At 26.9% G+C, this 55,362-nt stretch carries 51 protein-coding genes and 2 pseudogenes; 42 read left to right on the top strand and 11 right to left on the bottom strand.

Annotation, left to right across the window (positions count from 1 at the left end; genetic code table 11):
- Nucleotides 1-149: 149 nt before the first annotated feature.
- Together Q1J60_RS03000 and Q1J60_RS02995 are read right to left on the bottom strand one after the other, a co-directional pair.
- Nucleotides 150-293 (bottom strand): helix-turn-helix domain-containing protein, encoded by a 144-nt coding sequence (locus Q1J60_RS03000; RefSeq protein WP_300258294.1) that lies wholly within the window; start codon nt 291-293, stop codon nt 150-152.
- Nucleotides 294-358: 65 nt separating this feature from the next.
- Nucleotides 359-741 (bottom strand): annotated as a pseudogene (locus Q1J60_RS02995) (IS3 family transposase); the annotation flags it as partial.
- A 217-nt stretch (nt 742-958) separates the two neighbouring features.
- Between Q1J60_RS02995 and Q1J60_RS02990 the strand changes: the two are divergent.
- Complete coding sequence (locus Q1J60_RS02990; RefSeq protein WP_300258291.1) at nt 959-2,125, top strand: class I SAM-dependent methyltransferase; 1,167 nt, start codon at nt 959-961, stop codon at nt 2,123-2,125.
- A 487-nt stretch (nt 2,126-2,612) separates the two neighbouring features.
- Here the strand turns inward: Q1J60_RS02990 and Q1J60_RS02985 are convergent, their stop codons facing one another.
- A complete protein-coding gene (locus tag Q1J60_RS02985) occupies nt 2,613-3,797 on the bottom strand; it encodes a class I SAM-dependent methyltransferase (protein WP_300258288.1) in 1,185 nt (394 codons plus the stop codon).
- Nucleotides 3,798-4,128: 331 nt separating this feature from the next.
- Here Q1J60_RS02985 and Q1J60_RS02980 point away from each other — a divergent pair, with 331 nt between their 5' ends.
- From Q1J60_RS02980 to hisJ, 4 genes are all read left to right on the top strand, one after another.
- Entirely contained in the window at nt 4,129-5,496 is a 1,368-nt protein-coding gene (locus Q1J60_RS02980) for a rhodanese-like domain-containing protein (RefSeq protein WP_300258286.1), read from the top strand.
- Nucleotide 5,497: 1 nt separating this feature from the next.
- A complete protein-coding gene (locus Q1J60_RS02975; RefSeq protein ID WP_300258284.1) occupies nt 5,498-5,914 on the top strand; it encodes a hypothetical protein in 417 nt (138 codons plus the stop codon).
- A 291-nt stretch (nt 5,915-6,205) separates the two neighbouring features.
- Entirely contained in the window at nt 6,206-6,445 is a 240-nt protein-coding gene (locus Q1J60_RS02970) for a DUF1292 domain-containing protein (protein ID WP_300258282.1), read from the top strand.
- A 365-nt stretch (nt 6,446-6,810) separates the two neighbouring features.
- A complete protein-coding gene (gene hisJ, locus Q1J60_RS02965; protein ID WP_300258279.1) occupies nt 6,811-7,635 on the top strand; it encodes a histidinol-phosphatase HisJ in 825 nt (274 codons plus the stop codon).
- 116 nt (nt 7,636-7,751) lie between these two features.
- Here the strand turns inward: hisJ and Q1J60_RS02960 are convergent, their stop codons facing one another.
- Together Q1J60_RS02960 and Q1J60_RS02955 are read right to left on the bottom strand one after the other, a co-directional pair.
- Nucleotides 7,752-9,194 (bottom strand): tetratricopeptide repeat protein, encoded by a 1,443-nt coding sequence (locus tag Q1J60_RS02960; protein ID WP_300258276.1) that lies wholly within the window; start codon nt 9,192-9,194, stop codon nt 7,752-7,754.
- 347 nt (nt 9,195-9,541) lie between these two features.
- Nucleotides 9,542-11,449, bottom strand: coding sequence for an NAD(+) synthase (locus Q1J60_RS02955; protein ID WP_300258273.1), 1,908 nt, complete (start codon nt 11,447-11,449; stop codon nt 9,542-9,544).
- Between the two features lie 314 nt (nt 11,450-11,763).
- Between Q1J60_RS02955 and Q1J60_RS02950 the strand changes: the two genes are divergently transcribed.
- The 14 genes from Q1J60_RS02950 (at nt 11,764) to Q1J60_RS02885 (ending at nt 23,721) form a co-directional block, all read left to right on the top strand.
- Complete coding sequence (locus Q1J60_RS02950; RefSeq protein ID WP_300258270.1) at nt 11,764-12,177, top strand: NfeD family protein; 414 nt, start codon at nt 11,764-11,766, stop codon at nt 12,175-12,177.
- A 19-nt stretch (nt 12,178-12,196) separates the two neighbouring features.
- Nucleotides 12,197-13,147: an SPFH domain-containing protein gene (locus Q1J60_RS02945; protein WP_300258267.1), complete on the top strand. Its 951-nt coding sequence runs from the start codon at nt 12,197-12,199 to the stop codon at nt 13,145-13,147.
- 180 nt (nt 13,148-13,327) lie between these two features.
- Nucleotides 13,328-14,380 (top strand): alanine racemase, encoded by a 1,053-nt coding sequence (locus Q1J60_RS02940; RefSeq protein ID WP_300258264.1) that lies wholly within the window; start codon nt 13,328-13,330, stop codon nt 14,378-14,380.
- A gap of 219 nt (nt 14,381-14,599) precedes the next feature.
- The gene (locus Q1J60_RS02935; protein ID WP_300258263.1) at nt 14,600-15,100 is read left to right on the top strand and encodes a deoxycytidylate deaminase; all 501 of its coding nucleotides are present in this window, start codon (nt 14,600-14,602) and stop codon (nt 15,098-15,100) included.
- Between the two features lie 171 nt (nt 15,101-15,271).
- Entirely contained in the window at nt 15,272-15,736 is a 465-nt protein-coding gene (locus Q1J60_RS02930) for a MarR family winged helix-turn-helix transcriptional regulator (RefSeq protein WP_300258261.1), read from the top strand.
- A 1-nt stretch (nt 15,737) separates the two neighbouring features.
- A complete protein-coding gene (locus Q1J60_RS02925; RefSeq protein ID WP_300258259.1) occupies nt 15,738-16,712 on the top strand; it encodes a beta-ketoacyl-ACP synthase III in 975 nt (324 codons plus the stop codon).
- 96 nt (nt 16,713-16,808) lie between these two features.
- On the top strand, nt 16,809-17,753 hold the full coding sequence (gene fabD, locus Q1J60_RS02920; RefSeq protein WP_300258257.1) for an ACP S-malonyltransferase: 945 nt from the start codon (nt 16,809-16,811) through the stop codon (nt 17,751-17,753).
- A gap of 3 nt (nt 17,754-17,756) precedes the next feature.
- The gene (gene fabG, locus Q1J60_RS02915) at nt 17,757-18,497 is read left to right on the top strand and encodes a 3-oxoacyl-[acyl-carrier-protein] reductase (RefSeq protein WP_300258254.1); all 741 of its coding nucleotides are present in this window, start codon (nt 17,757-17,759) and stop codon (nt 18,495-18,497) included.
- 14 nt (nt 18,498-18,511) lie between these two features.
- Nucleotides 18,512-19,753, top strand: coding sequence for a beta-ketoacyl-ACP synthase II (gene fabF / locus Q1J60_RS02910; RefSeq protein WP_300258252.1), 1,242 nt, complete (start codon nt 18,512-18,514; stop codon nt 19,751-19,753).
- 11 nt (nt 19,754-19,764) lie between these two features.
- Entirely contained in the window at nt 19,765-20,256 is a 492-nt protein-coding gene (gene accB, locus Q1J60_RS02905) for an acetyl-CoA carboxylase biotin carboxyl carrier protein (RefSeq protein WP_300258250.1), read from the top strand.
- A gap of 2 nt (nt 20,257-20,258) precedes the next feature.
- On the top strand, nt 20,259-20,678 hold the full coding sequence (gene fabZ, locus Q1J60_RS02900) for a 3-hydroxyacyl-ACP dehydratase FabZ (protein WP_300258247.1): 420 nt from the start codon (nt 20,259-20,261) through the stop codon (nt 20,676-20,678).
- Between the two features lie 11 nt (nt 20,679-20,689).
- Nucleotides 20,690-22,042: an acetyl-CoA carboxylase biotin carboxylase subunit gene (locus tag Q1J60_RS02895; RefSeq protein ID WP_300258245.1), complete on the top strand. Its 1,353-nt coding sequence runs from the start codon at nt 20,690-20,692 to the stop codon at nt 22,040-22,042.
- Nucleotides 22,035-22,913, top strand: coding sequence for an acetyl-CoA carboxylase, carboxyltransferase subunit beta (gene accD, locus Q1J60_RS02890; protein WP_300258243.1), 879 nt, complete (start codon nt 22,035-22,037; stop codon nt 22,911-22,913). Before Q1J60_RS02895 ends, accD begins: the two co-directional genes overlap by 8 nt.
- Entirely contained in the window at nt 22,906-23,721 is an 816-nt protein-coding gene (locus Q1J60_RS02885; RefSeq protein ID WP_300258241.1) for an acetyl-CoA carboxylase carboxyltransferase subunit alpha, read from the top strand. Before accD ends, Q1J60_RS02885 begins: the two co-directional genes overlap by 8 nt.
- Before the next feature lie 98 nt (nt 23,722-23,819).
- Here Q1J60_RS02885 and Q1J60_RS02880 read toward each other — a convergent pair whose 3' ends face one another.
- Complete coding sequence (locus tag Q1J60_RS02880) at nt 23,820-24,209, bottom strand: PadR family transcriptional regulator (protein ID WP_300258239.1); 390 nt, start codon at nt 24,207-24,209, stop codon at nt 23,820-23,822.
- Between the two features lie 124 nt (nt 24,210-24,333).
- Here Q1J60_RS02880 and Q1J60_RS02875 point away from each other — a divergent pair, with 124 nt between their 5' ends.
- Nucleotides 24,334-24,570, top strand: a complete 237-nt coding sequence (locus tag Q1J60_RS02875) for a hypothetical protein (RefSeq protein ID WP_300258237.1) — start codon at nt 24,334-24,336, stop codon at nt 24,568-24,570.
- 57 nt (nt 24,571-24,627) lie between these two features.
- On the opposite strand, the gene Q1J60_RS02870 is transcribed toward Q1J60_RS02875, so the two are convergent.
- Nucleotides 24,628-25,446, bottom strand: coding sequence for a TIM barrel protein (locus Q1J60_RS02870; RefSeq protein WP_300258235.1), 819 nt, complete (start codon nt 25,444-25,446; stop codon nt 24,628-24,630).
- A gap of 216 nt (nt 25,447-25,662) precedes the next feature.
- Between Q1J60_RS02870 and Q1J60_RS02865 the strand changes: the two genes are divergently transcribed.
- The 7 genes from Q1J60_RS02865 to Q1J60_RS02835 all read left to right on the top strand — a co-directional run bounded on the left by Q1J60_RS02865 (nt 25,663) and on the right by Q1J60_RS02835 (nt 31,804).
- On the top strand, nt 25,663-26,373 hold the full coding sequence (locus Q1J60_RS02865) for a pseudouridine synthase (protein WP_300258232.1): 711 nt from the start codon (nt 25,663-25,665) through the stop codon (nt 26,371-26,373).
- Nucleotides 26,374-26,378: 5 nt separating this feature from the next.
- Complete coding sequence (gene mnmM / locus Q1J60_RS02860) at nt 26,379-26,930, top strand: tRNA 5-(aminomethyl)-2-thiouridylate-methyltransferase MnmM (protein ID WP_300258230.1); 552 nt, start codon at nt 26,379-26,381, stop codon at nt 26,928-26,930.
- A gap of 31 nt (nt 26,931-26,961) precedes the next feature.
- Nucleotides 26,962-27,837: a MurR/RpiR family transcriptional regulator gene (locus Q1J60_RS02855; RefSeq protein ID WP_300258228.1), complete on the top strand. Its 876-nt coding sequence runs from the start codon at nt 26,962-26,964 to the stop codon at nt 27,835-27,837.
- Nucleotides 27,838-28,058: 221 nt separating this feature from the next.
- Entirely contained in the window at nt 28,059-29,279 is a 1,221-nt protein-coding gene (locus Q1J60_RS02850; protein WP_300258225.1) for a BaiN/RdsA family NAD(P)/FAD-dependent oxidoreductase, read from the top strand.
- Between the two features lie 121 nt (nt 29,280-29,400).
- Nucleotides 29,401-30,054, top strand: coding sequence for a (d)CMP kinase (cmk, locus tag Q1J60_RS02845; protein WP_300258222.1), 654 nt, complete (start codon nt 29,401-29,403; stop codon nt 30,052-30,054).
- Between the two features lies 1 nt (nt 30,055).
- Complete coding sequence (locus Q1J60_RS02840; protein ID WP_300258219.1) at nt 30,056-30,904, top strand: 4-hydroxy-3-methylbut-2-enyl diphosphate reductase; 849 nt, start codon at nt 30,056-30,058, stop codon at nt 30,902-30,904.
- Between the two features lie 108 nt (nt 30,905-31,012).
- Entirely contained in the window at nt 31,013-31,804 is a 792-nt protein-coding gene (locus Q1J60_RS02835) for a GNAT family N-acetyltransferase (RefSeq protein WP_300258217.1), read from the top strand.
- Nucleotides 31,805-31,902: 98 nt separating this feature from the next.
- Here Q1J60_RS02835 and Q1J60_RS02830 read toward each other — a convergent pair whose 3' ends face one another.
- On the bottom strand, nt 31,903-32,052 hold the full coding sequence (locus tag Q1J60_RS02830; protein ID WP_300258214.1) for a hypothetical protein: 150 nt from the start codon (nt 32,050-32,052) through the stop codon (nt 31,903-31,905).
- 138 nt (nt 32,053-32,190) lie between these two features.
- Here Q1J60_RS02830 and Q1J60_RS02825 point away from each other — a divergent pair, with 138 nt between their 5' ends.
- The 6 genes from Q1J60_RS02825 to Q1J60_RS02800 all read left to right on the top strand — a co-directional run bounded on the left by Q1J60_RS02825 (nt 32,191) and on the right by Q1J60_RS02800 (nt 39,182).
- Nucleotides 32,191-32,763: a hypothetical protein gene (locus Q1J60_RS02825; protein ID WP_300258211.1), complete on the top strand. Its 573-nt coding sequence runs from the start codon at nt 32,191-32,193 to the stop codon at nt 32,761-32,763.
- Between the two features lie 101 nt (nt 32,764-32,864).
- The gene (locus Q1J60_RS02820) at nt 32,865-32,996 is read left to right on the top strand and encodes a hypothetical protein (RefSeq protein WP_300258208.1); all 132 of its coding nucleotides are present in this window, start codon (nt 32,865-32,867) and stop codon (nt 32,994-32,996) included.
- Between the two features lie 281 nt (nt 32,997-33,277).
- Complete coding sequence (gene miaB, locus Q1J60_RS02815; protein WP_300258205.1) at nt 33,278-34,621, top strand: tRNA (N6-isopentenyl adenosine(37)-C2)-methylthiotransferase MiaB; 1,344 nt, start codon at nt 33,278-33,280, stop codon at nt 34,619-34,621.
- Between the two features lie 503 nt (nt 34,622-35,124).
- Nucleotides 35,125-36,738, top strand: a complete 1,614-nt coding sequence (gene ppcA / locus Q1J60_RS02810; RefSeq protein ID WP_300258203.1) for a phosphoenolpyruvate carboxylase — start codon at nt 35,125-35,127, stop codon at nt 36,736-36,738.
- Between the two features lie 155 nt (nt 36,739-36,893).
- Nucleotides 36,894-37,370, top strand: a complete 477-nt coding sequence (locus Q1J60_RS02805) for a phage integrase SAM-like domain-containing protein (RefSeq protein WP_300258200.1) — start codon at nt 36,894-36,896, stop codon at nt 37,368-37,370.
- Nucleotides 37,371-37,835: 465 nt separating this feature from the next.
- Nucleotides 37,836-39,182: an ApeA N-terminal domain 1-containing protein gene (locus Q1J60_RS02800; protein ID WP_300258197.1), complete on the top strand. Its 1,347-nt coding sequence runs from the start codon at nt 37,836-37,838 to the stop codon at nt 39,180-39,182.
- Nucleotides 39,183-39,596: 414 nt separating this feature from the next.
- Here Q1J60_RS02800 and Q1J60_RS02795 read toward each other — a convergent pair.
- Both Q1J60_RS02795 and Q1J60_RS02790 read right to left on the bottom strand, forming a co-directional pair.
- Nucleotides 39,597-40,691, bottom strand: a pseudogene (locus Q1J60_RS02795) (KAP family P-loop NTPase fold protein); the annotation flags it as partial.
- A 12-nt stretch (nt 40,692-40,703) separates the two neighbouring features.
- Nucleotides 40,704-40,838: a hypothetical protein gene (locus Q1J60_RS02790; RefSeq protein WP_300258195.1), complete on the bottom strand. Its 135-nt coding sequence runs from the start codon at nt 40,836-40,838 to the stop codon at nt 40,704-40,706.
- A 736-nt stretch (nt 40,839-41,574) separates the two neighbouring features.
- On the opposite strand from Q1J60_RS02790, the gene Q1J60_RS02785 reads away from it, so the two are divergent.
- The 9 genes from Q1J60_RS02785 (at nt 41,575) to Q1J60_RS02745 (ending at nt 54,760) form a co-directional block, all read left to right on the top strand.
- Nucleotides 41,575-42,087 carry a hypothetical protein gene (locus Q1J60_RS02785; RefSeq protein WP_300258192.1) on the top strand — a complete coding sequence of 171 codons (513 nt, stop codon included), beginning with the start codon at nt 41,575-41,577 and terminating at the stop codon, nt 42,085-42,087.
- A gap of 835 nt (nt 42,088-42,922) precedes the next feature.
- The gene (pflB, locus tag Q1J60_RS02780; RefSeq protein WP_300258189.1) at nt 42,923-45,157 is read left to right on the top strand and encodes a formate C-acetyltransferase; all 2,235 of its coding nucleotides are present in this window, start codon (nt 42,923-42,925) and stop codon (nt 45,155-45,157) included.
- Nucleotides 45,158-45,235: 78 nt separating this feature from the next.
- The gene (gene pflA, locus Q1J60_RS02775; protein WP_300258186.1) at nt 45,236-45,943 is read left to right on the top strand and encodes a pyruvate formate-lyase-activating protein; all 708 of its coding nucleotides are present in this window, start codon (nt 45,236-45,238) and stop codon (nt 45,941-45,943) included.
- Nucleotides 45,944-46,194: 251 nt separating this feature from the next.
- Complete coding sequence (gene mutS, locus Q1J60_RS02770; RefSeq protein WP_300258183.1) at nt 46,195-48,927, top strand: DNA mismatch repair protein MutS; 2,733 nt, start codon at nt 46,195-46,197, stop codon at nt 48,925-48,927.
- Nucleotides 48,928-48,953: 26 nt separating this feature from the next.
- On the top strand, nt 48,954-50,966 hold the full coding sequence (gene mutL / locus Q1J60_RS02765; RefSeq protein WP_300258180.1) for a DNA mismatch repair endonuclease MutL: 2,013 nt from the start codon (nt 48,954-48,956) through the stop codon (nt 50,964-50,966).
- 17 nt (nt 50,967-50,983) lie between these two features.
- Nucleotides 50,984-51,916 carry a tRNA (adenosine(37)-N6)-dimethylallyltransferase MiaA gene (gene miaA, locus Q1J60_RS02760; RefSeq protein WP_300258177.1) on the top strand — a complete coding sequence of 311 codons (933 nt, stop codon included), beginning with the start codon at nt 50,984-50,986 and terminating at the stop codon, nt 51,914-51,916.
- 42 nt (nt 51,917-51,958) lie between these two features.
- Nucleotides 51,959-52,201 carry an RNA chaperone Hfq gene (hfq, locus tag Q1J60_RS02755; protein WP_300258174.1) on the top strand — a complete coding sequence of 81 codons (243 nt, stop codon included), beginning with the start codon at nt 51,959-51,961 and terminating at the stop codon, nt 52,199-52,201.
- A gap of 105 nt (nt 52,202-52,306) precedes the next feature.
- Nucleotides 52,307-53,587 carry a methionine gamma-lyase family protein gene (locus Q1J60_RS02750; RefSeq protein ID WP_300258173.1) on the top strand — a complete coding sequence of 427 codons (1,281 nt, stop codon included), beginning with the start codon at nt 52,307-52,309 and terminating at the stop codon, nt 53,585-53,587.
- Between the two features lie 267 nt (nt 53,588-53,854).
- Complete coding sequence (locus Q1J60_RS02745; RefSeq protein WP_300258171.1) at nt 53,855-54,760, top strand: coiled-coil domain-containing protein; 906 nt, start codon at nt 53,855-53,857, stop codon at nt 54,758-54,760.
- 191 nt (nt 54,761-54,951) lie between these two features.
- Here Q1J60_RS02745 and lexA read toward each other — a convergent pair.
- Nucleotides 54,952-55,362 (bottom strand): transcriptional repressor LexA (gene lexA / locus Q1J60_RS02740; protein WP_300258168.1); only part of this gene is annotated, 411 nt, incomplete at its 5' end.

The following is a 55,362-nucleotide window of genomic DNA, read 5'->3' as shown; positions in this document are numbered from 1 at the left end:
CTAATCTTATTTCGCAAATATGGCTATAGCTTTTTTAGCTAAAGCTTTCTTCGCTATAATATTTCATTTTCCTCTTTAATTCTAGCCGTTTCTTTCTTTAATTTGGATACTTACTTCAATGTTATGACATCATCTTCAGATATTTTTATTTATTTGTTAGCTTTTATCCAGCCATTTATAGTTGATTTTGCTATGCCATATTCACTACTTATTTCAGAAATTGTCATTCCAGACTTATATAAATCTGATATCATTTCCTTGTAACCCTCTGTGTATTTTTTACCTCTACCAATAGTAGAAACACTTCCTTTCTCTAACTAAATATTATTTTACCTAGTTCGATAAAACGTGTCCACTATTTTATACTAACATCATTATAGTATCCAGAACGTGAAACGCCCACTAATTCACATAAATGACTAATTTTATTCTTAAGATTGTATTTTTGTAAAATAGATTTAATTAATATAAATTTTTGTCAAGTAATTAATTTTATTTTTCTAATTCCACGCTCCTTTCTAGTATTTCCAACTTTTTTAATAGTTGATTTTCAGCTTCTAATAATAATAATATCTTGGATTGGAGTTTTTCATATTTTTATTTAAGAGATAATTCTTTTTCAGTAGGTCTGCCTGTATTAAATTTTCTTGTATCTTGAAGGCTATTAGTTCCATTTCTTCGAAATGCGAAGCGTCATCTTTTACTGGCAGAATGAACACGGTACATGCCTAAAATTTCTATTATTTAATTATACATAAAAATACCTCATAGAATAGTTTTTTTTAAACTGTCTATTCTATAGAGTACATTTTATTTAATGAACTATTTTTATTTTAATTATCTAAATTATAAACTCATATTTGATATATATTTAAATCTTATGTATTATATTATATAGCAAGTTAAGTTTAGATATATGTTAAGTTTAACTTTAATAATAGATTGTAAGGTGAGTTTAATGGATGATTTAATAAAAGCAATTGATAAGGTTACAGAAGAGGAAATTATAAAACTAGTAATTAGTAATAAATTAAATAAGGATAGTGAATATAAAAAAATAGTGTTTCAGCTTAAGGAAAAAAATAAAAAGGATTTTTATCAAATAGAGAAATATACTGAAAAACAAGTTTTTCATGAAAATATAGAAAAAAAAGAGCTTAAAGAAAAGGTAGAAGAATTATTTGTTTCTAAATACAAGCAATTAAATGCTTTTTCTAAAGAAAGTTCTTTCGATCTTAAAGTTTCTAAAAAGGGAAAAGTATTTTTAGGGATTAAGAAAAATAATGAGACTTTAAAAATTGCTAAGAAAGGACATAATAGAAAGAAAAATTACATATTAGAAGAGGGAATGATTATAGAGCCTCTTATAGATTTGGGAGTTTTTACTAAAGAGGGAAAGGTTATAAACTCTAAATATGATAAGTACAAGCAAATAAATAGATTTATAGAAATAATAGATGATGAAATAAAGAAGATAGATCAAAAAGAGCTTACAATATTAGATTTTGGATGTGGTAAGTCGTATTTAACATTTATATTATATTATTATTTTGTTGAGATTAAAAATATAAAAGTTAATATGATAGGATTAGATTTAAAGGCTGATGTCATAAAGAAATGTAATGAAATAGCTAAAAAATATAATTATGAAAATTTACATTTTGAACTTGGAGATATAAGTGGATTTAAATATAATAATAAAGTAGATATGGTAATAACATTACATGCTTGTGATACAGCTACAGATTATGCTTTATATAATGCAATAAAGTGGAATAGTAAAATGATATTTTCAGTTCCTTGCTGTCAACATGAATTTAATAGTCAAATAGAAAGTGAAAAGTTTTCTATACTTACTAATTATGGAATAATTAAAGAAAGAATATCAGCACTTATGACCGATTCAGTTAGAGCTAATCTTTTAGAATGTGCAGGATATAAAACTCAACTTTTAGAGTTTATAGATATAGCACATTCACCTAAAAATATATTAATAAGAGCAATTAAAGGAAATATTTCTAATGATAAGAAAGAAAAATCTTTAAATGAGGTTAATAATCTTATAGATGAGTTTAATTTAAGTCCAACATTATATAAGCTTTTAGAGAATGATAACTTAATATAATTAATGTACTTTTAATTTAAGTAAATTTGTGATTTGATGGATATTTTAAGATAACTATAGAATTCATCAAATCAAAAATTTTAAATTAATAAGTTTTTGAAAAAGAGAGGAGAGTTTTTAAATTACTTTCCTCTCTTTTTGTTTGTTATTAATTTATTATATGTTTTATTTAAAAATACAAAAATACTTGTAATTTTAAAAATATTTTGTATAATTGTCCGCATAAATACGAATTATTTATATTAAAAAATATATATAATTCGCATAAATGCTTTTAGGAGGGACAAATTGAATATTATTAAAAAAGACAACAAGTGTATTATTAGATATATTAATTATAAGCTTTATCTTAAAAGTTTATACCTGTGGGAGTTAAAAATTCAACATTAATATTAAAATCAATATTTGAAAACATGTAAATAAAAAATCCAACTTAAAATAAAGTTGGATTTTTTATTTAAATTAAATTTTTCACTTGTTTCATAAATTAGTCTTCATATAAATATTTTCTTGTCATAGGAAGAGTATTATTTATTCCTTTTGAGAATAGGATTTGGTGTATATCAATATCCCAGTAATGGAATGCAGCTGCACAAGTAGCAAGATATAAATGCCACATTCTTAAGAATTCATCATCAAACATTTCTTTTTCTTCATCTAAATGATTCATAAAGTTTTTAGACCATTCTTCTAATGTTCTCATATAATGAAGTCTTAAACTTTCTACATCTAATGTACGGAAGTTAAGATCTGCTGCAATATTAAGCTCTTCTCTTAATGTTGGAACATATCCACCTGGGAATATATATGTTGTGATCCACTTGTTTCCTTCTGTTTCTACTAGATTAGTTATGTTATGTAATAGGAATAATCCACTTTCTTTTAACACAGAATTAACATTTTTAAAGAATAAAGGTAAGTTAGTGTGACCAACATGTTCTGCCATACCAACACTAACAACTCTATCAAATTCTAAGTTGGATTTTTCTAAATTTCTATAATCCATTAATTGAACATCAACTAAATCTTCAAGTCCTTCTTGTTTTATTCTTTCTTTAGCTTTCTTAAATTGTTCTTCACTAAGAGTAATACCTAAAGCTTTTACTTTATAAAGTTTAGCAGCTTCTATTATTAAGTAACCCCAACCACATCCTATATCTAATAAATGTTGACCTTCTTTTAAGTTAAGTTTCTTTAATATGTGATGTATTTTATTCATCTGAGCATCATAAAGTGTATCTGTTGGATTTTTAAAATATCCACATGAATAACTCATTGTTTTATCTAACCATAAACTATAGAAATCATTACCTATATCATAGTGATGTGCTATATCTTTTTTTGATTTTAATAAAGATGGAGCTTTTATTTTAGAAGCAAGTTTAAATACTGTATTCTTGTTCATAAAGCTATCTTTATTACGGATAATACTTTCAAAGAATTTTTGAAGATCACCTTCTATATCAATATCACCTTTCATATACGCTTCACCTAAAGCTAAACTAGGATCTGCTAAAAGTTCTTTTTTGCTTGGAAAGTTTTTTATAATAACTTTGAATTCAGGATCACCATTACCATAATTAATGATTTCTCCATCCCAATATTCTAAACTAAATGGTCTATCTGAAAGGTGTTCAGCTATTGACTTTACTATATTTTTATTAAATTCCATAAAAAAATTCACCTCAACTAATATTTATATTTTTATGATACTCCATATTTGTAAAAAAATCTTTTTTAAAATGTACTTTAATTGGTTAAATTTACTCAATGTAATAAATTAGTCGAAAAATGCTTAAAAATGCTCATAAAAATATTTTGGTAAAAAGAAAAACTGATAAAATAAATATATTTCGTTGAAAATATAATAATAAATTTAATGAAATTAATATTTTAGTATGAAACTAATAATTTTTATTAGTTATTTACTAAATAATATAAATTTGATATCATTTTTAATGATACTAAAATTAGTAAAAATTAATAAAGCTAAGGAGGGAAATATGAGTTTATTAAAAAAATTAACTTTAGGTGTAATAGCAGTATCTACGACTGTAACTTTTATGGGTTGTTCTAGCAATAAAATTAAAGAAACAAGTGTTTCTATTAAATCTTTAAGCACAAAAGAAGTACAAGAAAATTTAAAAGATAAATCTTGGATAGCTGTTGATACACGTTTAAGTGATTCATATAATGGATGGGTATTATATGATGAAGCTAGGGGAGGACACATTCCAAATTCAAAGGATTTTTCTGCAAACTGGATAAAATTTGATGCTAAAGATAAAGAAAAGAAATTAGATGAAGCTTTAAAAACTAAAGAAATAACTACAGATAAGAACATAATATTATATGATGCTAATGGAGAAGATTCTAAGGTTGTTGCTGATTATCTTTCAAAAAAAGGATATAAAAATCTTTATTCATATAATATCAAAGAATGGGCTAGTGACAAAGATCTTCCTTTAGAAAAATATGAAGATTATAGTCTAATAGTTCCTGCTAAAATATTAAAAGAAGTTATTGATGGAAATAAACCAGAAACTTTTGAGAATGCTAAAAATATAAAAGTATTTGAGGCTAGTTGGGGAGATGAAAATCAAACATATGGGAAGGGACATGTTCCTACAAGTGTACATATAAATACAGATACTATAGAACCACCTCCAACTTGGATGCTTGCAGATGACAAGATATTAACTCAATTTGCTTTAGATTATGGTATTAATAAAGATGATACAATAATTCTTACAGGTGCTGAGCAAATGGCGGATTATCGTTTAGCTAGTGTTCTTAAATATATGGGAGTTAAAGATGTAAGAGTATTAAATGGAGGAGATGGAGCTTGGACTAGTGCTGGATATGAATTAGAAACTAAGATTAATCCCAAAACTCCAGGAGGAGATTTTGGTGTTAATATACCAGCAGATCCTGAAGTAATTACTACTATACCAGAGCTTAAGGAAGATCTTAAAAAACCTGATTTTACTTTAATTGATAATCGTACTTGGGAGGAATATATAGGTAAAATATCAGGATATAGCTATCATGATAAAAAAGGTCGTATAGAAGGGGCTGTTTTTGGATATGCAGGAGTAAGTGGTCCAACCTCTTTAGAGTATTATAGAAATGTAGATAATACAATGAGAAATGGATATGAAATAGAAAAAATGTGGGAAGATCAAGGAATAAATATAAAAAATAATCTTATATTTATGTGTGGAAGTGGATGGCGTGCAGCCGAGGTTTATACTTATGCTAATGTAATGGGACTTAAAAATACATCTATATATAGCGATGGATGGATTGGTTGGAGTAATGGTGGAAATCCATCAATTACTGGAGAACCTAAAAAAATGGTTAATAGATAATATGAAAAAAATACTATATCCAATAATAGTGATAGTTCAAGCCATATTATGGATTGGGGTAATTGCTATTCAATATTTAACTAATAAAAAGGCTGGTGTAATGCACCATGTTTATTTTAGGAAATATCAATATTCAAATAGCATAAGTATTGAAAATTTAAATATTTTATCAATTATATCTTTAATTATAGCTTTAGTATTCCTTGCATGGTTTATTTACTCTGTAAAAACTAAAAAGAGTTGGTTTTATAGAATTCAAACGATTATAACAAGCATCATGGCTATTATATTAATTCTAGTTATAAAGCTAACATTTTTTCAAAATCTTTTAGCTTATTATTATTTTATAATGATAGCTATTATAGTTTTAATAATTCAGATTTTATGGAATATAATTATAGCTATAAAATATAGATAAATAAAAAACAAATCATCTTAGTATTTAATTAAGATGGTTTGTTTTTTATTTTATTAAATTAAATAGGTATTTAAATGAATTTCTGTTTTTAATATTATTTAATTTATTTAATAGAAGAATATATCATTAATTATTAGATTTATAAAGTTTTAAATATGAAATATATATACACTGTTAAATAATATTTTATATCTTATATAATATACTCGTAAATGATTATTAAATAAAAAAGAATAAATAAAAAAATATATAAAATAATATATAAGAGAAAAAATAAAAGGAGGAAATAAAATGACTGATAATCAAGTAGTATCTTTTAGAGATGAAAATGGAAAAAAGATTGAATATTTAATTTTAGAACAAAAATTAATATGTGGTGCAGAATATGTAGCAATGGTACCTAAAAATGATAAGACTCATGTTGAACTATTTAAGATTAATTTTGATAAAGATTGGAATGAAACTTTAGATTCTGTAGAATCTGAAAAAGAAATAAATATGTTTAAGCAAGTATCTAATTTAAAATTTTAATAATTTATATGCAATTAAAAATAAGTGCATATAAAGTAGAAATTTTCATTATAAAATTTACCTATATAAATATTATAATTGTTTTAGGCTCTGTTTTAAGTAAATCTTAACCTTTAAAACAGAGCTTATTTTAAAAAGATTTAAATAAAAGGAGAATGGTTTAAGTCCAGTAGTATGTGAATTAGAATTAAAATATTAGTAATTCGTAGTATATTGTCTTATTGATTTAATAAGGTATAATATAAATGGATTAAAAACTAATTGTAAATTATAAAAGTTTATTTTTATAGTTTTTAATTTTTTAGGTCTAAATTAATATTTTAGATTTTGATAAAATTTATGGCAGCATATATACGGAGGATAAAATGATTTTAAACACAAAAAGAGATGGACATGTTCATAGTATTTATTGCCCACATGGTAGCGATGATAGTTTAGATATGTACATTGATACAGCATTAAGAAATGGTATTACAGAAATAACTTTTACAGAACATATGCCACTACCTATTGAAGATCCTTCTCCAAGAAAGAATAGTGCTTTATCTATGGAAAGATTAGATGACTATATAAAAGCAATAACTGAGCTAAAAGAAAAGGTTAAGGATAAAATTAAAGTTAATGTAGGATTAGAAGTTGATTATGTGGAAGGGTATGAAGAAGAAACTAAAGCTATATTAAATAAATATGGAAAATATTTAGATGATGCAATTCTTTCAGTTCATATAGTAAAGTTTGAGGGAGAATATTACCAAATAGGTAATGGATCAGATATGATTGGTGAATTATTAAAGAAAATTGGCGGAATGGACAAACTTTATGATTTATATTATGAAACTATTCTAAAGTCAATTAAATGCGATTTAGGAGCCTTTAAACCTAAAAGAATAGGACATCCAACTTTAGTTAGAAAGTATAAAGAAGATTTTCCTAACGAAAAATATAATATTAAACTTTTAGAGAATATTCTAAAAGAAATGAAAAAAGGCAATTATGAAATTGATTTAAATACTTCAGGGCTTAGAAGAAAGAAATGTGGAGAAGTACATCCTCAAGGAATATTTTTAGATTTATGTTTAAAATATAATATACCAATGGTATTAGGATCAGATTCTCATAGTTCAAAATATGTTGGAGTAGAATTTGAGAAGGTTGCAAATATGATTTTCCCAGATTTAGAAGCAATATAAAGACTTATACTTTTTATATTTAAAATTAATTTATTAAAAATAGAATAATTATCTATAAAGCTTTAATTTATAAATAATAAAAAAAGCACAAGGAATATTTCCTTGTGCTTTTTTTATTATTTACCGTATATGATTTTTTTAGTAACGTCATTATAGAACATTGTATTTGGATAATCATTTTCAATTTCTTGAGCATATTTTTTAGATTCAGCGTTATTACCTTCTTTATTATATAAAATAGCTAAGTTATATAAACATTGAGGTGTGTACATAAGATCGTCAGAATCTGGCTTTGCCTTATAATCTTTTAAATATTCTTGGAAATATTTTATTGCCTCTGTATTTTTATCTAAGTTTTCATAAGAAGTTCCCATGAAGTAAATTAAGTGAGGTCTCAAATAAGAGTCAGATGAAAAGGCGTTTGCTTTTTCAAAGTCCTTAAGAGCATCCTCATATTTTTTCTCTTTAAATAAATCTAATCCTTTTAAATAGAAATCTTTAATTCCATCAGTTTTCATTAAATTTTCTGCCTTATTATAAGCATCTAATGCATCTTTAGGTACTTTATCCTTAGGAGTAGAAGTTAATAGTGTGTAAAGAGAATTTATATCATTCTTACTAATAGCTTTATTTAATTCATCTGCAGTAAGGGTTTTAGTTTCTGGTTTTGAATCTTCATTTGTCTTATTGTCAGTTGAGTTTTCAGCCTTGTTAGAATTATTAGTAGTTTCTTCACTTGCTGTTATTTGATTTTTACTAGCATCTGTAGTTTTTATATTTTTTGTTATTCCATAAGCAAGTAATAGGACTATAGCACCTGAAACAGCTACAGCTATATACTTAACTGGTTTCTTTTTGTTAGATTTTATTGAATTTGATTTTTCGTTTTTAAAGTTAGGAGTACTAATGATTTTAGATTCATTATCATCCTTAGGTTTATCTTTAGACTTGGATTTGTCATTAAACTCTTTAACTTCAGCTTTTTTATTGAAATCTACCTTTGTCACATTATCAAGGTGATTACTTTCAGTATTTGAAGTTTCTTTTACTGGCTCATTCATTTTTATGTCATCAATCTTAACATCTTCTCTAGGTTTTTCCTTATTAATCTTAATAACTGGAGCTTGCTCCACTTTTTTATTTTCTTTCTCTTTTTCTTTTTCAGTGTGTTTAGATAATGGCTTAATTTCAGAATCTCTTTTTTCTAACTGCTTAGCATATTCTTTTTGAGCTTCTTCTTGAAGTCTAGCCTTAATTTCATCCTTCATAGTTTCACTAAATATAGTACTCATTGCTAGTTTTTTTTCATCTAAATTATTAAATTTATCAAGTTTTGTTCTAGCTTCTTCATTGTTGTTGTACTCAGCATTTATTTTCCAAGAAACAATAGCATCACTTATTCTGTTAAGTTTTTCAAGTATTCTACCTTCTAATATAAGTGCTTCTTCGTTATTATAGTCCTTATCAAGCACTTTTTCACATATATTTAATGCTTCTTCATAATTTCCATTTTCATATTGAGCTAATGCTTTTTTAAGTTTTTTATCATATTTACTCATAGCTTTATAGCTCCTCCTTTTTTATAATTTTTATCAAACATATTTCGATAAAATAAATAAATATCTGTCTAAATTCTAATTATACATTATATACATAAAAGTTTACAATATATTTTTGGCAAAACTATGTCAATGTTGTTATTTTTTTTACAAAATAATATTTTTTATATGAAAAAGCAGTGAAAATATTAAATTTAATTTATTTAAGGTTTTATTATATTTTTAAAATTAATTTTGAAATAAGAATTATAAATTAACAAAAAAGAACTATAAACAAAGTCTAAAATTATTTTTTATTAATCAAAAATAATGTAAAGATATTGGTTATAGTTCATATTTAAATATTTTTAAATTAAAAAGTCGTTATATGTGGCATCTGAAGGCATTCTCCAATCTCCTCTAGGAGAAAGTGATATAGAACCAACCTTTGGTCCATCAGGAAGAGCAGAACGCTTAAATTGTTGAGTAAAGAATCTTCTTATAAATTTATCTAGCCATTTTTTTATAGTTTCTTCATCGTAATCATTTTTAAATGCTTCTTTAGCTAAAAATAGTATTCTTTCAGGACTTGATCCGTGTTTTATAAAATGATATAAGAAGAAATCATGAAGTTCATAAGGTCCAACAATATCTTCTGTCTTTTGAGCTATTTTACCTTCTTTATCTTTTGGTAATAATTCTGGACTTACAGGAGTATCTAAAATATCTAATAAAGCTTTCTTAGCATCATTTGAAATTTCATGATTAGCAAAAAAATTTACTAAGAATCTAACTAAGGTTTTAGGAATAGAGCTGTTTACTGAGTACATTGACATATGATCTCCATTATAAGTGCACCATCCTAAGGCTAATTCAGAAAGGTCTCCAGTACCGATTAATAATCCACTTTCCTTATTAGCTAAATCCATAAGGATTTGAGTTCTTTCTCTTGCTTGAACATTTTCATATGTTACATCATGAATATCTTTATTATGTCCTATATCTTCAAAATGTTGAAGAGCAGCTTTCACTATATTTATTTCTCTAAAATCACAGTGAAGTTCTTTGCATAGAGTTACTGCATTATTATATGTTCTATCTGTAGTTCCAAAACCAGGCATAGTTATAGTTATTATATTTTCTCTTGGTATATTTAGCATATCAAAGGTTTTTACCACAACTAATAATGCAAGGGTAGAATCCAATCCTCCTGAAATACCAATTACTGCTTTCTTAAGATTTGTATGCTCTAATCTTTTAGCAAGAGCAGCCGATTGAATACTTAATATTTCTTCACAACGTGCTTCCATAGCATACTTAGATTTTGGTAAGAAAGGATGTTTATCTATTTCTCTATTAAAGTTTTTAATTTTTGTATTTTTTAAATTAAAAGGAATAAATCTAGGTTCATTATTTTCATTAAAAGTTGAATTTCTAAAACTTATATTTTTTATTCTTTCTGCATCTAATTTAAATAAATCAACTATACCAGTTAATAAATCATTTTCTCTTTTGAATCTATTATTTTCCTTTATAATAGTTCCATTTTCAGCTATTATCATGTGACCACTAAATAATAAATCTGTAGTTGATTCATGAACTCCTGCTGAAGAATAAATATAAGAACAAATTGTTCTAGCACTTTGACTTTGAACTAGTGATTTTCTATAAGAACTTTTTGATACAAGCTCATTAGAAGCTGAAAGATTACAAATAAGGTTAGCGCCCATTAAAGCTAAATTAGAGCTAGGAGGTATAGTAACCCAAAGATCTTCACAAATTTCAAAACCTATTTTTAAATTTTTGAATGAGAATATTAAATCTGTTCCAAAAGGTACTTGTTTTTGAAAACCTAAATCAACATTTATTCCTTTTATATTAAATCCTTCTGTAAACCATCTTTTTTCATAAAACTCAGAGTAGTTTGGTATATAGCTTTTAGGAACTATACCTAAAACCTCTCCATTTAATATTACATATGCGCAATTATATAAGGAATATCTATATAAAAAAGGAGAACCAACAGCGATTAAAATATCTTTATTTTTAGAAAATTCAACTAGATTTTTTATTGCTAAATTGCAATTTTTAATTAATTTTTCATTGGTAAATAAATCTCCACAAGAGTATGCTGATATACTTAGCTCAGGAAAAACTAAAACCTTAACTTCTTCTTCTATAGCATTTAAAATCATAGATTCTATTTCTTTAAGATTATATTTTGTATCGCTTATTTTTACTTTAGGTGAAGCTGCACCTACTTTTATGAAATCCATAGCATCATCTCCAGTATATTTTTATTTTTAGTATTTCTATAGTAATAAAAGTTTATCCTTTAAGTAAAATTAGATTTTTAAATAATATTTTCTTAATAATAGTAACTTTTACTAAAAAAAACTACATATTAAATATTAATGTGAATTGATAAGAAAATCAACTAGAGATAAATAGTATTTATTAACTCTTAGTGTGTTTTAAAATATTATTTTAAAAAGTTTGAAATAGTACTTGAAAAAATAATGTATAAACTGTATAATAAAGTAAATATTAATAAAAAGTTAATATTAATGATAAAAAAGGAGGGAAAACTATGCTATGGCTTTGGGTAGTAGTTATTCTATCTGGAATAATAATAGACTATTTAAGTTCTGATGTTCTATTTGTTGGATTTTCCTTTGGAGCTTTAGGTGGTTTAGTATTAGCATTTCTAGATGTGAATATAATAGTACAATTCATACTATTTTCCATAATAACAATTTTCTTTTTCTTCTATGTTTATCCTAAAATTAAAAGAAATATAAAGATAGATAACTTAGGAACAAAAACTATGGAACAATCATATATAGGAAAAAAAATGATATTAGATGAAAATGTAGAAGATTCAGCATTAATTAAGTTTGAGGGGATTTATTGGACATTTAAAAGTGTTAGTGGACCATTGAAGAAAGGCACAGAGGTCGAGATTATAGGAATAGAAGGAAATAAAATTCTAATAAAAAAATAAAAACTAGGAGGGGTTACTCATGGTAGCTACTGTAATTGTTATAATCTTACTATTAATAGTGGTATTTGCAGCAATTTCATCAATAAAGGTTGTAAATACAGGATATGTTTATGTATTAGAACGTTTTGGACAATTTAGTAAAATTTTAGAGCCTGGTTGGCACTTAGTTATTCCTTTTGCTGATTTTGTAAGAAAGAAAATTTCAACAAAGCAACAGATTTTAGATATACCTCCACAATATGTAATAACAAAAGATAACGTAAAAATTGAAATTGATAATGTTATATTCTATAAAGTATTAAATGCTAAAGATGCTGTTTATAATATAGAAGATTTTAAATCAGGTATAGTTTATTCAACAATAACAAATATGAGAAACATAGTAGGTAATATGTCTTTAGACGAAGTTTTATCAGGAAGAGATAAAATAAACTTAGAGCTTTTAACAATAATAGATTCTATAACAGATGCTTATGGTATAAAAATACTTTCTGTAGAAATTAAAAATATAATTCCTCCAGCCGAAATTCAAGATGCTATGGAAAAACAAATGAAGGCAGAAAGAGATAAGAGAGCTACTATATTACAAGCTGAAGGTTTAAAGCAAAGTGAAATAGCAAGAGCAGAAGCTGAAAAGCAAGCTAAAATTTTAAGAGCTGAGGCTGAAAAAGAAGCTAACATTAGACATGCTGAAGGGTTAAAAGAATCTCAATTACTTGAAGCAGAAGGTAAGGCTAGAGCTATTGAAGAGGTTTCAAAGGCAGAAGCTGCAGCTATTGAAAGAATAAATACTTCAATAATTGAATCTGGAACTAATGAAGTAGTAATTGCTTTAAAACAGGTTGAAGCATTAAAAGAAATGGCAGCTAACCCAGCTAACAAGCTTATTTTACCTAATGAAGCCGTTTCTTCTTTAGGAAGTATAGCAGCTATTGCTGATATTTTAAAAGAAAATAAAGAGAATAAATAATACTAATAATGAATATACTATTTTTGAGCCTTTAAAAAGGGCTTACGTAGGCATTAAGTTTTCCCTTTACTCTAAAGAGTAGAGGGATTTTTTTATTTAGGTATAAATTAGTAATTTATATATTTATAAAAAAATGTTATCATATAAAATGTAATTTCAATGTAGAAAGAGGATTTTAAAATGAGTAATTTTTTTTGGTGCGATGTAGATTTAAAAAATATAGAGAATAATATAAATGTAATAAGAGATTTAATACAGGATAAAAAGCTAATTGCAGTTATAAAAGGAGATGCTTATGGATTAGGCAGTAAAAATATTGCTGAATTTATACAAGATAAGGTTGACATAATAGCAGTAGGTAATATTGATGAAAGTTTATGCTTAGATAATATAAATAAGGATATACTTATTTTATCACCTTTATGTACAAAAGATGATTTTAAAGATGAAAGAGATAATTTAATATTAACTTTAGATAATGAGGGAATATTAAATGAATTAGATAATGAAACAAAGAAAAGAGTACATATATATGTAGATACAGGTATGAACAGAATGGGTATAAAGCCAGAAAAGTTAGATTCATTTATAGAAAGAGTTAAAAATGAATTCCCTAATCTTGAAATAGATGGTATCTATACTCATTTACATAATGCTAAAGATGTTAATTATACCTTAAAACAAATAGAATTATTTAAATCTACAGTTGAAAAGTACAAAGATAAAGTAAGAATAATACACTGTATGGCTTCAAGTGCTATTGTAAATGATCAATTAAGAAAAGCTTGCGATTTTACTACAGGTGCAAGAGTTGGTAATGTGCTTTATGGATATATAGGCTTTAATAAGGGAATTAAAAAAACTTATGAATACTATGCAAAACCAGTAAATACTTATAAAGTTTCAAAAGGACAAACCGTAGGATATGGTTGTCTTTTTAAGGCTGATAAGGATATGGAAATAGGAATAATTGAATGTGGTAATGTTCATGGTTTAGGTATAAGTAGAGAGATTAAAAATAATGTTTTCTATGATATATTTAGAATGATTTATAGAAGATTTAAAGAAAGAAGTGTAATATTTAACAACAATATACCTATAAAAATATTAGGAAAAGTAAATATGAATATAACTATTATCTCTATGGAAAATTGCTCTAAAGATTCAGTTTTAAAAGTTGATATCTCACCTATAATATCAGATTCAAGCATAGAAAAAAGATATATTTATTAAAAAGAAAATTTATATTTTTAAGAAACATAAGGCTAAACAAATCTAGTCTTATGTTTTTGTAATATTTTAAGAGTTAAAACACTACCTTTTAATATAGACTAAAAAGAATGATGCTAATGATAAATTTAAGAGAATAATAATAATGAATTTTTTTAAACACTTGAAAAAAAATAAAAAAACTTTAAAATTAGTGTTAAGTTTCTATTTAGGAGGGTTAATATGATTAGCAAAAGAGAAGATTATATTTCGTGGGATGAGTATTTTATGGGAGTGGCATTAATTAGTGCTAAAAGAAGCAAAGATCCAAACACTCAAGTTGGAGCTTGCATAGTTGATAATGATAATAAAATAGTAGGTATTGGATACAACGGTTTTCCTAAGGGGTGTTCAGATGATGATTTACCTTGGGGAAATAAGGGAGATTTTTTAGAAACAAAATATCCATATGCATGTCATGCTGAACTTAATGCCATTTTAAATAGTACAGGTAAGAATGTTAAAAACTGCAGAGTATATGCTACTTTATTTCCTTGTAATGAATGTGCTAAGGCAATAATTCAAGCTGGGATAACTGAAGTGATATACCTTTCAGATAAATATAAGGATACTGATATTGTTAAGGCATCTAAATTTATGTTTGATAAAGCAAATGTAAAGTATAGATATTTAGGAAGCGACAGAGAAAATTTATTAATATCATTTAAGCCAGAGGATGTTTAAAATAAATAAACCCCATAGATAATACTATGGGGTTTATTTTAAAATAAAATTTATAATAGTTGACAATTTTTATTTGATATAGTATATTTTGAATATCAAAATATTTGGTTTGATATTCAAAGTACTTGAATTTTATATCTAATGATTTTGAAATAAGGGAGCGATTTTAGGATGAAGGAAAGTGAATTAGTATTAAACAATATTTTAGTAAAATTATTTAATAATATTTTGAGAATAGAGGAATTTGCATTAAAAAGTGTACCTTTTAATGATTTATCTATAACAGAAATGCATACTATAGAGGCTATAGGGATAGAGAAAGCAAGAACAATGTCAGAGGTGGCATTGGATTTAAAAATAACAGTAGGTACTTTAACAACTGCTATAAATAAATTAATAAAAAAAGGATATGTAAATAGAAGAAGAATAGAAGAAGATAGAAGAGTTGTTATGATAGAACTTACAGAGAAAGGAACTCTAGCTTATAAAGTACATGAAAAATTTCATGAAGAAATGATAGATCATGTCTTAGAGGAACTAGATGTTAGTGAAGAAGAAGTTTTAATAAGTTCTTTGGATAAGTTAGATAAGTTCTTTCAAAAGAAACTAGAACTTATGAAATCAAAGGAGGTTTAATATGAAAAATGCTAAAATGATAGGATTTGGCTTATATACACCTAAAAATTTAGTTGAAAATGAAAAATTACAAGAATTTTTAGAAACTAGCGATGAGTGGATTAGAACTAGAACTGGAATAGAAAGAAGATACATTTCATTAGATGAAAATACTTCTGATTTAGCAGTAGAGGCTAGTAAAAAGGCTTTAAGTCAAGCTGGGTTAAGTGCGGAAGAAATAGATTTAATAATATTAGCTACTGTAACTCCAGATAATTTTACTCCATCTACAGCTTGTATTGTGCAAGATAAGTTGGGAGCTAAAAATGCATGGGCCTTTGACATAAATGCAGCATGTACTGGATTTATATATGCACTTAAATTAGGAAGATCTTTAATAAGATCAGGTGAAGCTAAAAATGTCTTAGTAATAGGTGCAGAAACTTTATCAAAAGTACTTAACTGGGAAGACAGAGGAAGTTGTGTTCTTTTTGGAGATGGAGCAGGAGCTACTGTTATTACAAGTACAGAAGAAGAGTGTGGAATAAAATGTGTCAATGTAAAATCCGATGGTTCTAAGGGAGATTCCCTTATTATTCAGGGTTTGCCATTAAATAGTCCTTTTAAATCTGGAAAAGAAGTTTCTGAAAATTACATAAACATGAATGGAAGAGAAGTATTTAAGTTTGCAACGAGAGTAATGGAAGAAAGTATAGTAGAGATTTTAGAAAAAGAAAATATAAAAATAGAAGAAATAGCTGCTATAATTCCCCATCAAGCAAATCTAAGAATTATAGATTATGTAGTTAAAAGGTTAGGAATACCAAGAGAAAAGTTCATAACTAATTTACAGAATTATGGAAATACATCAGGAGCAAGTATTCCAATAGCACTTTGTGAGTCAATAGATGAAGGTAACTTGAAAAAAGGAGACAACATAATACTGGTTGGCTTTGGTGGAGGCCTTACTTGGGGAGCTGCTTTAATTAAGCTATAGTTAATGAAAAAACAAAAATCTAGAAAATAATAATAAATGAGAATATAATTATAGATATATTTATTTTTAATACGTTAAATTTTGGGAGGTATTTTAATGGCTAAACTAGGATTTTTATTTGCAGGGCAAGGGGCCCAATATGTAGGAATGGGCAAAGAATTCTTTGATAACTTTGAAGAAAGTAAAGAAGTATTTAAAAGAAGTAGTGATGCTTTAGGTATAGATATGGAAGAACTTTGTTTTAATGACCCTAAAGGATTATTAAATAAAACTGAATTTACTCAGCCTGCAATAATAACTACAAATATGGCTATACTTACAGTACTAGATAAATTGGGAGTTAAATCCAATATAAGTTGTGGATTAAGTTTAGGAGAATATTCTGCACTTATTCATAGTGATGCCATTAATTTTGAAGATGGAGTTAAGCTAGTAAAAAAAAGAGGTAAATTTATGCAAGAAGCTGTTGCAGAAGGCCTTGGTGGAATGGTTGCAGTTTTAAGAATGACTCCAGAACAAGTTGACGAAATAATAGAAAAAAGTTCTCCATATGGAATAGTTGAAGGGGCAAATTATAATTCGCCTGGTCAAATTGTTATTTCTGGAGAATTAGTTGCTTTAGAAAAAGCTATGGAATTTATAAAAGAAGCCGGTGGAAGAGCTATAAAATTACCTGTATCAGCGCCATTTCATTGTTCAATGTTACAACCAGCAGCTGAAAAATTAGAAGATGAGTTAAATAAAATTTCAATAAACAAATTAAATAGAATTGTTATGTCTAATGTTAAGGGAGAATCCTATTTAGAAGAAGATGATGTAATAGAACTTTTAACTTTTCAAGTTAAAAAACCTGTTTTATTTATAAAGGATATAGAAAAAATGATTGAAAGTGGTGTAGATACTTTTATTGAGATAGGTCCAGGTAAAGTTTTAAGTGGATTTGTAAAAAAAATAAATAAAAATGTTACAGTACTTAATGTAGAAGATTTAAAATCTTTAGAAAAAACATTATCAAAATTAAGAGAGATGGAGGTACTTTAACCTATGTTAAAAGATAAAGTAGCAATAGTAACTGGTGGAACAAGAGGTATTGGAAGAGCAATCGCTTTAAAATTAGCTCATGAAGGAGCTAACATTGTTATAAATTATAGAAATTCTGATAAAGAAGCAGAAGAATTAAAAGCCATTTTAGAAGAAAAAGGAGTAAAAGTTCTTACTGTAAAATGTGATATAAGCAATTTTGAAGATTCTAAAAATTTTATTGACAAATGTAAAGAAGTATTTGGAAAGATAGATATACTTGTTAATAATGCAGGTATAACAAAGGATACTTTAATTATGAGAATGAAAGAAGAAGATTTTGATAGTGTGATAGATGTAAACTTAAAAGGTACATTTAATTGTGCAAAACATGCTTCTGCCATAATGTTGAAACAAAGGTTTGGTAAAATTATAAACATGACTTCTGTTGTAGGTATAGTTGGGAATGCTGGTCAAGTAAATTATGCAGCATCAAAAGCTGGTGTTATAGGATTAACTAAATCATTAGCTAAAGAATTAGGAAGCAGAGGAATAACTGTAAATGCTGTAGCACCTGGATTTATAAATACTGATATGACTGCTTCTTTATCTGAAAAAGTTAAAGAGGAAGCGTCTAAAAATATTCCTTTAAAAAGATTAGGAGAACCTGAAGATGTTGCTAACTTAGTAGGATTCTTAGCATCAGATGTAGCAAATTATATAACAGGTCAAGTCATAAATGTAGATGGCGGAATGGTAATGTAGGAGGAATTATTATTATGGAAAATAGAGTTGTTATAACGGGATTGGGAGCAATTACACCAACTGGAAATAATGTGAATGAATTTTGGGAAAATACTAAAAAAGGGGTTTGTGGAATTGATGAAATAACTTTATTTGATGCTAGTGATTATAAAGTTAAAATTGCAGGAGAAGTTAAAAATTTCAATGCAGAAGATTTTATAGATAAAAAGGAAGCTAAGCGTTTAGATAGATTTACTCATTTTGCTCTTGTGGCTACAGAAGAAGCAATGAAAGATGCTAAATTAGATTTAAATGATGAAAATGTAGATCCAAATAGAGTAGGAGTTATAGTTGGTTCAGGAATAGGAGGATATGGTACCTTAGAAGCACAATTTGATGTTTTATTAAAAAAAGGACCAAATAGGGTTTCACCCTTTGCAATTCCATCAGGAATAATAAACTTAGTCGCTGGAAATATTGCTATTAAGTATGGTGCAAAAGGTGTGTGTGAATCACTAGTTACTGCTTGTGCTACAGGGATAAGTTCTATAGGTGCAGCTTATAGAAGTATAAAGCATGGATATTCAGATATAGTTATATCTGGTGGATCAGAGGCTTCTATAACTAGAGCTGCTATTGCAGGATTTACTAATCTTAAAGCATTAAATACTAATAATAATCCTAAAAGAGCTTCAATACCTTTTGATAAAGAAAGATCTGGATTCGTTATGGGAGAGGGTGCTGGAATATTAATATTAGAAAGTTTAGAGAGCGCTAAGAAAAGAGGAGCTAGAATCTATGGAGAAATTATAGGATATGGTGCAACTTGTGATGCATATCATATAACTTCACCTGATCCAGAAGGTGATGGAGCTAAAAGAGCTATAGAAGAAGCTATAGAAGAAGGAAGAATAAATAAGGATGAAATTTCATATATAAATGCACATGGAACAAGTACTCCTTTAAATGATAAATTTGAAACTTTAGCTATTAAAGGATGTTTTGGTGAAAAAGCTTATGATATACCAGTTTCTTCAACAAAATCAATGACTGGTCATTTATTAGGGGCAGCTGGAGCTATAGAATCAGTAATATGTGTTAAGGCTTTAGAAGAAGGATTTATTCCACCAACAATAGGATATAAAGTTCCTGATGAAGAATGTGACTTAGATTATGTTGTAAATGAAGGTAGAGAAACAGAATTAAATTATGTAATCAATAATGCGTTAGGTTTTGGTGGTCATAATGCATCATTATTATTTAAAAAGTGGGATTAGGAGTTGAAATTATGAACCTTAATGAGATTAAAGAACTTATAGATAAAATCGATTCTTCTAATATTGCTTATTTTGAAGTTAAAGTAGATAATTCATATATAAAGATGGATAAATCACTAACTAGAAATTTAGTAAAAGAAAATAAAGCTTCAAATCTAGAAAGAACAGAAAAAATTGAAATATCAGAAGAAAAGAATGAATCAATTTCGAATACTGAAGAAGTTAAATCACAGTCTAAAGAAGATTTAGTTCATGATGAAGACTTATATTTAGTTACTTCACCTATGGTAGGCACATTCTATGAATCACCTGGAGTTGGAGAAAAGAGTTATGTTTCTATAGGAAGCAAAATTTCTTCAGGAGATGTTTTATGTATAGTTGAAGCTATGAAACTTATGAATGAAATTGAAAGTGAAGTATCTGGAGAAATTGTTGATATATTAGTTCAAAATGGAAATATGGTTGAATATGGTCAACCATTATTTAAAGTTAGGAGAGTATAATTATGATGAATATAAATGAGATTAAAGAAATACTTCCTCATAGATATCCTTTTTTACTTGTTGATAAAGTAGAAGAGATAACTGAAAGTAAAGTTATAGCATATAAGAATGTAACAATAAATGAACCTTTTTTTCAAGGACATTTTCCAGATTATCCAGTAATGCCAGGGGTTTTAATAGTTGAGGCTTTAGCTCAGGCTGGAGCTATAGCAATGTTAAACAAAGAAGAGTTTAAAGGAAAAACTCCTTTCTTTGCAGGAATAGATAAACTTAGATTTAAAAAGCAAGTTTTACCAGGTGATACTCTAAGACTTGAAGTTGAAATAATAAAACTTAGAGGAAGTATTGGATTTGGTAAAGCTACAGCTACTGTAGATGGAAAAATCGCTTGTTCTGGAGAAATTATGTTTGCAATAGGTTAGGTGATTTAATTATGTTTAAAAAGATATTAATAGCAAATAGAGGTGAAATAGCTGTTAGAATAATACGTGCTTGTAGAGAATTAGGAATTATTACTGTAGCTGTTTATTCTGAAATAGATAAAGATGCATTACATGTGCAGTTAGCTGATGAAGCAGTTTGTATAGGACCGTGGAATTCTAAAGAAAGTTACTTAAATATTCAAAATATATTAAGTGCTTGTGTTCTAACAGGTGCTGAAGCTATTCATCCAGGATTTGGTTTTTTATCTGAAAATCCAAGATTTGCCAAAATGTGCGAAGAGTGTAATATTGAGTTTATTGGTCCTAACTGGAGAGCTATAGAACTTATGGGAAATAAAGCTATGGCAAGAGAAATAATGAAAAAGGCTGATGTTCCTGTTGTACCTGGATATGAAGGTGAAATTGATAGTCCAGAGTTTGCTTTAAAAATAGCTAAAAAAATAGGATTTCCTGTAATAGTAAAGGCTTCTGCAGGTGGTGGTGGAAAAGGAATAAGAATAGTTTATAAAGAAGAAGATTTTATTCAAAGTTACAATACAGCCAAGTCAGAGGCTCAAGCAAACTTTGATGATGATAAAATTTACATTGAGAGATTTGTTGAAAAGCCTAAACATATAGAAGTTCAATTATTATGCGATAAACAAGGAAATGCCATTCACCTTTTTGAGAGAGATTGTTCAGCTCAAAGAAAAAATCAAAAAGTTTTAGAAGAAGCTCCTTCATCAATTTTGAATGATGAGCAAAGGGATAAACTTGGTAAGATTGCAGTTAGAGCAGCTAAAGCTGTAAACTATAGCAATGTTGGGACAATTGAATTTTTATTAGATAAAAATGGTCAATTTTATTTTATGGAAATGAACACAAGAATACAAGTTGAACATCCTATAACTGAAATGATAACAGGTATTGATCTTGTTAAAGAACAAATAAAGGTTGCATCTGGTAAGGAATTAGAAATAACTCAAGATGATTTAAAGATAAATGGTCACTCCATAGAATGTAGAATAAATGCTGAAGATCCAAGTAAAAACTTTATGCCATGTCCTGGTTTAATAAAGGAAATTAATTTTCCAGGTGGATTTGGAGTTCGTTTAGATACAGCAATTTATTCTGGATATAAGATACCCCATTGTTATGATTCAATGATAGGTAAGCTAATAGTTCATGGTAAAGATAGAGAAGAAGCAATTTCTAAAATGAAAAGGGCTTTAGATGAATTTGCTATTGATGGTATAACAAGTAACATAGACTATCACTTTTTAATATTAGATCATGAAGATTTTAAAAATGGTACTTATAATACTTCATTTTTATCTGAAAAGTTGGTGAATAAGTATGATTAAGAATTTATTAAACAAAAGAAAGTATATAACTGTTAGTTCAGTTGAATTAAATGATACTGAATTAAATGAAGATGAAAAACCAAATATACCATCTGGTATGTGGAGTAAGTGTGAAAAGTGTGCAAAAATATTATATACTGAAGATTTAAAAGAAAATTTTAATGTGTGTCCTAATTGTGGTCATCATTTCAAACTAGGAGCATATGAAAGAATTAAATATTTAACAGATGAAAATAGTTTTGTTGAGTTTGACAAAAAAATGGTTGGAAAAAACCCATTAGACTTTAAAGGATATGAAGAGAAGATTAAAGGATATCAAAAGAAAAGTCATGTTATTGAAGGAGTTGTGACAGGAGAAGCTTATATTGCTCAGAGAAAAGTAGTTCTTTGTGTAATGGATTCTAATTTTATGATGGGAAGTATGGGAACTGCTGTTGGTGAAAAGATTACTAGAGCCATTGAATATGCAACTAAAAATAGACTTCCTTTAATAATATTTACTTGCTCTGGAGGAGCAAGAATGCAAGAGGGGATATACTCTCTTATGCAAATGGCAAAGGTTAGTGGTGCAATTTATAAACATGGTCAAGAGAACTTATTATATATTACAGTATTAACAAATCCTACTACTGGTGGGGTAACTGCTAGCTTTGCCATGGAAGGCGATATCATATTAAGTGAGCCAGGGTGTTTAGTTGGTTTTGCAGGCAGACGGGTAATAGAGGGAACTATTAATGAAAAATTGCCTGATGATTTCCAAACTGCAGAATTTTTATTAGAAAAAGGATTTATAGATAAGATAGTACAAAGAAAAGATTTAAAACAAATAATAACTTCTCTTTTAAGAATGCATGAGGTGGATTATGAGTAGAGAACTAATAAGAACAGCAGATGCATGGAATAAAGTAAAAATAGCTAGAGATCCTAATCGTCCTAATGCAAAATTTTATATAAATGAAATATTTGATGAGTTTATAGAGTTACATGGAGATAGAAATTTTGGGGATGATAAAGCAATAATAGGAGGAATATCTCTTTTAAATAATCTAAGTTTTACTGTTATAGGTATATGTAAGGGTGAAAATACAAAGGAAAATATAAAAAGAAACTTTGGTATGCCTCATCCAGAAGGATATAGAAAAGCATTAAGACTTATGAAACAAGCAGAAAAATTTAGAAGACCTGTCATTTGTTTTGTTGATACTCCAGGAGCTTTTTGTGGTATAGGAGCAGAGGAGAGAGGTCAAGGTCAAGCTATAGCACAAAACTTAGTTGAACTTATGGGATTAAAGGTTCCTATAATATCAATAGTTATTGGAGAAGGTGGAAGTGGAGGAGCTTTAGCCTTAGCTGTTGCAGATAATGTATTTATGTTAGAACATTCTATCTATTCTATATTATCTCCAGAAGGATTTGCATCTATATTGTGGAAGGATTCATCTAGAGCTGAAGAAGCTGCTAATGTGATGAAAATAACGGCTCAGGATTTAAAAAACTTTAATATAATAGATAAAATAATAAAAGAACCTAGGGGAGGAGCACATAAAAATCCAAGTAAAATGGCTCAAAATATTAAAAAGACAATTTTAGAAACCTTAGGTGAAATAAAAGGTACAGATTTAGACACCTTGTTAGAGAAAAGATACAATAAATATAGAAATATAGAAAATAATCTATAATTATATAAAATAAAACACATGAGTTTTTAAGCTCATGTGTTTTTTATTAAAATTAACTCTTCTTAAAATTAATATTTACTTAAAGAGCGAGTTAAAATTTAGTTTGTAAGCATTTTTATTAGTATATCTATTATCGACTTGTTTTTTCTTAATGCATCTACATAATCAGCAACGTGAAGTTTATAATACTCTTTGCCTTGATCTGTTATTCTATACATCTTTTTTGTTCTTTTATTTATAAAGTCATCCCCTATCCAATAACTTGTAACTAATCCCTTTTGTTCTAAGCTATAAAGTGTATCATAAATTGTACTAGATGAGACTGGGAATGGAAGAGGAGCACTAGAAAATTCATCTCTAAAAGCTTCTAAAACTTTATTGCCAAAAATTTCATGACCCTTTGAAAGTTCTTTTAATACATAAAAAGAATATAATTGTTTTGCATTTATAATATTTCTTGGTGCAACCATACGAGTTCTTCTATCCAAAAAACTTCACCTCCAATTTTACATTTTATATTATAAGTATAACTCAATTTATTCCAAAAAGTAATTAACAATTTGTGATTTCTTGAATATACTGTACTATACAAAAGAAATGAGGTGGGCTATTATGTCAAGAAAATGTTGTTGCTCATGCAATTGTTGTAGAAGAAATTACTGTGGATGCAGATGCGGAAATAATTGTGGAGGATTTGGCAATTGTGGAGGCTTTGGAAACTGTGGTGGATTCAACAATTGCGGAGGCTTTGGCAATTGTGGATTTGGAAATTGTGGAGGATTTCCTTTACTTTGGCTTCTTCTATTAGGATGTGGTGGTTTTGGAAACTGTGGCGGAGGCTGGTTTTAATTAGTATCTAATTTAGAATATAGATTAGTTGAATAAGATAGGAGAAAATCTCCTATCTTATAATTTTTCATAAGTTTCTTTTAATAATAAGGCGTCTTTTTCTAAAAGAGGACTTTCACATATTATGCATCCTTTTACTTTATAATCTTTAAGTGCCCTTAAGCATTCAATAAAGTTAAAATCACTTTCTAAAAAAGGTAAGTGGTTTCTTTCTCCTTTATCTGTATAGTGAATTCCAGACATATGAATATGTAAATCTTCTAAGGCTTCATTTCCTAAATTATCTTTTATATATTCTAAAATTTCAGTAAAATCTTTATATTCTTTTAAAGCACCAATTCCTCTAGCATGTATATGAGAAAAATCAATACATAGTTTACAAGATGGTACCTCTTTACATATATCAACTAATTCTTTTAGGTTTCCGAATTGAGTTCCTTTACCTGTAGTTTCTAATCTATAGTCTACACCTTCATAAGGTAGTTTCTTTAAGTTTCTCTTTATTTCTTCTAAAGTCTCTTCTTTTGAAGATTTTAAATAAAATCCTGGATGGAATACTAAGCTTCTACCTCCAACACTTTTTAATGCTTCTGCACCTTTAAGTATTCTTTCAATAGATTTATCTTTCTTTTCATCTTCTTCAGCATTTAAATTTATAAAATAAGAACCATGAGCTGAAAGATAAAAATCATTTTTCTCTTTAGCTTCTATTATTTTATCTCTGTTTTTATCTGTAACATTAACTGATCTAACAAAAGGAAGCTCCATAGCTTCTAATCCTATTTTTTTTAAGTATTGAATTCCTGTTGCGTAGTTGAATTTCTGACCTTCTTCACCTATTGGTAAACCTGAAATTCCAAATAAAAGTTTTTTCATGTTATCACCTCTTATTAAAGTATAGCAAAACACTAGGAATTATTCAACGGAAAGAAACTATTATTTAATATGAATTACAATCTATTAAAATTGTTAATTTATAGATGTTTTTTTCACTTTTTTTCTGAAAAAATGCAATTGTTTGAAATAAATATTGCATTTTTTTCTTTAGTTATTTAAAATTATTAATAGAAACTATCATATGGAGTGTGAAAAATGGAAGAAAGATTGCAAAAATACATGGCAAGGTGTGGAGTCGCATCAAGAAGAAAATGTGAAGAAATAATTTGCAGTGGAAAAGTAAAGGTTAATGACATTGTTATTGATTCTCTTGGAACTAAGGTGAATCCATCAATGGATGTTGTTAGCGTTAATAATAAAGTAATAAGACCAGAAGAAAATAAAGTGTACATAATGTTAAATAAGCCTGAAGGATATGTTACAACAAATAAAGATGAAAAAAATAGAAAGACTATATTAGATATAGTAAAGGTTAATGAAAGAATATATCCTATAGGACGTCTTGACTATGACAGTTCAGGTTTACTTTTATTAACTAATGATGGAGATGTATATAATAAAATAATACATCCAAGAGTTAATTTAAATAAAGAATATACTGCCTTAGTAAAAGGGATTTTTACAGAGGAAGAAATGAATAATTTTAGAAAAGGCGTAGATATAGGAGATTATAAAACAGCAGAATGTGATATAAAATTATTAGAAAAATACACAAATAGCTGTAAAATTAAGATAATCATTCATGAAGGCAAAAATAGACAGATAAGAAGAATGTGTGCTGCTTTTAATCATGAAGTTGTTTCTTTAAAAAGAGAAGCTATTGGAAACTTGACTTTAAAGAATTTAAAGAAAGGAGAATGGAGATATTTAAGTAGTTCGGAAGAGAATTATATAAAATCTCTATAGTAATTATGTTTAAGTATGTATCCGATGTAAGTAATATATATCATAATATAATAACTTCTTTCATAGAACATAATAATATAGCAATAGATGCTACATTAGGAAATGGTCATGATTGTGATTTTTTAAGTAAATTATTTAAAAAGGTGTACGCCTTTGATATACAAGAAGAAGCAGTAAATTCATATAAATTAAAGAACAAAGAAAATGTTGAAGTTATTTTAGATTCACATGAAAACTTTGAAACTTACATAAAAGAAGAAAATGTTGATTGTATAGTTTATAATTTAGGATATCTTCCTGGTAATAATAAGGAAGTAACTACGGTTGCACATAGTACTTTAAAAAGTATAGAAATAGGATTAGATTTATTAGGTGATAATGGGTTAATGATAATAGCACTTTATAGTGGGCATACGGAAGGTAAAATAGAAAAAGATGCTGTACTTGAGTTTACAAGCAAATTACCTAAAAATAAATATGGTGTTTTACACACAAAATTTACAAATAGAGCTAAGAGTGCACCTTCTTTAGTTGTTATTGAAAAGAAATTTAAATAAGATTTAAGTAAGTATAGAGAGGATTTTTAAAATGGAAAGTAAAGATTTAATGAGATTAATTCAAGTTAAGTTTTCAAAGCTTAGTAAAGGACAAAAGCTTATAGCTGAATATATATTAAAGAATTATGATAAGGCCGCATTTATGACTGCTGCTAAATTAGGAAATAATGTTGGAGTAAGTGAATCTACAGTAGTTAGATTTGCTACAGAACTTGGTTTCTCAGGATATCCAAAGTTACAAAAAGCACTTCAAGAATTAATAAAGAATAAATTAACATGTGTCCAAAGATTAGAATTATCTAATGACTTTATAAGTGAAGAAAATGCTTTAAAAGGCGTTTTAAAAGCTGATATAGAAAATATAAGATCAACATTAGAAAAGATAAATCATAAAACTTTTGATGAAGTAGTAAAAGAAATATTCAAAGCTAAAAGAATATATATAATAGGACTTAGAAGTTCTACTGCTCTTGCAGAATTTTTAGGATTTTACTTAAATTTAATATTAGATAATGTAAGAATAATTTCAAATGGAATAAGCGATACTTTTGAACAAATGCTCAACTTAGGGGAAGGTGACTTGGTTATAGGTATAGGTTTCCCAAGATATGCATTAAAAACAATAGATGCTTTGGAATTTGCTAAAACTAGAAATGCTAAAATAGTTTCTATTACAGATAGCTTAATTTCTCCTTTAGCATCTCAATCTGATCATACACTTATAGCTCAAAGTAATATGGCTTCATTTGTAGATTCGTTAGTTGCACCTTTAAGTGTAATAAATGCATTAATTATAGCTGTTGGTATAAGAGAAAAAGATAAGATAACATCAACATTTAGTGAGTTGGAAAAAATATGGAAAGATTATAATGTTTATTCATATAACAAAAATAATATAGAACCTTAAGAAAAAGCTGTGTAAAGGTATAAAGAAAATATAAATTATTTTAACATAGAGTATAAATTTTATTCTATTATATTATATAATTTATAAGCTTCATAAAACATATCTTTATATAGCTTAATTTTTCGAAATTATATAGAATATTAAAGAAATGCATTTGTTGACAAATGCATTTAATAAAGTTTATTATTAGTTTGATTCAATTAAATTAAGGAGCTGATAAATTGGCTAAAGTAATAGTTATAGGCGCTGGTCCAGCAGGGATGATGGCAGCAATATCTGCAGCAGAAAATCATGAAGTTATTCTTTTAGAAGGTAATGAAAGAATAGGAAAAAAGCTGTTTATTACTGGTAAAGGTAGATGTAATGTAACAAATGCAAAGGATATAAGTGAATTTTTTGATTTCATACCAGGAAATCCACATTTTTTATATAGTGCATTATACACTTATACTAATATTGATGTAATGAACTTTTTTGAAAATGCTGGAGTTAAATTAAAGGTAGAAAGAGGATCAAGAGTTTTTCCAAATTCAGATAAATCTTCAGATATAATAAGTGGATTATCAAAGGTATTAAATGAATCAGGAGTAAACTTAAGATTACATAGTAAAGTTAAAGATGTTATTTTCAATAATAACAAAATAGAAGCTGTTATTTTAGAAAATGGTTCAAAAGTTAAAGGTGACTATTTTATAATAACAACCGGTGGTAAGTCATATCCTCTTACTGGATCAACAGGAATAGGATTTGATTTAGCTAAAAAAATGGGTCACTCTATAGTAGAACCAAAACCATCCTTAGTACCTATAGAAATAGAAGAGTCATGGGTTCGTGAATTACAGGGCCTATCTCTTAGAAATATAGAGCTTAAAATAAAGAATAAAAAAAATTCTAAGGTAGTTTATAGTGGGCAGGGAGAGATGCTATTTACTCACTTTGGAATATCAGGACCTCTTGTTTTAAGTGGTAGTAGATTCATAAAAGATGGTGAGAAATTTGAAATTTCTCTAGATTTAAAGCCTGCCTTAGAAGAAAAACAGTTAGATTTAAGAATTCAAAAGGACTTTAAAAAGAATTTAAATAAAGATTTTAAAAATTCTTTAGATGAACTTCTTCCAAAGAAACTTATACCTGTTATTATAGAGTTATCTGGAATAAATGAAAATAAAAAGGTTAACTCTATAACAAAGGAAGAGAGAAGAACATTATTAAATCTATTAAAGAATTTAACTTTTACTGTAAAAGGTTTAAGAGATATAGCAGAAGCTATTGTTACTGCTGGAGGAGTTTCAACTAAAGAAATAGACCCTTCAACAATGCAATCAAAAATTGTAGATAATCTTTATTTTGCAGGAGAAGTTATAGATGTAGATGCTTTTACAGGTGGATATAATGTTCAAATAGCCTTATCAACAGGATATTTAGCAGGAAAATCAATTTAGTTTTTAAATTATAGTTACTATAAAGTTAATAAAAATTTTAGTTAGTTTAATAGGATTTTTATAGTAAACTTATAAAGAGTATAAAATTTACAATGTTTTTATGAGAAAGGACTTAATGATTATGAATAAACTAATTACAGTTGCTATTGATGGACCAGCAGGAGCTGGAAAAAGTACTATTGCTAAAATAATAGGAGAAAAATTTAATTTAATGTATATAAACACAGGATCTATGTATAGAGCTGTTACTTTAAAAGCCTTAGAAAATAATATTTCAGCTGAAGAAGTTGATAAATTATTAGAGATGATAGATGGAATGGATATGCATTTTGAAAATGATGAGCTTATACTAAATGGAGAAAATATAAACTCATTAATAACTATGCCTAACATAAGCAAAAATGTTTCAGCTTATGCTTCAATAAGAGAAGTAAGAGAAAGATTAGTTAATCTTATGAGAAAAATGGCCTTAAAATATAGCGTAATAATGGATGGAAGAGACATTGGAACAGTTGTATTAAAAGATGCTAATTTCAAGTTTTTCTTAACTGCTAGCCCAGAAGAAAGAGCAGATAGAAGATACAAAGAGCTTATGGAAAAGGGTATAGAAGTTAATTATGATGAAATATTACAAGACATAATAAAAAGAGATTACCTAGATTCTAATAGAGAAGTAGATCCTCTAAGAAAAGCTGAGGATGCCATTGAAATTGATACTACTGGCATAGATATAATGGGAGTAGTTGAAAAGATATCTAGTTATATGGAGAAATAATATGGAAAGAAAAGTAATTTTAGCTGAAAATGCTGGTTTTTGCTTTGGAGTAAAAAGAGCAGTTGACGAAGCTATAAAATATCAAAAAGAATTTGGAAAGAAAATATATACTTTAGGCCCACTTATTCATAATAATGATGTTGTTAATTATTTAGAGGATAATAATATATTTGCAATTGAACTTTCAGATGCGGATTCTTTAAACAAGGGAGATGTTGTACTTATAAGATCTCATGGAGTTAAAGAAAGTGTAATAAAGGATTTAACAGATAAGGGTTTGGTAGTTAAAAATGCAACTTGTCCATATGTAACTAATATTCAACTAAAAGTTAAAAAATGTTATGAACAAGGGTATAAGATAATAATTGTTGGAGATGAGAATCACCCAGAAGTTATTGGAATTAATGGGTGGTGCAATGATTCTGCCATAATAACAAATGGAAAAACAGATCTTGAAAATATTCCAGCAAAGGTTTGTGTAGTTTCACAAACTACTGAGAAAAAAGAAACTTGGAACAAGGTTTTAAGTGAAATAGTAAGAGAAAGTAAAGAAATAGTTGCTTTCAACACTATTTGTTCAGCTACTGATGTTAGACAAAAAAGTGTGCAAGAACTTTCAAAAGAGGCTGATTTAGTTTTTGTTATAGGTGGAAAAAATAGTTCTAATACAACAAAACTATATGAAATATGCAAAAAGGAATGTCCAAAGAGCTATCATATAGAAAATGTTAAAGAGCTAGATGAAAGCTTATTAAAAGATGAAAATGTTAAAACTATAGGAATTACTGCTGGAGCATCAACTCCAGATTGGATAATAAATGAAGTAATTTCTAAGATTAAAGAATTATAATTTTTAGATGTAATCCTGCAATTTAATTCATAATTATTTTGTGCTACTGGTATTAAACTGGGAATTGTTTTATACTATAATATATGACGAAGTTTTAGGAGTAGTAGTATGAATATAGTTAGATTTAATTTGTGGGATTATTTTAAATATGTAAAAATTTTAAATTTATCACTAAAAAGGCTATGTAGTAATTATTTTATCAAAGTAACTTATAAAGATGAGGTTTATATGCTTTGGGAAATAGATTATGTAGCAAATTTTGATGCATATATAAAAAAAATTACTAAGATAGGTAGCATGAGAAGTATTCCTGAAGAAAGTGATGTTTTTTCAGAGTTTAATATAAATAAATATATATATGAAACTGTAGAAGATGATGGAATTGATTTGAAAATGTATGGGTTTGAAAAGAGGGCTTCTAATATAATGTTGAAAATAGATGTTTCTAAGTTTAATAAAAAGAATAATGAAAACTTTACTTTTACAAATTTTATAAAAGGGAGAGATGAAAGTATTCGTTGTAAAGTACAAAATAAAATCTTTTATGAAGAAAATAGAATTCCACTAAAAACAAAAGATATTGTTTATGAATGTAATAGAAAAGCTTTTTTAGAAGATTTAGCATTTTTTGAGTTAAAAGATGACATTATAATTGGTTATGGTCAAATATTGCTTTTAAAGGATAAATACACTATTGCTAACTTTGGAATAATAGAAGAGTTTAGAGGTAAAGGATATGGTGAGGCTTTACTTATACACATATTAGATCAAGCTAAGATAAAAGGATTAAATGAAGTGTATATAAAAGTTAAGTCCGATAACATAAATGCTATAAATTTATATAAAAAGACTGGTTTTGAAGAGATTTCTGAAATAAGCATATATGAATTATTAGGATAAATTATATGAATAAAAATAAATTCTTAATAAAACTTACAAACCTATTCTTAGAGATTTTAAATATTTCTAAGAATAGGTTTGTAAGTTTATTATTAAGTTTATAAAAGAGATTCAGTTGGTACATAGGATACCTTAGTTTTGAATACACTATCTGTTAAATGGTTACTATAATAAGCACGATCACTTATTTCTATGTTAGTCTCTTCTTGATTTGATTGATTTTGTTCTAGTTCTTTTAAATCATACATGCTATTTACACCTCCTCTTTACTAGTATTAACAAGTTTAGAAAATCTTATTTAGAGGTTAATAAATATTTTAATATAGACAAATTTAGGGCATTATCATATAATAATTATTATTAATTAAAGAATGGAGTGCTTTTTTATGGAAAATAAAATTAGCTTAGTATATGAAAATGGAGAATTCACTATCTGCATAAATGATCAAGTAGTTACAGTTAATAAATATATGGATAACGCAATAGAGAAATTTACTCAGACAGTGCATAATAATGCTACGCCAAAATCAATTGAGTGGGAAAATATTGAAGATGATTTGAAAAAAATTAATTTAGAAGATTTAGAGATAAATAGTGAATTTAAAACATTAACTTACAAAGATATGAAGTATTTTTATAGTACAGATAAAATCTTTAATATGCATGGTGGAAGAATGCAACAATTATTAGGAGGATATCAATTATTCTCATTTGTAGTTAAGATGATTTATGAAAAATATTTAGAAGATTATTTAGAAGTTTTAGATTTTTGTGAAGAAATTTTAAGATGTAAGGTTACATATAGAACTCAAGGAAGTAACTTTATAGTTGCTAGTCCAGCTTTTAACTATGGCTCAGCATCATATGATTTTTCTAATTCTAAAGTTAATAAAGGAGCTTCAATAGAAAAAATGTCTTTTGAAGATTTCAAAAAATATATATTTGATATAATAAAATAACCTTTGGAATACCAAGGGTTATTTTTATTATATAGGATTCAGAATTAGATATTTAGTAAAATTATCTTTTTCCAAGTGTTTTTATTATGAATTAATATTAAATGGTGATAGCATGTTTTTCTAAAGATAACATTGCTTCAATTAAAACTATTCTTTCACAAAGCGGAGTATTAGAAAATGAAGTTTTAGAAGGAAAGAGAACAACTTGTAGATGCTGGATTGATTTAAAGTAATCTAAGTAAATGAGGATTATAACTTCATTCTACTAATAAATATATAAAAATATTAGATCAAAAAAGTTATCATACTTAACTTTGTCGACAGCTTGAGAGCACCTTACTTTAGATGCTCTTTTATTATATTTATGAAATTGTAAATTTACATAAAATATTTAATTTATAAGAAATCTTTAACTTATGTTAATCAAATTAATAATTAGAAAATTCTATCTTTTAATAAAAATAAAATTTATGCTATAATACAACAGATAACAATTTAAATTGGAGGAAATGACATGACATTAGAAAATAACATGGATAAAAAACTCTTCTGTATTTCTACATACGGATGCCAAATGAATGAAGAAGATTCAGAAAAATTATCAGGGATGTTAAAATCTCAAGGATATGAAAGAACTGAAAATAAAGAAGAGGCTTCTATTATAATCTTTAACACATGTTGTGTAAGAGAAAATGCTGAAAATAAAGTTTTCGGTAATCTTGGACAACTTAAACAATTAAAGAAGAAAAATCCTAACTTAGTAATAGCAATTTGTGGATGTATGATGCAACAAGTAGGTATGGCAGACAAAGTCTTAAAAACTTTCCCTTATGTTGACATAATATTTGGAACACATAATGCCCATAAATTCCCTGAATACTTAAATAGAGTACTTCAAGAAGGTGTTCAAGTTAAGGAAATATTAAACAAAGAAGAAGGAATCGTTGAAGGACTACCTATAGATAGAAAAAGTGATGTTAAAGCATTTGTTACTATCATGTATGGATGTAACAACTTCTGTACATACTGTATAGTTCCTTACGTTAGAGGAAGAGAAAGAAGTAGAAAATCTGATGATATCATAAAAGAAATAGAAGAATTAGTATCTCAAGGATATAAAGAAATAACTTTATTAGGTCAAAACGTAAACTCATACGGAAAAGGCTTAGAAGAAGATATAGACTTTGCTGGGCTTTTAAGAAAGGTTAATGAAGTTAAGGGATTAGAGAGAGTTAGATTTATGACTTCTCATCCTAAAGATTTAAGTGAAGATGTTATAAGGGCTATAAAAGAATGTGATAAGCTTTGTGAGCAAGTTCACTTGCCAGTTCAAAGTGGATCATCAAGAATATTAAAAGAGATGAATAGACACTATGATAGAGAGTATTACTTAGATTTAGTTAAGAAGATAAAATCAGAAATACCAGATGTTACTTTAACAACTGATATAATCATTGGATTCCCAGGAGAAACTGAAGAGGACTTCTTAGATACATTAAGCCTTTGTGAAGAAGTTGGATATGATTCAGCATTCACATTTATTTATTCAAGAAGAAATCATACTCCTGCTGACAAAATGGAAAATCAAATTCCAGATGATATAAAGCATGATAGATTTAATAGATTAGTTGAGGCTATAAATAAAAAGGTTATAATAAAGAACAAAGAATATGAAGGTAAGATAGTTGAAGTTCTTGTTGAGGGTCCAAGTAAGAATGATGAAACTAAATTAACTGGAAGAACTAGAAATGGTAAATTAGTTAACTTTGCTGGTGATGAAAAGCTAGTAGGAGAATTAGTTAACTTAAAAATAGTTAGAGCACAACCATTCTCATTAATTGGTGAAATAGTAGAATAATTGAAAAGTGGGATATATCAAAAGTTATTTTGGTATATCCCACTTAATTTTTATAAATTAAAATAGTTCTTTTAATAATCATCTAATTGATTTCCAAATTTAGGATGAGCTATATTTAAAAGTGTCTTTGAATACTATTTTAAAGTTTTTCATCTTAGGTCTTCTATTAAATACTCAGTAATAATATAATGAATATCATTCCTATAGATTGTTACTATCAACTTGTCCTCCTATATAACTAAATTGATTTCCAGATATAGCTTCATAATTAACTCTATATATTAGGATTAACCGAATTATAATAATTAATAATTTTTAAAAATTCGTTATTAAGAAAATGTTTTTTTATTAAATTTATCTATGAATTTTTTCTTTTAACCTCAAAATGCAAGTTGTTTTTTAAAAAAATTGCATTTTTATTTTAAAAAAACTTGATTTAAATGTATTGTTGCAATATAATTAACTTGTAAATTTCATTTTATAATCAAAAAGGGGGACTTACTATGAATATACCTTGTTCCATGATGACTCAACATCCGGATAATGTAGAAACTTATGTTTCAATACAACAAGAACCAGCAGAAGCTATAAAGGGATTAACACCACAAGATAAAGGTGGTTTAGGGATAGAAGAAGTTATGATAGATTTTGAAGGAAAGTTAACACCTTACCATCAAACATCACAAATAGCATTAGGATTAATTTCAAATGGTATAATTCCAGGAAAAGATGTTAGATTAACTCCTAGAATACCTAATGCAAATAAAGAATCAGTATTTAGACAACTTATGAGTATAATGTCTATAATTGAAACTAATGTTCAATCAAAAGAATTAACAGGAGTTCCAGCAATTTCAGAGGTTGTTGTTCCTATGATTGAAACTGGGAAAGAAATTTCAGAGTTTCAAGATAGAGTAAACTCAGTAGTAGATATGGGGAATAAAAACTACAAAACTAAATTAGATTTAAATAGTGTTAGAATAATACCTCTAGTTGAAGATGTACCAGCACTAGTAAATATAGATAGAATATTAGATGAACATTATGAAATAGAAAAGAGTAAAGGACATGTTTTAAAAGATATTAGAATAATGATAGCAAGATCTGATACAGCTATGTCATATGGATTAATTTCAGGAGTTTTATCAGTTCTTATGGCAGTTGACGGAGCTTATAAATGGGGAGAAAAACATGGTGTAACTATAAGTCCAATTTTAGGTTGTGGATCACTTCCATTTAGAGGACATTTCTCAGAAGAAAATATAGATGAAATTCTTGCTACATATAGTGGAATTAAAACTTTCACATTCCAATCTGCCTTAAGATATGACCATGGTGAAGAAGCGACTAAGCATGCAGTTAATGAATTAAAATCAAAAATTTCAGAATCAAAACCTAGAAACTTCAGTGAAGAAGATAAAGATTTAATGAAAGAATTTATAGGAATCTGTTCAAAACATTATCTTCAAACATTCTTAAAGGTAATAGATACAGTTTCATTTGTATCTGACTTTATTCCTAAGAATAGAGATAGATTAACAAAGGCTAAAACTGGATTGGAATATAATAGAGAAGTAGCAAACTTAGACAACGTAGCAGATTTAGTTAAGGATGAAGTATTGAAACAAGAAATTCTTAGCATAGATAACTCAAAAGAATATGCAGTTCCAAGAGCTATATCATTTACTGGAGCTATGTACACATTAGGAATGCCACCTGAACTTATGGGAATGGGTAGAGCATTAAATGAAATAAAGACTAAATATGGCCAAAAAGGTATCGATAAACTTTTAGAAATATATCCAATCTTAAGAAAAGATTTAGCATTTGCTGCTAAATTTGCAAATGGAGGAGTTTCTAAGAAGATAATAAATGAAGAGGCTAGACAAGAATATAAGGAAGATATGAAATATGTAAATGAAATTCTTAATCTTGGATTAGATTATGACTTCTTAAACGAAAATGAATTCTATCATACTTTACTTAAGACTACTAAACCTATAATTATGCACTTAATGGGACTTGAGGAAAATGTAATGCGTAACAGCACAGAAGAACTTAAAATCCTAAATGAGTGGATAGTAAGAATGGGTAAAGTAAGAGGAAGTATAGGCTAAAAGGCTATTTAATATTTTGGATAACAAAAAAATACTTCTTTTTACTTAGAAAAAAAGATATATAAACATAAATTTAGACCAATAAATATGTTTAAAAAAGATACAAAAACATCTTTTGTTAATTGTAATTAAATTAACAGGAGGTGTTTTTTGTTATGGCAAGAATTCTTACTAAAAATAAAAATGAATTATTAGATATATTAGATATTTTTATGACAGATTGTAAATATAGAGATCTTAGAAGAGCGAGTATAAGACTATATGAAAGAAGCTTAAAGTTATTATTTAAGTTCCTTGAAGATGACTATAACATAATTTACGTAGAAGATGTAAAAGAAGAACATATAAGAAATTATATAAAATTTACAAAAGAACGTGGTAAATATAGCTACGTATCTAATGATAATATTCTAAATTCAAAATCTCCACAAAACAGAGGAGATTTTGGACAACCAGTTTCTTTGCGTACTTTAGATAATTATATAGGAACTATAAAGATGTTTTTTAATTGGTGCATAGACAATAAATATTTAAAACAAAATCCCACTAATAAAATAATAATATTTATTATATTTCAAAAAATTATGTATGCAAGGCTTTATTTCCTATACCATAAATTAAGTATAGGTTGAGTTGTTATGAACTATGCAACTTCTATAAATAATATAGTGGTTACATAGAGCCAATGCATAAAGTCTAGGGGGTATTACTGATTACTTTACTTATAAAGCAATATCCTTATTCGGGTACATCTGGCCGACGAATAAATTAGATGGGTAGTTAGGGAAACGCCACATTAGTGGGAGATTTAAGCCAATAATATACAAGCTATAGGGTAACGTTTTATAAGTTGGTAAAGGCTTAATTACAAGTAGAGTAGTAGAATGAGCGATACAAAGCGTATACAGTTTAGATAGTATCCTAGAATTATAATTTTCTAGGGTAAACTATATCACTTCGCATGTGTCAACGTTCCAGTTTAGTATTAACCTTTGGAACTTAAATGTAAATAGTTAATTAATGTTATATATTAAGTTAATTTAAGAAAAAGTTATTATATAATATAAATATAATAACTGGATAAGGAGTGAATATGCTTGGAGTATATAGGATATTGGAAATTGCCTAATACAACTAATGAAATTACAGGAGTATTAAAATATAAAGATGATATGATAGTCTTAGAATTATTAGGGAGTTTTGATAGTTTTAATTTAGATATAAATCATATGGGATATGACATAATTAACGGATTTACTCAAGATGGCAAAGACATTACTTTGTGCAATTGTTTTATTATTAACCAAAAAATAAGTTTCCCTGGAATAATAAAACAAACATTGAAAGTTAATAATGTGTTAATTGGAAAACAAATTTTAAGTATGGAAGATTTAAAAATAAGTAAAGTTATTGTAACATTTGACTATCTTAATAATTGGATTGAAGAATCAGAAGCAAAAATATTAAGAGAAGATTCTAAAATAACTTTTATATATGAAAAATTAAATAAGCACATATATAAATTAAAAAAGGAAAGTATAAATATATCTTTTGAAGGTAATATAAAATATGATCCATTTTTAACTGATTTGAATTATAATCAAAAGACTTTTGTAGAAATAATATTTGATGAATCAAAGAGCTATTTTGAGGCTATTAATGAAGTATATAATTTTAAGGATTTTATGGCTATGTGTATAGGAAAAAGAATTAATTATGTAGAGTTAAAAATGGAAACTGAAAAAAAGGAAATACTTGATATTATTAATAAAAAGAATTTAAATTTAAAAGCTAAAACTGAAAATTTTAGTGTAAAAAGGCCTTTAATAATGTACCAAGATATAAAAAATGATTTTGGAGTAGTCTATAGTAAATGGCTTGAATTACAAGAAAAATTACAACCTATAATTGATAAAATATTAGAATGTGATGAAAAAGAGAGAACTTTTGATACACAAATACATTTTATGAACATAATTACAGCTATCGAAGTGTTTTCAAGAAGGTTTATGAATAATTGTAAAGAGCCACAAGAAAATTATGAGAAAAAAATAAAATTTATTTTAGATTCTATTGAAAATCAAGAGTATAATAAATGGTTAGAAGACAAATTAAGATATGCTAATGAACCTACTTTATTTAAAAGATTAAAGAACATATTTAAAGAAACAAAGTTTTTAGTGGATATTTCTTCAAAATATAGAGAAACTATATCATTTAAAATTGTAGAACTAAGAAATTATTATACTCATTTTGGACAAGATAAAACAATACAATTAACTCCTATTGAACAATTTAGAATATATGAGTATTTAAAGCTAGTTCTAAAGATACTTATATTTAAGCAATTAAGTATAAACGTAGAAGAGATAATTATAAAAAATGAATCAAAATATAGAGAATTAAGAGCTATTAAAAATTTTAAAGAATGTTTTTCACTTTAATAATTATTATAAAAAATAATGTGAAAATTAATAGGAATATTGGACAAGTAGAGGTAGCTTCCTACTTGAGGTAAATTAGTTGAAATACTAATTACTAATGGATTATTGCCAAGATTATAGGTTAAAGTGGCTAGGCTCTAAATACAGAAGTATAAGAATAGTAATACAGTTATCCTGTTAAATTTTTTGCTTGACAGGATAACTATATATTTTTTAATAATAACCCAGAAGTTTAGAGATTTTAGATTTGAAAAATAAAATTATTTATTAAATATTAAAATTTTCAGTAAATAGTAATTTTTCTAAAGGTTTTTCATATTTATAAATTTCAAATATAGATACTTTAGTATCAGATTTAAGTGTACCAGTTTTTTCATTTTGTATTCCAACAAAAAAATTATTAGTATAATTGTTCTATATAAATTTATGTTTATTATACAAGCGGTAAATTTGTAAGAATTTTTTTATAGATAATTCTAATAGACTTTTTAGTTGCTCTTGTTTTAAACCTAAAGAATTTAATTTTAATACTTTTATATCAAATGTGAAGAATTTATTGATTGAGGTATCATTATAATTACATGCTAATAATTCTTTTAGAAGATTAGAATGTTTAAGTTTTAAATTTATTAAAAATGCATAGATATATGATATTGTTAATCTTTGGTAGTGTGTATAGTTAGTTTTTTTAGAATTAAAAATTTCTGAATTTAATAATAAGAGTTCTATAAAAGGTAGAGCTTTTTCTATATCTCTTAATGAGTAATTTTCTTCTTCAAAAATTTCTATAAGAATTGGTAGTAACATTTTTTTGTTAGAAAAATTTTTTAACAAAGAGTTTAATTTGATATCTATATAATCTCTTGTAGCAGAAGTAGATAATGTGTATTCTAAATCAAAAAATCGTCTTAGATAACCATCACTATCCATATGTTCCCCGTATATTGTTTTTATAGAGTGAGATAGTTGTTCTTTATCTAAAGAAATTACAAAAATATAATTTTTAAGATTAAACAAGTGCTTTATAGTTTCTAAAATTTGAATAGAATAAGTAGGTTTACATCTATCTAATTCATCTATAAAGATAATGATTTTTTTATCTATAATATTTTGATATTCAATTAAATTTTTTTTGAGTGCTTTTCTTGTATCATTTTGAATACTATGTTGTTTAAAAATAGATTCACCTATTTTAGAACTAAAATCACTTAATCCATTTTCTAGATTTTTATTCCACTCAACTAAATCTAATGCTCCACGAGTTAAATATTTTATAGCTAAAGTACCTGCCAATTTTCCTATATTTTTAAACTTCTCATTGTGCTTTTCAAAAAGTGATTTATCATCTTCTAAAGTTTTAGATATTGATTTATTGATTTGGAAAATTAAAGATAGTAAAGCGTCATTTGAATAATAACTTTCCCACGCATTAAAATATATAGTTTCAAAAGTATCTATATAATTAGAATCGCTTTTTAACATGTTAGTCCACTTATTAATAAAAGTAGTTTTACCAGTTCCTCAACTAGAATCTATAGCTAATACATTTAAATTTGATTTGTTTTTCATTATATTAGTTAGATTTATAGCTATTTGTTTTCTGTTAAGTAAATCATCTTTTTCAAAAGTTAGTTCTTCTAAATTTATTTCTTCCATATAATCACCTCAATATTTAATTATAAATGGTATAATATAACTTATAAAGGACAAATATGGATAAAAGGAGTAAAATAATAATGAATTTTAATGAAACTCTTATAATTACTTTAATCACAATTATTATTACCAATATTACTAATATAGTGTTATTTTTTATAAGAAATAAATACACAGAAAAAGTAAAATTATTTCTACATTAATTTTTTATATTAATTTGATACATAATCCAGTAAATTATTATGATATAGTAAATAATTCGAGAGTAATAGCTTGACAAATAAAAAATACATGATAGGATCATTATTACAAATAACGGAAACAAGGAAAAAATGAAAGTGGCAAAAAGTTGTCAACCTAGAAAGAGTAAGAGTAGACTTGGAAAATAAATATTAAAGAAATAAGAACAATAGGCAATAGCGCATATTTAAATAAGAAAGTTAATTTTAAAGCAATATTTAGTTAGAAAAAAACTTGTGAGGACGAAAGTTGGTTAAATATAAAAAATGCCAATAAATAATATTAATGAAAAACCAATAAATACTTAAATTTATAGAGTGATAAGATACTTCTTGTTAGTTAAATTTTTACTGATTAACAGAAGGTGTTTTTTGTTATTGAAATAGTATTAAAGAGGAAAATGAATTGTTAAAAACAAATATTAGTATAAACTTTACATAATATAAATAACTTGCTAATCTTAAATTAAGATTTTAATATTACAAGGAGAAATTAAATGAAAACAAGCACTATTAATTTTTTTAACTTTGTACTTTTTATATCTTTTTTATGTATTTTTATAAAAAGTTGTTTTATTTATAAGAGATTATTTTCAAAAACAGATTCGTACTATCTTGTTCCAATCACAAAAAAGGATATTCAAAAGCTTACATCATTTAAATTTTTATCTGCAATTATACAGCTAACAGTAGTTGCAGCTTTACAATTAATAGTATTTCTTTATACAAACAAAATTAATTTTTTAAATATATCATCTTTGTATTTTTTAATAGGTGTTTTTAACTTATCTATTTCCATAAATAAAGATTATATTTATAGAAATTTTAAATTAATAAAAAAGTCTAATATAGATTATTTTAATTTGGATTATAAAGAGCATATTGTAAAGATATACTTAAAAGATAAAAAGAAACCAATTGTAATAGCCTTTAAAAATGATTTATCTAATTTTGCAAAACTTTTAAATGAATTAGGATATGGAGAACTTTTGACTAGAAAAAACTTTTAATAGCTAATATAGATGTAAGTATTATAATTTATAAAATTAATCATAATAAGAGCTACATGTTATTTATGTGGCTTTTTCTTATGAAGAAAATGATTAATTGTAAACGAGGCTATTTTTGAAAAACTGTACTTGATTTGAAATATTGATAAAATAGTCTCATTTAAATATAAAGTTTAATTGCTAATAATTATTTTTTACTATATTATCTGTTTTAAAAGAATTATAAGATTCTTTAATTATATTATCAAATTGTTTTTTATTTTCTTTTTCAGGTTGTTTAGGTTTTTCTTTTACTTCCGGTTTGTTAGTATCAGCATCTTCACAAGTTTGTTTAGTAGTTTTGTTTGGTTGTTTAGCATTATTGCATCCAACAAAAGAAGATATGGTTATTATAAATATTAAAGTTAATATTAGTATTTTTTCACTATATTACCTCCTTATCTTATTAACTAAATCTTAGCATTTATTAAATAAAAAAACAAAAAAATAAGACCTAGCCTTATATAAGACTAGATTCTAGTTGGGTTATTCTTAGTATGATATGTGTTTTATAATATCATTTAAATTTAAAATAAATGTTTTCTTGTGAATAATTGTAATTTTTTATTTGTAAATTATTAAGTAAGTGAAAATTTTAAATAGTTATTATTTATATTTTTTAAAAATATATTATAATTTAAGTGATTATTTTATAATTAGATTTAAATATTAGCAAATTAATAAAATTTTTATTGTAGATTATTGAAATCGATTATCATCAACTTTACAATGTTCTTAAAATATGTTAAATTTAAATCGATAAAGATTTTCAACTAAGAAATAGGGGGTATACTATATGTTTAAACAATGGGAAGGCTTTAAAGAAGGAGTATGGCAAAAAGAAATAGATGTTAGAAACTTCATTCAAAAGAACTATACTGCATATGAAGGAGACAAAAGTTTCTTAGAAGGAAAAACAAAAAGAACTGATGCAGTTTTAGAAAAAGCTCAAAAGTTAATAATAGAAGAAATTGAAAAAGGTATTATAGATGTTGCTACAGATAGAGTATCTGGAATAGATAACTATGAGCCAGGATATTTAGATAAGGATAACGAAGTTATAGTTGGTTTCCAAACAGACGCACCACTTAAAAGAATAGTTAATCCTTTTGGTGGAATGAGAATGGTTGAAAGTTCTTTAAAAGAATATGGCTATGAATTAGATGGTGATATAAGAGAACATTTCAATGCTTATAGAAAAACTCATAACCAAGGTGTATTTGATGCATATTCAGCTGAAACAAGAGCTGCAAGATCTGCTGGTCTTTTAACTGGTCTTCCAGATGCTTATGGTAGAGGAAGAATAATAGGTGACTATAGAAGAATTGCCCTTTATGGTATAGATTATTTAATAGAAGAAAAGAAAAAAGATTATGCTAAGATATCATTTGAAAGCGAAGGATCAGTAGAAGAATATATCCAATTAAGAGAAAATGTTTCAGAGCAAATAATAGCTTTAGAGGCGATAAAATCAATGGCGGCAAGATATGGATTTGATATATCTAAACCGGCTGCAAATGCTAAGGAAGCGGTTCAATTTTTATACTTTGGATATTTAGCTGCAGTTAAAGAAAATAATGGAGCTGCAATGTCTCTAGGAAGAACTTCTACTTTCTTAGATATTTTCATAGAAAGAGATCTTAAGGCAGGAACTTTAACTGAGTTAGAAGCTCAAGAATTAATAGATCAATTTATAATAAAATTAAGATTAGTTAGACACTTAAGAACTCCTGAGTATAATGATTTATTTGCTGGAGATCCAACTTGGGTAACAGAAGGTATTGGAGGTATGGGTGTAAATGGTAAACCATTAGTAACTAAAAACTCATTTAGATATCTTCAAACTTTAATTAACTTAGGACCTGCTCCAGAACCAAATATGACAGTTTTATGGTCAGATAGATTACCAGAAGGATTCAAAAAATTCTGTGCTGAGGTATCAATTAAAACTGACTCAATTCAATACGAGAATGATGAATTAATGAGACCTATATACGGAGATGATTACTCAATAGCTTGTTGTGTATCAGCAATGAAAATTGGTAAGCAAATGCAATTCTTCGGCGCTAGAACTAACTTAGCTAAAGCTTTACTTTACACTATAAACGGTGGTGTTGATGAAAAATCAGGTAAAGTTGTTATTAAAGGTTTAGAACCAATAACAGATGAAGTTTTAGATTACGATAAATTAAGAGCTAATTATGATAAAGTTTTAGAATACATTGCTAAGCTTTATGTAGATACAATGAATGTTATCCATTACATGCATGATAAATATGCTTATGAAGCTGGACAAATGGCTTTACATGATACTCATGTAGAAAGATTAATGGCCTTTGGGGTAGCTGGGTTATCAGTTGTTGCTGACTCATTAAGTGCAGTTAGATTTGCTAAAGTTAAGCCTATAAGAGAAAATGGAATAGCTGTAGACTTTGAAATTGAAGGTGACTTCCCTAAATACGGAAATGATGATGACAGAGTTGATGATTTAGCTGTAGAAATAGTTAGAAAGTTCTCAAGTGAACTTAAGAAACATCCATTATATAGAGGTGCTAAGCACACTTTATCAATTTTAACTATTACTTCAAATGTAGTTTATGGTAAGAAAACAGGTTCAACTCCAGATGGAAGAAAAGCAGGTGAAGCATTTGCTCCAGGAGCTAACCCAATGCATGGAAGAGATAACAGTGGAGCTTTAGCTAGCTTAAACTCAGTTGCTAAAATTCCATACTGTGAAGTTTGTGAAGATGGTGTATCAAACACATTCTCAATTGTTCCAGATGCTTTAGGAAAAGAAGAAGATTCTAGAATAGATAACTTAGTTGCTATTATGGATGGTTACTTTAAACAAGGAGCTCACCATCTAAATGTTAATGTGTTTAACAGAGAAACTTTAATGGATGCTATGGAGCACCCTGAAAAGTATCCAACATTAACAATCAGAGTATCAGGTTATGCTGTTAATTTCAACAGATTAACTAGAAGTCAACAATTAGAGGTTATAAGCAGAACATTCCACGATTCTCTATAATCTTATATAATAAGAGTGTATAAAGTGAAAGCTTTATACACTCTTTTTTGAAATGTTTACTGTAAGGAGGACAGCATTATGGTTAAAGGAAGAATTCATTCATTAGAAACTATGGGGTTAGTAGATGGACCTGGTATAAGATTTGTAGTTTTTATGCAAGGATGTGGAATAAGATGTGCTTTTTGTCATAATCCAGACACTTGGTGCACAGAAGGTGGCACTGAATATACTCCAGAGGAGCTTATAAATAAAATAAAAAGATTTAAAACATATTTTGATGCATCAGGTGGTGGTGTTACTTTCTCAGGTGGAGAGCCTCTTCTTCAACCAGAATTTTTACTAGAATGTTTAAAATTATGTAAAAATGAAGGGATACATACCACATTAGATACTGCAGGTGTTGGATTAGGAAACTATGAAGAAATTCTTAAATATGTTGACCTTATACTATTTGATGTAAAGGAAACTGATTCTAAAAAATATAAGAGTTTAGTAGGGATTCAAATAGATAAATCCTTAAAATTTTTAAAGGTAGTTCAGTCTATGAACAAAAAAATGTGGATAAGACATGTTGTAGTTCCTGGGTATACAGATAATAAGGAAGATTTAATGAGAATTAAAAACTTTGTAGATGGTCTTAATAATGTAGAAAAGGTTGAACTTTTACCTTATCATGTTTTAGGTGTAAATAAATATGAAGGACTTAATATTCCATATAGATTAGAGGGAGTTCCACCTTTAGATAAAAAATGGTTAAAAGAACTTGAAAAAGAAATATTTAATTAATATAATTATTTAGACAAAAACTAAAGTCTAATTTTAGGCTTTAGTTTTTTCTTACATAAAAAATATGTTAGAATAATTAGTATGACATAATTAACATTAAAAAATAAAGCTATATTTTATTAACTTTTTAAAGAAAAGTTTTTAGGTTTTAATAATTAAATGAAAAGAATTTATATTTAATTATTATTCATTATTATATTTTAGAAAAATATTATGAATTTTAGCATATAGAAATGATGGAGGTACTAAAAATGGCTTTAACGCCTATGATGCGTCAGTATTTTGAAATAAAAGAAAACTATAAGGATTGTATTCTCTTTTTTAGACTTGGAGATTTCTATGAGATGTTCTTTGAGGATGCAGAAATAGCTGCAAGAGAATTAGAATTAGTTCTTACTGGAAGAGATTGTGGCTTAGAAAAAAGAGCACCTATGTGTGGAATTCCATTCCATGCATCTAACTCATATATAGGAAGATTAGTAGCTAAGGGATATAAAGTTGCTATTTGTGAACAAGTTGAAGATCCTAAAGTAGCTAAGGGAATTGTTAAAAGGGATGTTATAAAGGTTATAACTCCTGGAACATATACAGATTCTTCTTTTGTTGAGGAAACAAAAAATAATTATATAATGACTATATATACAGACTTAGATAGAAATAGATGTTCATTAGCTATAACAGATATTTCTACTGGAGATTTTTTAGCTACAGAAGGAGAATTAGAAAAGGGAGTTATTTTAGATGAAATATCTAAGTTTAATCCTAAAGAAATAATACTTCTAGATTCTTTAGATCAAGAACTTATAAGAGATATAACACTAACTACTTCAGCCTTAATAAGCAGAAAACCTGTAGAATATTTTGAAGAAAACTTTCAGAAAGTATTAAATAATCAATTTGGAGAAAAATCAAATTCTTTAAGTTTAATTGTTAAAAAATCAAGTAATGCTTTAGTTAAATACATACTAGATACTCAAAAAATAAGTTTAACTAATATAAATGATATAGAAGTATATAGTTTGGTTGATTTTATGACTATAGATTTAAGTTCTAGAAGAAACTTAGAGCTTACAGAGAATTTAAGAGAAAAAAGCAAGAAAGGTTCTCTTCTTTGGGTATTAGATAAAACAGAAACTTCTATGGGAAGTAGAATGCTTAGAAGATGGATTGAAGAACCTCTTGTTAATAAGGAAAAGATAACTTTAAGATTAAATGCTGTTTCTGAATTATTTAATGATCTTTCTTTAAATGATTCTCTTAAAGAAGCTTTACATGATATTTATGATATAGAAAGAATATTAGGTAAAATTTCAAATAAAAATGCTAATGCTAAGGATTTAATAGCATTAAAAACATCTATAGGTAAAATTCCTAATGTAAAAAGAATTATAGAAAATTGCACCTCAAATCTTCTAAAGAATTATCATGATAATTTAGATGATTTAAGAGATATTTATGATCTTTTAGAAAAATCCATAAAAGAAGATCCATCTCTAACATTAAAGGATGGCGATTTAATAAAGGATGGATTTAACGGTGAAATAGATGAATTAAGACTTGCTAAGACTAACGGTAAGGATTGGATATCTAGCTTAGAAAATAGAGAAAGAGAGTTTACTGGCATAAAGTCTTTAAAGGTAGGATTTAATAAGGTATTTGGTTATTATATAGAAATATCTAAGGCTAATTACAGTTCTGTTCCTGAAGGAAGATATATAAGAAAGCAAACTCTAGCTAATGCAGAGAGATTTATTACTCCAGAACTTAAGGAAATAGAAGAAAAACTTTTAGGAGCTAGTGAAAAACTTTGTTCTTTAGAATATGATATTTTCCTAGATATAAGAAATGAAGTTGAAAATCACATAGATAGACTAAAAACTACTGCTAAGATAATTGCTGAATTAGATTGTATAAGCAATTTAGCTTTTGTAGCTTTAGAAAATGATTTTATAAAACCTGAAATTAATGAAGATGGGGAAACTAAAATAGAAAATGGAAGACACCCTGTTGTTGAAAAGGTAATTCCTAAAGGGGAATTTATTCCTAATGACACTATTATAAATAAAGATGATAATCAACTTCTTATAATAACAGGTCCTAATATGGCTGGTAAATCAACATATATGAGACAAGTAGCTATTATAACCTTGATGTGTCAAATAGGTTCCTTTGTGCCAGCTAGCAAGGCTAATATAAGTGTAGTAGATAAAATTTTTACTAGAATAGGAGCTTCTGATGACTTAGCAGGTGGTAAAAGTACATTTATGGTTGAAATGTGGGAAGTTTCTAATATTTTAAAAAATGCTACAGAAAATAGTTTAGTCCTTTTAGATGAGGTTGGAAGAGGAACTAGTACCTATGATGGATTAAGTATAGCTTGGTCTGTTATAGAGTATATATGTAAGAATAAAAATTTAAGATGTAAAACTCTTTTTGCTACTCATTATCATGAGTTAACTAAATTAGAAGGAGAAATTCACGGAGTTAGAAACTATTCAGTAGCTGTTAAGGAAGTGGATAACAATATTATCTTCTTAAGAAAAATAATAGAAGGTGGGGCAGACCAATCTTATGGTATTGAGGTTGCTAAGCTTGCTGGTATTCCAGACGAGGTAATAAATAGAGCTAAGGAAATCTTAGAGACTCTTGAAATGGAATCTTCAAAGAATAATTTAGATTTAGATCTTAAAGAAGAGAATTCTTCAAAAGAAGAAATGGGAGAAGTAGCCACTACAACTTCTTATGAAGTTAAAGAAACCGTAGTAGAAGAGGATAAATTTGAAATTAAAGAAGAAGTTATTTTAAAATCTTTAGATGCTAAAACACATAAAAAAGAAGATAATCAAATACAATTAGATTTCTCAGCCGTAGGAAAAGATAATTTAATAAAAGAACTTTCAGAAGTGGATATTTTATCTTTAAATCCTATGGAGGCTATGAATAGATTATATGCTCTAGTTAAAGAAGCTAAAAATTTAATTTAGCTTAAGGGAAGGAGCTGTTATAAATTTTGAATAGAATAAATATTTTAAATGCAGATACAGCAAATAAAATAGCAGCAGGAGAGGTTGTTGAAAGACCCTCTTCTGTTGTTAAAGAACTTGTAGAAAATTCATTAGATGCAGGAGCAAAAAATATAACTATAGAGATTCAAAACGGTGGAGAATCTCTTATAAAAATAATAGATGATGGCTCAGGAGTTCATCCAGAGGATGTTGAAAAAGCTTTTAATCCTCATGCTACAAGTAAGATAAAGGATACTTATGATATATTCAGTATAAATACTCTTGGATTTAGAGGAGAAGCTCTTCCTAGTATAGCTTCCATTGCAAGAGTATATTTTAAAAGTAAAATAGCAGATTGTGACATGGGTAAGGAACTAATAATTAGTGGTGGAGAAAAAGAATCTTTAATAGACTGTTCTATGAATAGAGGAACTCAAATAGAGGTTAAGGATTTATTTTTTAATGTCCCTGCTAGAAAGAAATTTTTAAAAACAACAGCTAGGGAAAGTGCATTAATAAATGATTTAGTAAATAGAATTTCATTAGCTAATCCAGATGTATCATTTAAATTGTTTAATAATAATAAAAAGATTTTAAATACTTATGGAAATGGAAAATTAATAGATGTTATAAGAACTATTTATGGTAAGTCAACTTCTGAAAATCTAATATATTTTGAAGAACATAAGGATACAGCTTCTGTTTATGGATTTATAGGAAACGATACTTTAGCAAGAGCATCTAGAAATAATCAAAGTCTTTTTGTCAATAAGAGATATGTAAAAAATAGAAGCTTAACTGTAGCTGTAGAAAATGCCTTTAGATCCTTTAATGTTACGGGGAAGTTTCCATTCTTCGTATTATTTATAGATACTTATCCAGAGCTTATAGATGTTAACATACATCCAACAAAATCTGAAATTAAGTTTAAAGATGAACGTTTTATATTCAAGATTGTTTTTGATGCTGTTCATTCGGCTATGAGAGAGTATGTAAAAGACACATTTGCTCTTCCAGAAGAAGAGGAGAAAAAATTTGAAGCTTTGAAAGAAGAAGTTATTCAAGAAAGCTTAGATAAGGAAATAAACAACTTAGAAAAATTAAAAGAAAATATAAATTATAAGGTAAATGAAGATAAAAGGAAAGAAGAGATTTATTCTTATAATAACTCTAATGATTATGAAGCTAAAACAGAAGTTAATATTCCAGTAGATTTCTTATCTAAAGAAAATCAGTATGAATATTCTAATATTAATAACTCTTTAGAAAATAATTGGTTTAAAGAAGTTTCAGCTAAAAGAGAGATTTCTTATGAGCCTATACTTATAAAAAATGAAATTAAAGATAAGGTAAGTGAAAACACTGCTGATTCACTTGAAATAAGTGATTATAGATGTAATAAGAATTCTGTAGAGGAAACAATTTGTAGGGAAGCAAAATTTCCTAAGTTAAAAGTTATTGGTCAATTTAATAAAACTTATATACTAGCTGAGTATGATTCTACTTTGTATTTAATAGATCAACATGCAGCTCATGAGAAGATTCTTTTTGAGAAGTATTCTTCAGATATAGCTAAAAAGAAAGTTGAAATTCAGCCTTTAATTATTCCACTAGTGGTAACCTTACCTATAGAGGATTATCTTTATTATGATGAAAATAAAGATATTTTTGAAAAGGCAGGATTTAAAATAAGTGACTTTGGTGATAATTCTATAAGAATTGAAGAGGTACCATACTTTTTAGATAAATTAAATCCAACAGAGTTGATAATATCTATGATAAATAATTTAAAGAAAATGGGTAGTGGAGAAACTGTAGAGGTTAAATATAATAAAATAGCATCTATGTCCTGTAGGGCGGCAGTTAAGGCTAATGATGTGTTAAGCATATTAGAGATGGAAAACTTAATAGATGATTTAAGATATATAAAAGATCCTTTCCATTGTCCACATGGACGTCCAACCATAATTAAATTTACTAGTTATGAATTAGATAAAAAGTTTAAAAGAATAACTTAAGGAGAGAGACAATTTAAATGAATAATAATTTACTTATTATTGCTGGGCCAACAGCCGTAGGAAAAAGTGATCTTTCAGTAGATTTAGCAAAAAAGCTAAATGGTGAAATAATCTCTGTTGACTCTATGCAAATATATAAATACATGGATATAGGTTCAGCTAAAATTTCTAAGGAAGAAATGGGAGAGATTCCTCACCATTTAATAGATTTTGTTGATCCTAGTAAAGAGTTTAGTGTAGCTGAATTTAAAAACTTAGCTACAGAGAAAATTAAAGATATACAAAGTAGAGGAAAACTTCCTATATTAGTAGGAGGGACTGGACTATATATAAATTCAATCATATGCAATATGAATTTTGCAGAAAGTGATAAGGATGAAGAGTATAGAAAAGAACTTGAAAAAATAGCTAATGAGTATGGTAATGAATATTTGCATGGAATGCTTAAGGATATTGATTTAGAAAGCTATAATTCGATACATTTTAATAATAGAAAAAGGGTAATTAGGGCATTAGAAACGTATAAGTTAACTGGAAAACCATTCTCATCTTTTAAAGCTAAGAATAGTATTTATGAAACTCCATATAATATATATTATTATGTACTTAATATGGATAGATCAAATCTTTATGACAGAATAAATAAAAGAGTTGATATAATGTTTGAAAAAGGTCTTTTAAAAGAGGTTAAGAATCTTAAAACCATGGGATTAACTGATGATATGCAGTCTATGAAAGGTATAGGATATAAAGAGGTTTTATATTATCTTGATGGTAAAATTTCTTTAGACCAATGTATAGAGATGATTAAACAGGGTAGCAGAAACTATGCTAAGCGTCAGCTTACTTGGTTTAGAAAAGATCCTAGAGCTATATTTATAGATAAAGAAACTTTTGATTCTGAAGAAGATATTTCTTCTAAAATTATTAATGACATAATAAATTCTTAGGTTTATAATTAAATTATATTAAAATTTATGGAGGGTAATAGAATGAATAAGTCAATCAATAACCTACAAGATATATTCTTAAACAATGCAAGAAAGGAAAAAATTTCTGTAACAATATTTTTAGTAAATGGGGTTCAATTAAAGGGTATCGTTAAAGGGTTCGATAGCTTTACAGTAGTTTTAGATAGTGATGGAAAGCAACAATTAGTTTATAAACATGCTATAAGCACAGTATCACCAGCTAAACCTATTTTATTTAATAATGCGCAAGGTGTTGATAATTAAATATAGAAAAGAAAAATAGGTAAACCTCTAGCTGGTTTGCCTATTTTTTTTCTATATGATAAGATTTATAAATGTATGATATTTTAATAATGCGGGGGTATAATAATGCTTAATGCAACTATAGAATTACTAAAAAAACAATATAGTTTCACAGATGAGACTATAAAGCTTTATAATCAAGCTATAATTGATGTAGAAAATGAATTTAAAATATATGATGAAATAAGAGAATATAATCAATTAAAAGTTCTTAAGGCTTTTCAAGAGGAGAGAATTTCTGATAACCATTTTACTAATTCAACAGGATATGGTTATGGTGATATTGGAAGAGATACTTTAGATTTAGTTTATGCTAGAATCTTTAATGCTGAAAAAGCTTTAGTTAGACCACATTTTGTTAATGGAACTCATGCTTTAGGAACAGCTTTATTTGGAAACTTAAGACCTGGAGACACTATATTAGCTGTTACTGGTAGCCCTTATGATACTTTACATAGTGTAATTGGTATAAGTGGAGAAGAAAATATAGGATCATTAAAAGAGTATGGTGTTAATTATAAGCAAGTAGATCTTGTGGATGGAAAGATTAATATAGAAAAAGCTTTAGAAATGATTAAAGAAGATGAATCAATAAAGCTAATACATATGCAAAGATCAACTGGATATGGTTGGAGAAATGCTTTTCAAGTTAAAGAATTAGGAGAAGCTATTAAAGCTATTAAAGAATTAAGAGAAGACTTAATAGTATTTGTTGATAACTGTTATGGAGAATTTATAGATATAATAGAACCTACAGATGTTGGTGCTGATTTAATAGCAGGATCATTAATTAAAAACATAGGTGGAGGAATAGCTCCAACTGGTGGATACATAGTAGGAAAAGAAAAATATGTAGAGCAAGCATCTTATAGACTTACTGTACCTGGTATAGGAGCAGAGTGTGGATGTACCTTTGGAGTGATGAAGGATTTCTACCAAGGATTATTCTTAGCTCCTCATGTTGCTATAGAGGCCTTAAAAGGAGCAATATTCTGTGCTAGAATAATGGAACTTGCTGGATTTGAAGTTCTTCCTAAATATAATGATAAGAGAAGTGACATAATTCAGGCTATAAAATTCAATGATAAAGAAAAGCTTATAAAATTCTGTAAGGGTGTTCAATATGCTTCACCAATAGATTCTTTCGTTGAATGTGAACCATGGGCTATGCCAGGATATTCAGATGAGGTTATTATGGCAGCTGGTGCATTTATTCAAGGTTCTTCTATAGAACTTTCAGCAGATGCACCTATAAGAGAGCCGTATATAGCTTATTTACAAGGTGGTTTGACTTTTGATCATTCTAAAATAGGTGTATTAATAGCTTTAAATAATATTTTTAAGTAATATTTTTAAGTAATATGATAATTTAAATTATTAAGTATAAAGATTAACATAGGCTTTTATCAAAATATAATAAAACTTACAAAAATATTTTTCTAATTATTAGCTGTAAGTTTTATTAAAATTTATTTTGATAAAGGTCTATTTTTTATATTCTTTTTATGGAATAAATCTTTTTTATAGTATATAATTAAATTGTTTATTATAATAATATTACGTATTACATTTTATATATTACATATAGTATTACTATGGAAGGTGGAAAGTGTTTTGGAGGAGAACAGAAACAAAGAATTAAAAGTAAAAAGCTTTAGGGTGACTGAAGAAACTTTCGATAAATTTAAAAAAATAGCATCTGATGAGTTTGGAAATCAAGGTCAATGTTTAGATGCTTTAATATCACTATATGAATTGGAAAATTCTAAATCAACATTGATAGAAAGAAAGTTAGAAATAGAGTCTTTTCAGGATTATTTAAATAAAATAAATCAACTTTTTTTAACTTCTCTTCAGATGAGTGAAGATGCAGGGAAAAGAGCAGAAGAAGAGTTTGTTAAGAAGCTTTCTATAAAAGATGTAACTATAGAGAGGCTGCAAAGAAGGGAAGAAGAGCTTATAGAAAGAGATAAGGCTTTAAAAGAAGAAAACAAAGCTAAAACAAAGGAAATAGAAGAGCTTAAAGAGAATATAAAAACTTTAGAAAAAGATAAAAGCACCTTATCTCAATTAGTATCTAGAAACTATGATTTAATAGAAAAAAACAAAGAAGAAATAGCCTCTTTAAAATCTTTAGAAGTTTTAAAAGTTGAAAATGAAAAGTTGATAAAGAAGGTAGAAGAGGATAAAAATTCTTTGAATGAGCAAGAGTCTAATATAAAATCTCTAGAATTAGAAAAAGAATCTTTTAAAGAAAAACTAAATTTCTATGAAGAAAAAGAGAAATCTTATAAGGAAGAGGTTCAATCTTATAAAAAGCTTATAGAAGCTATGAGAAGAGATCACAAGAAGGAGTTAGAGTTGTTAGAGACTAAATACTCTGAAATGGTAGAGAAAGAGTCTACGAAGCTTAAAAATGATTTTGAAAGTAGGTTAGAATTAGAGAAAAAAACTTTAGAATTAGATATAAAAACTTTAGAATACGAAAAAGAAGTTTTAGAGAATAAGTTGAATACGTAATATATATTTATTTATAAATATTATGTAGAATAATTCATGGAATTTAACATTCTATACAGGTTATATAAATTGGAAACTTTGTAAATTATTGAGTTTTTTAAAAATAAATAGTAAGTATCTATATTTTTAAGTAAAATCAATAAAAAAGCAGGAAAATTTGTGATATATGAAATTTTCCTGCTTTTTTATTATTAATAAGCTCTATAAATTCCTACTAATTTACCTAAAATAGAGCAATTTTCAACTATTATAGGTGCATAGTTTTTGTTTTCTGGTTGTAGTCTTATGAATCCATTTTCCTTAAAAAATCTTTTTATGGTAGCTTCATTTTCTATTAGAGCTACTACAATATCTCCATTTATTGCTACGTTCTTCTGTTCTATTATTGCTAAATCACCATCTAAGATTCCAGCTTCTATCATACTGTCTCCAGTAACTTTTAAAATAAATAAATCATTATTATGCTTAACGTAGTTTATAGGTATTTGGAACATATCTTCTATATTCTCTGTAGCTAAAATAGGCATACCAGCAGTAACTTTACCTATTATAGGAATATCTATTAATTCATTTTCTTCATTAGATAATTCTACTATTTCTAA

The sequence above is a fragment of the Clostridium sp. genome (genome assembly GCF_029258205.1).
GTDB lineage: Bacteria > Bacillota > Clostridia > Clostridiales > Clostridiaceae > Sarcina.
This window is presented reverse-complemented; position numbering and strand designations above follow the sequence as displayed.

Excerpts from the sequence above, each read along its gene's own strand:
- Q1J60_RS02830 (WP_300258214.1), bottom strand. The coding sequence starts at position 32,052 with ATGTATGATTTAAAAGAACTAGAACAAAATCAATCAAATCAAGAAGAG.
- mutS (WP_300258183.1), top strand. The coding sequence starts at position 46,195 with ATGGCTTTAACGCCTATGATGCGTCAGTATTTTGAAATAAAAGAAAAC.
- Q1J60_RS02820 (WP_300258208.1), top strand. The coding sequence starts at position 32,865 with ATGGTGATAGCATGTTTTTCTAAAGATAACATTGCTTCAATTAAAACT.
- hisJ (WP_300258279.1), top strand. The coding sequence starts at position 6,811 with ATGATTTTAAACACAAAAAGAGATGGACATGTTCATAGTATTTATTGC.
- Q1J60_RS02855 (WP_300258228.1), top strand. The coding sequence starts at position 26,962 with ATGGAAAGTAAAGATTTAATGAGATTAATTCAAGTTAAGTTTTCAAAG.
- fabG (WP_300258254.1), top strand. The coding sequence starts at position 17,757 with ATGTTAAAAGATAAAGTAGCAATAGTAACTGGTGGAACAAGAGGTATT.
- Q1J60_RS02945 (WP_300258267.1), top strand. The coding sequence starts at position 12,197 with ATGGTAGCTACTGTAATTGTTATAATCTTACTATTAATAGTGGTATTT.
- Q1J60_RS02790 (WP_300258195.1), bottom strand. The coding sequence starts at position 40,838 with ATGGAAGAAATAAATTTAGAAGAACTAACTTTTGAAAAAGATGATTTA.
- Q1J60_RS02865 (WP_300258232.1), top strand. The coding sequence starts at position 25,663 with ATGGAAGAAAGATTGCAAAAATACATGGCAAGGTGTGGAGTCGCATCA.
- pflA (WP_300258186.1), top strand. The coding sequence starts at position 45,236 with ATGGTTAAAGGAAGAATTCATTCATTAGAAACTATGGGGTTAGTAGAT.
- Q1J60_RS02935 (WP_300258263.1), top strand. The coding sequence starts at position 14,600 with ATGATTAGCAAAAGAGAAGATTATATTTCGTGGGATGAGTATTTTATG.
- miaB (WP_300258205.1), top strand. The coding sequence starts at position 33,278 with ATGACATTAGAAAATAACATGGATAAAAAACTCTTCTGTATTTCTACA.
- Q1J60_RS02955 (WP_300258273.1), bottom strand. The coding sequence starts at position 11,449 with ATGGATTTCATAAAAGTAGGTGCAGCTTCACCTAAAGTAAAAATAAGC.
- Q1J60_RS02835 (WP_300258217.1), top strand. The coding sequence starts at position 31,013 with ATGAATATAGTTAGATTTAATTTGTGGGATTATTTTAAATATGTAAAA.
- Q1J60_RS02985 (WP_300258288.1), bottom strand. The coding sequence starts at position 3,797 with ATGGAATTTAATAAAAATATAGTAAAGTCAATAGCTGAACACCTTTCA.
- fabD (WP_300258257.1), top strand. The coding sequence starts at position 16,809 with ATGGCTAAACTAGGATTTTTATTTGCAGGGCAAGGGGCCCAATATGTA.
- Q1J60_RS02895 (WP_300258245.1), top strand. The coding sequence starts at position 20,690 with ATGTTTAAAAAGATATTAATAGCAAATAGAGGTGAAATAGCTGTTAGA.
- accD (WP_300258243.1), top strand. The coding sequence starts at position 22,035 with ATGATTAAGAATTTATTAAACAAAAGAAAGTATATAACTGTTAGTTCA.
- Q1J60_RS02970 (WP_300258282.1), top strand. The coding sequence starts at position 6,206 with ATGACTGATAATCAAGTAGTATCTTTTAGAGATGAAAATGGAAAAAAG.
- Q1J60_RS02950 (WP_300258270.1), top strand. The coding sequence starts at position 11,764 with ATGCTATGGCTTTGGGTAGTAGTTATTCTATCTGGAATAATAATAGAC.
- mnmM (WP_300258230.1), top strand. The coding sequence starts at position 26,379 with ATGTTTAAGTATGTATCCGATGTAAGTAATATATATCATAATATAATA.
- hfq (WP_300258174.1), top strand. The coding sequence starts at position 51,959 with ATGAATAAGTCAATCAATAACCTACAAGATATATTCTTAAACAATGCA.
- Q1J60_RS02980 (WP_300258286.1), top strand. The coding sequence starts at position 4,129 with ATGAGTTTATTAAAAAAATTAACTTTAGGTGTAATAGCAGTATCTACG.
- Q1J60_RS02885 (WP_300258241.1), top strand. The coding sequence starts at position 22,906 with ATGAGTAGAGAACTAATAAGAACAGCAGATGCATGGAATAAAGTAAAA.
- Q1J60_RS02825 (WP_300258211.1), top strand. The coding sequence starts at position 32,191 with ATGGAAAATAAAATTAGCTTAGTATATGAAAATGGAGAATTCACTATC.
- Q1J60_RS02960 (WP_300258276.1), bottom strand. The coding sequence starts at position 9,194 with ATGAGTAAATATGATAAAAAACTTAAAAAAGCATTAGCTCAATATGAA.
- fabF (WP_300258252.1), top strand. The coding sequence starts at position 18,512 with ATGGAAAATAGAGTTGTTATAACGGGATTGGGAGCAATTACACCAACT.
- cmk (WP_300258222.1), top strand. The coding sequence starts at position 29,401 with ATGAATAAACTAATTACAGTTGCTATTGATGGACCAGCAGGAGCTGGA.
- Q1J60_RS02975 (WP_300258284.1), top strand. The coding sequence starts at position 5,498 with ATGAAAAAAATACTATATCCAATAATAGTGATAGTTCAAGCCATATTA.
- Q1J60_RS02930 (WP_300258261.1), top strand. The coding sequence starts at position 15,272 with ATGAAGGAAAGTGAATTAGTATTAAACAATATTTTAGTAAAATTATTT.
- Q1J60_RS02875 (WP_300258237.1), top strand. The coding sequence starts at position 24,334 with ATGTCAAGAAAATGTTGTTGCTCATGCAATTGTTGTAGAAGAAATTAC.
- pflB (WP_300258189.1), top strand. The coding sequence starts at position 42,923 with ATGTTTAAACAATGGGAAGGCTTTAAAGAAGGAGTATGGCAAAAAGAA.
- accB (WP_300258250.1), top strand. The coding sequence starts at position 19,765 with ATGAACCTTAATGAGATTAAAGAACTTATAGATAAAATCGATTCTTCT.
- Q1J60_RS02785 (WP_300258192.1), top strand. The coding sequence starts at position 41,575 with ATGAAAACAAGCACTATTAATTTTTTTAACTTTGTACTTTTTATATCT.
- Q1J60_RS02805 (WP_300258200.1), top strand. The coding sequence starts at position 36,894 with ATGGCAAGAATTCTTACTAAAAATAAAAATGAATTATTAGATATATTA.
- Q1J60_RS02925 (WP_300258259.1), top strand. The coding sequence starts at position 15,738 with ATGAAAAATGCTAAAATGATAGGATTTGGCTTATATACACCTAAAAAT.
- miaA (WP_300258177.1), top strand. The coding sequence starts at position 50,984 with ATGAATAATAATTTACTTATTATTGCTGGGCCAACAGCCGTAGGAAAA.
- Q1J60_RS02750 (WP_300258173.1), top strand. The coding sequence starts at position 52,307 with ATGCTTAATGCAACTATAGAATTACTAAAAAAACAATATAGTTTCACA.
- Q1J60_RS02840 (WP_300258219.1), top strand. The coding sequence starts at position 30,056 with ATGGAAAGAAAAGTAATTTTAGCTGAAAATGCTGGTTTTTGCTTTGGA.
- Q1J60_RS02990 (WP_300258291.1), top strand. The coding sequence starts at position 959 with ATGGATGATTTAATAAAAGCAATTGATAAGGTTACAGAAGAGGAAATT.
- ppcA (WP_300258203.1), top strand. The coding sequence starts at position 35,125 with ATGAATATACCTTGTTCCATGATGACTCAACATCCGGATAATGTAGAA.
- Q1J60_RS02940 (WP_300258264.1), top strand. The coding sequence starts at position 13,328 with ATGAGTAATTTTTTTTGGTGCGATGTAGATTTAAAAAATATAGAGAAT.
- Q1J60_RS02870 (WP_300258235.1), bottom strand. The coding sequence starts at position 25,446 with ATGAAAAAACTTTTATTTGGAATTTCAGGTTTACCAATAGGTGAAGAA.
- fabZ (WP_300258247.1), top strand. The coding sequence starts at position 20,259 with ATGATGAATATAAATGAGATTAAAGAAATACTTCCTCATAGATATCCT.